Origin of the sequence: Mesorhizobium muleiense (genome assembly GCF_900099905.1) — a bacterium.
GTDB lineage: Bacteria > Pseudomonadota > Alphaproteobacteria > Rhizobiales > Rhizobiaceae > Mesorhizobium > Mesorhizobium muleiense.
Map to the genome: position 1 here is coordinate 1 of NZ_FNEE01000010.1, position 55,840 is coordinate 55,840.

General features: G+C 63.7%; 52 protein-coding genes, 1 tRNA gene, 2 rRNA genes and 1 pseudogene (1 of these 56 cut by a window edge). 23 read left to right on the forward strand and 33 right to left on the reverse strand.

What is annotated here, in order from left to right; translation table 11 throughout:
• The 4 genes and pseudogenes from BLT09_RS18175 to BLT09_RS18190 form a co-directional block, all read left to right on the forward strand.
• Positions 1–268: ribosomal RNA gene (locus BLT09_RS18175) — 23S ribosomal RNA — on the forward strand; the annotation flags it as partial.
• 76 nt (positions 269–344) lie between these two features.
• Positions 345–459: ribosomal RNA gene (gene rrf, locus BLT09_RS18180) — 5S ribosomal RNA — on the forward strand.
• Positions 460–701: 242 nt separating this feature from the next.
• Positions 702–778 (forward strand) — tRNA-Met (locus BLT09_RS18185).
• Positions 779–907: 129 nt separating this feature from the next.
• Positions 908–1,142 (forward strand): annotated as a pseudogene (locus tag BLT09_RS18190) (DUF6429 family protein).
• A gap of 181 nt (positions 1,143–1,323) precedes the next feature.
• On the opposite strand, the gene ftsZ reads toward BLT09_RS18190, so the two are convergent.
• Both ftsZ and BLT09_RS18200 read right to left on the reverse strand, forming a co-directional pair.
• Complete coding sequence (gene ftsZ, locus BLT09_RS18195; RefSeq protein WP_023797312.1) at positions 1,324–2,331, reverse strand: cell division protein FtsZ; 1,008 nt, start codon at positions 2,329–2,331, stop codon at positions 1,324–1,326.
• 265 nt (positions 2,332–2,596) lie between these two features.
• A complete protein-coding gene (locus BLT09_RS18200) occupies positions 2,597–3,382 on the reverse strand; it encodes an SDR family NAD(P)-dependent oxidoreductase (protein ID WP_091595352.1) in 786 nt (261 codons plus the stop codon).
• Between the two features lie 75 nt (positions 3,383–3,457).
• Between BLT09_RS18200 and uxuA the strand changes: the two genes are divergently transcribed.
• On the forward strand, positions 3,458–4,642 hold the full coding sequence (gene uxuA, locus BLT09_RS18205) for a mannonate dehydratase (RefSeq protein WP_091595354.1): 1,185 nt from the start codon (positions 3,458–3,460) through the stop codon (positions 4,640–4,642).
• Between the two features lie 15 nt (positions 4,643–4,657).
• On the opposite strand, the gene BLT09_RS18210 is transcribed toward uxuA, so the two are convergent.
• The 6 genes from BLT09_RS18210 to BLT09_RS18235 all read right to left on the reverse strand — a co-directional run bounded on the left by BLT09_RS18210 (position 4,658) and on the right by BLT09_RS18235 (position 11,438).
• Positions 4,658–5,551, reverse strand: a complete 894-nt coding sequence (locus BLT09_RS18210) for a sugar phosphate isomerase/epimerase family protein (RefSeq protein WP_091595640.1) — start codon at positions 5,549–5,551, stop codon at positions 4,658–4,660.
• A 127-nt stretch (positions 5,552–5,678) separates the two neighbouring features.
• Complete coding sequence (locus BLT09_RS18215) at positions 5,679–6,617, reverse strand: ABC transporter substrate-binding protein (protein ID WP_091595356.1); 939 nt, start codon at positions 6,615–6,617, stop codon at positions 5,679–5,681.
• 78 nt (positions 6,618–6,695) lie between these two features.
• Complete coding sequence (locus BLT09_RS18220; protein ID WP_091595642.1) at positions 6,696–7,694, reverse strand: ABC transporter permease subunit; 999 nt, start codon at positions 7,692–7,694, stop codon at positions 6,696–6,698.
• A 44-nt stretch (positions 7,695–7,738) separates the two neighbouring features.
• Positions 7,739–9,283: a sugar ABC transporter ATP-binding protein gene (locus tag BLT09_RS18225; RefSeq protein WP_091595358.1), complete on the reverse strand. Its 1,545-nt coding sequence runs from the start codon at positions 9,281–9,283 to the stop codon at positions 7,739–7,741.
• Positions 9,280–10,659 carry an FGGY-family carbohydrate kinase gene (locus BLT09_RS18230; protein ID WP_091595360.1) on the reverse strand — a complete coding sequence of 460 codons (1,380 nt, stop codon included), beginning with the start codon at positions 10,657–10,659 and terminating at the stop codon, positions 9,280–9,282. The genes BLT09_RS18225 and BLT09_RS18230 overlap by 4 nt, the downstream gene beginning before the upstream one ends.
• Positions 10,656–11,438, reverse strand: a complete 783-nt coding sequence (locus tag BLT09_RS18235) for a DeoR/GlpR family DNA-binding transcription regulator (protein WP_023797319.1) — start codon at positions 11,436–11,438, stop codon at positions 10,656–10,658. Before BLT09_RS18235 ends, BLT09_RS18230 begins: the two co-directional genes overlap by 4 nt.
• Before the next feature lie 199 nt (positions 11,439–11,637).
• Between BLT09_RS18235 and BLT09_RS18240 the strand changes: the two genes are divergently transcribed.
• The 4 genes from BLT09_RS18240 to ggt all read left to right on the forward strand — a co-directional run bounded on the left by BLT09_RS18240 (position 11,638) and on the right by ggt (position 16,535).
• Positions 11,638–12,681: a class II aldolase/adducin family protein gene (locus tag BLT09_RS18240; protein ID WP_091595362.1), complete on the forward strand. Its 1,044-nt coding sequence runs from the start codon at positions 11,638–11,640 to the stop codon at positions 12,679–12,681.
• 1 nt (position 12,682) lies between these two features.
• Positions 12,683–13,969: an FGGY-family carbohydrate kinase gene (locus BLT09_RS18245; protein WP_167366471.1), complete on the forward strand. Its 1,287-nt coding sequence runs from the start codon at positions 12,683–12,685 to the stop codon at positions 13,967–13,969.
• On the forward strand, positions 13,966–14,820 hold the full coding sequence (locus tag BLT09_RS18250; protein ID WP_091595364.1) for a TIGR01459 family HAD-type hydrolase: 855 nt from the start codon (positions 13,966–13,968) through the stop codon (positions 14,818–14,820). Before BLT09_RS18245 ends, BLT09_RS18250 begins: the two co-directional genes overlap by 4 nt.
• A 128-nt stretch (positions 14,821–14,948) precedes the next feature.
• A complete protein-coding gene (gene ggt, locus BLT09_RS18255; RefSeq protein WP_091595366.1) occupies positions 14,949–16,535 on the forward strand; it encodes a gamma-glutamyltransferase in 1,587 nt (528 codons plus the stop codon).
• Here the strand turns inward: ggt and BLT09_RS18260 are convergent.
• From BLT09_RS18260 to BLT09_RS18285, 5 genes are all read right to left on the reverse strand, one after another.
• Positions 16,529–17,332, reverse strand: a complete 804-nt coding sequence (locus tag BLT09_RS18260; protein ID WP_091595368.1) for an ABC transporter ATP-binding protein — start codon at positions 17,330–17,332, stop codon at positions 16,529–16,531. The genes ggt and BLT09_RS18260 overlap by 7 nt on opposite strands.
• Positions 17,329–18,324 carry an ABC transporter ATP-binding protein gene (locus BLT09_RS18265; RefSeq protein WP_167366472.1) on the reverse strand — a complete coding sequence of 332 codons (996 nt, stop codon included), beginning with the start codon at positions 18,322–18,324 and terminating at the stop codon, positions 17,329–17,331. The genes BLT09_RS18260 and BLT09_RS18265 overlap by 4 nt, the downstream gene beginning before the upstream one ends.
• Positions 18,321–19,151, reverse strand: coding sequence for an ABC transporter permease (locus BLT09_RS18270; RefSeq protein ID WP_091595370.1), 831 nt, complete (start codon positions 19,149–19,151; stop codon positions 18,321–18,323). Before BLT09_RS18270 ends, BLT09_RS18265 begins: the two co-directional genes overlap by 4 nt.
• The gene (locus BLT09_RS18275; RefSeq protein WP_091595372.1) at positions 19,148–20,134 is read right to left on the reverse strand and encodes an ABC transporter permease; all 987 of its coding nucleotides are present in this window, start codon (positions 20,132–20,134) and stop codon (positions 19,148–19,150) included. The genes BLT09_RS18270 and BLT09_RS18275 overlap by 4 nt, the downstream gene beginning before the upstream one ends.
• Before the next feature lie 276 nt (positions 20,135–20,410).
• Positions 20,411–22,021: an ABC transporter substrate-binding protein gene (locus BLT09_RS18285; protein ID WP_091595374.1), complete on the reverse strand. Its 1,611-nt coding sequence runs from the start codon at positions 22,019–22,021 to the stop codon at positions 20,411–20,413.
• 281 nt (positions 22,022–22,302) lie between these two features.
• On the opposite strand from BLT09_RS18285, the gene BLT09_RS18290 reads away from it, so the two are divergent.
• Positions 22,303–23,505: a M24 family metallopeptidase gene (locus BLT09_RS18290; protein WP_091595376.1), complete on the forward strand. Its 1,203-nt coding sequence runs from the start codon at positions 22,303–22,305 to the stop codon at positions 23,503–23,505.
• A 207-nt stretch (positions 23,506–23,712) separates the two neighbouring features.
• On the opposite strand, the gene BLT09_RS18295 is transcribed toward BLT09_RS18290, so the two are convergent.
• From BLT09_RS18295 to BLT09_RS18305, 3 genes are read right to left on the reverse strand one after another with little or no spacing between them, the layout of a single operon-like run.
• A complete protein-coding gene (locus BLT09_RS18295) occupies positions 23,713–24,132 on the reverse strand; it encodes a cupin domain-containing protein (protein WP_091595378.1) in 420 nt (139 codons plus the stop codon).
• 4 nt (positions 24,133–24,136) lie between these two features.
• Positions 24,137–25,063 (reverse strand): phosphoenolpyruvate hydrolase family protein, encoded by a 927-nt coding sequence (locus BLT09_RS18300; RefSeq protein WP_413468410.1) that lies wholly within the window; start codon positions 25,061–25,063, stop codon positions 24,137–24,139.
• A gap of 11 nt (positions 25,064–25,074) precedes the next feature.
• Positions 25,075–26,271 (reverse strand): Tm-1-like ATP-binding domain-containing protein, encoded by a 1,197-nt coding sequence (locus tag BLT09_RS18305; protein ID WP_091595648.1) that lies wholly within the window; start codon positions 26,269–26,271, stop codon positions 25,075–25,077.
• Positions 26,272–26,385: 114 nt separating this feature from the next.
• Here BLT09_RS18305 and BLT09_RS18310 point away from each other — a divergent pair, with 114 nt between their 5' ends.
• From BLT09_RS18310 to BLT09_RS18340, 7 genes are all read left to right on the forward strand, one after another.
• Positions 26,386–27,069, forward strand: coding sequence for a TetR/AcrR family transcriptional regulator (locus BLT09_RS18310; RefSeq protein ID WP_091595380.1), 684 nt, complete (start codon positions 26,386–26,388; stop codon positions 27,067–27,069).
• 359 nt (positions 27,070–27,428) lie between these two features.
• Entirely contained in the window at positions 27,429–28,745 is a 1,317-nt protein-coding gene (locus BLT09_RS18315; protein ID WP_091595650.1) for an extracellular solute-binding protein, read from the forward strand.
• Between the two features lie 72 nt (positions 28,746–28,817).
• A complete protein-coding gene (locus BLT09_RS18320; RefSeq protein WP_091595382.1) occupies positions 28,818–29,723 on the forward strand; it encodes a carbohydrate ABC transporter permease in 906 nt (301 codons plus the stop codon).
• A gap of 1 nt (position 29,724) precedes the next feature.
• Positions 29,725–30,684, forward strand: coding sequence for a carbohydrate ABC transporter permease (locus BLT09_RS18325; RefSeq protein WP_027153142.1), 960 nt, complete (start codon positions 29,725–29,727; stop codon positions 30,682–30,684).
• Entirely contained in the window at positions 30,681–30,890 is a 210-nt protein-coding gene (locus BLT09_RS18330) for a hypothetical protein (protein ID WP_091595384.1), read from the forward strand. The genes BLT09_RS18325 and BLT09_RS18330 overlap by 4 nt, the downstream gene beginning before the upstream one ends.
• Complete coding sequence (locus BLT09_RS18335; RefSeq protein WP_091595386.1) at positions 30,887–31,996, forward strand: ABC transporter ATP-binding protein; 1,110 nt, start codon at positions 30,887–30,889, stop codon at positions 31,994–31,996. Before BLT09_RS18330 ends, BLT09_RS18335 begins: the two co-directional genes overlap by 4 nt.
• On the forward strand, positions 31,996–33,081 hold the full coding sequence (locus BLT09_RS18340) for an ABC transporter ATP-binding protein (RefSeq protein ID WP_091595388.1): 1,086 nt from the start codon (positions 31,996–31,998) through the stop codon (positions 33,079–33,081). The genes BLT09_RS18335 and BLT09_RS18340 overlap by 1 nt, the downstream gene beginning before the upstream one ends.
• A 70-nt stretch (positions 33,082–33,151) precedes the next feature.
• On the opposite strand, the gene BLT09_RS18345 is transcribed toward BLT09_RS18340, so the two are convergent.
• On the reverse strand, positions 33,152–34,123 hold the full coding sequence (locus BLT09_RS18345) for an AraC family transcriptional regulator (protein WP_091595390.1): 972 nt from the start codon (positions 34,121–34,123) through the stop codon (positions 33,152–33,154).
• A 92-nt stretch (positions 34,124–34,215) separates the two neighbouring features.
• On the opposite strand from BLT09_RS18345, the gene BLT09_RS18350 reads away from it, so the two are divergent.
• The gene (locus tag BLT09_RS18350; RefSeq protein WP_091595652.1) at positions 34,216–35,427 is read left to right on the forward strand and encodes an MFS transporter; all 1,212 of its coding nucleotides are present in this window, start codon (positions 34,216–34,218) and stop codon (positions 35,425–35,427) included.
• Positions 35,428–35,483: 56 nt separating this feature from the next.
• Here BLT09_RS18350 and BLT09_RS18355 read toward each other — a convergent pair whose 3' ends face one another.
• Complete coding sequence (locus BLT09_RS18355; protein WP_091595654.1) at positions 35,484–36,056, reverse strand: TetR/AcrR family transcriptional regulator; 573 nt, start codon at positions 36,054–36,056, stop codon at positions 35,484–35,486.
• Between the two features lie 105 nt (positions 36,057–36,161).
• Between BLT09_RS18355 and BLT09_RS18360 the strand changes: the two genes are divergently transcribed.
• Together BLT09_RS18360 and BLT09_RS18365 are read left to right on the forward strand one after the other, a co-directional pair.
• Entirely contained in the window at positions 36,162–37,070 is a 909-nt protein-coding gene (locus BLT09_RS18360) for an SDR family oxidoreductase (protein ID WP_091595392.1), read from the forward strand.
• A gap of 58 nt (positions 37,071–37,128) precedes the next feature.
• Entirely contained in the window at positions 37,129–38,424 is a 1,296-nt protein-coding gene (locus tag BLT09_RS18365; protein WP_091595394.1) for an amidase, read from the forward strand.
• An 11-nt stretch (positions 38,425–38,435) separates the two neighbouring features.
• Here the strand turns inward: BLT09_RS18365 and BLT09_RS18370 are convergent, their stop codons facing one another.
• The 5 genes from BLT09_RS18370 to BLT09_RS18390 form a co-directional block, all read right to left on the reverse strand.
• A complete protein-coding gene (locus BLT09_RS18370) occupies positions 38,436–38,822 on the reverse strand; it encodes a hypothetical protein (RefSeq protein WP_091595396.1) in 387 nt (128 codons plus the stop codon).
• Positions 38,823–38,865: 43 nt separating this feature from the next.
• Entirely contained in the window at positions 38,866–39,846 is a 981-nt protein-coding gene (locus BLT09_RS18375; RefSeq protein ID WP_091595398.1) for an NAD(P)-dependent oxidoreductase, read from the reverse strand.
• 1 nt (position 39,847) lies between these two features.
• On the reverse strand, positions 39,848–40,561 hold the full coding sequence (locus BLT09_RS18380) for a FadR/GntR family transcriptional regulator (RefSeq protein WP_091595401.1): 714 nt from the start codon (positions 40,559–40,561) through the stop codon (positions 39,848–39,850).
• A gap of 2 nt (positions 40,562–40,563) precedes the next feature.
• Positions 40,564–41,733 (reverse strand): mandelate racemase/muconate lactonizing enzyme family protein, encoded by a 1,170-nt coding sequence (locus BLT09_RS18385; protein ID WP_091595655.1) that lies wholly within the window; start codon positions 41,731–41,733, stop codon positions 40,564–40,566.
• Positions 41,734–41,800: 67 nt separating this feature from the next.
• Entirely contained in the window at positions 41,801–42,688 is an 888-nt protein-coding gene (locus BLT09_RS18390) for a sugar phosphate isomerase/epimerase family protein (protein WP_091595403.1), read from the reverse strand.
• 396 nt (positions 42,689–43,084) lie between these two features.
• Between BLT09_RS18390 and BLT09_RS18395 the strand changes: the two genes are divergently transcribed.
• The 3 genes from BLT09_RS18395 (at position 43,085) to BLT09_RS18405 (ending at position 46,576) form a co-directional block, all read left to right on the forward strand.
• Positions 43,085–44,140, forward strand: coding sequence for a sugar phosphate isomerase/epimerase family protein (locus BLT09_RS18395; RefSeq protein ID WP_091595657.1), 1,056 nt, complete (start codon positions 43,085–43,087; stop codon positions 44,138–44,140).
• A 156-nt stretch (positions 44,141–44,296) separates the two neighbouring features.
• Complete coding sequence (locus BLT09_RS18400) at positions 44,297–45,484, forward strand: Gfo/Idh/MocA family protein (RefSeq protein WP_091595405.1); 1,188 nt, start codon at positions 44,297–44,299, stop codon at positions 45,482–45,484.
• Between the two features lie 210 nt (positions 45,485–45,694).
• Positions 45,695–46,576, forward strand: a complete 882-nt coding sequence (locus BLT09_RS18405; protein WP_091595659.1) for a sugar phosphate isomerase/epimerase family protein — start codon at positions 45,695–45,697, stop codon at positions 46,574–46,576.
• On the opposite strand, the gene phnE (BLT09_RS18410) is transcribed toward BLT09_RS18405, so the two are convergent.
• From phnE (BLT09_RS18410) to phnH, 10 genes are all read right to left on the reverse strand, one after another.
• The gene (gene phnE, locus BLT09_RS18410; RefSeq protein ID WP_091595407.1) at positions 46,564–48,114 is read right to left on the reverse strand and encodes a phosphonate ABC transporter, permease protein PhnE; all 1,551 of its coding nucleotides are present in this window, start codon (positions 48,112–48,114) and stop codon (positions 46,564–46,566) included. The two genes, BLT09_RS18405 and phnE (BLT09_RS18410), sit on opposite strands and share 13 nt — an antisense overlap.
• Positions 48,115–48,118: 4 nt before the next feature.
• On the reverse strand, positions 48,119–49,093 hold the full coding sequence (gene phnE / locus BLT09_RS18415) for a phosphonate ABC transporter, permease protein PhnE (protein ID WP_091595409.1): 975 nt from the start codon (positions 49,091–49,093) through the stop codon (positions 48,119–48,121).
• A gap of 75 nt (positions 49,094–49,168) precedes the next feature.
• Positions 49,169–50,077, reverse strand: coding sequence for a phosphonate ABC transporter substrate-binding protein (phnD, locus tag BLT09_RS18420; RefSeq protein WP_091595411.1), 909 nt, complete (start codon positions 50,075–50,077; stop codon positions 49,169–49,171).
• Positions 50,078–50,239: 162 nt separating this feature from the next.
• On the reverse strand, positions 50,240–51,097 hold the full coding sequence (gene phnC, locus BLT09_RS18425) for a phosphonate ABC transporter ATP-binding protein (protein WP_091595413.1): 858 nt from the start codon (positions 51,095–51,097) through the stop codon (positions 50,240–50,242).
• Positions 51,098–51,334: 237 nt separating this feature from the next.
• Complete coding sequence (locus BLT09_RS18430; RefSeq protein WP_091595415.1) at positions 51,335–51,952, reverse strand: DapH/DapD/GlmU-related protein; 618 nt, start codon at positions 51,950–51,952, stop codon at positions 51,335–51,337.
• Complete coding sequence (phnL, locus tag BLT09_RS18435; protein ID WP_091595417.1) at positions 51,949–52,656, reverse strand: phosphonate C-P lyase system protein PhnL; 708 nt, start codon at positions 52,654–52,656, stop codon at positions 51,949–51,951. Before phnL ends, BLT09_RS18430 begins: the two co-directional genes overlap by 4 nt.
• A gap of 2 nt (positions 52,657–52,658) precedes the next feature.
• A complete protein-coding gene (gene phnK, locus BLT09_RS18440) occupies positions 52,659–53,435 on the reverse strand; it encodes a phosphonate C-P lyase system protein PhnK (RefSeq protein ID WP_091595419.1) in 777 nt (258 codons plus the stop codon).
• Complete coding sequence (locus tag BLT09_RS18445; protein WP_091595421.1) at positions 53,432–54,343, reverse strand: alpha-D-ribose 1-methylphosphonate 5-phosphate C-P-lyase PhnJ; 912 nt, start codon at positions 54,341–54,343, stop codon at positions 53,432–53,434. The genes phnK and BLT09_RS18445 overlap by 4 nt, the downstream gene beginning before the upstream one ends.
• Positions 54,340–55,452: a carbon-phosphorus lyase complex subunit gene (locus tag BLT09_RS18450; protein WP_091595424.1), complete on the reverse strand. Its 1,113-nt coding sequence runs from the start codon at positions 55,450–55,452 to the stop codon at positions 54,340–54,342. The genes BLT09_RS18445 and BLT09_RS18450 overlap by 4 nt, the downstream gene beginning before the upstream one ends.
• A 1-nt stretch (position 55,453) precedes the next feature.
• Positions 55,454–55,840 carry the 3' portion of a phosphonate C-P lyase system protein PhnH gene (gene phnH, locus BLT09_RS18455; RefSeq protein WP_091595426.1) on the reverse strand. The gene runs 225 nt beyond the window's last position, so 387 of the gene's 612 nt are visible here — the last part of the coding sequence; its start codon lies beyond the right edge, outside the window — the gene reads right to left on this strand; the stop codon is at positions 55,454–55,456.

The following is a 55,840-nucleotide window of genomic DNA, read 5'->3' on the forward strand; positions in this document are numbered from 1 at the left end:
CCGTGGGTGTAGGAATATTGAAAGGATCTGTCCCTAGTACGAGAGGACCGGGATGGACGGATCTCTGGTGGACCTGTTGTGGCGCCAGCCGCATAGCAGGGTAGCTATATCCGGACGGGATAACCGCTGAAGGCATCTAAGCGGGAAACCCACCTTAAAACGAGTATTCCCTGAGAACCGTGGAAGACGACCACGTTGATAGGCCGGGTGTGGAAGAGCGGCAACGCTTGAAGCTTACCGGTACTAATAGTTCGATCGGCTTGATCGTTCTCATTCCCTATGCCCATCGTGAAAACGATGGTTGGCACAGAAAACAGCTTCTCGAGCAACGTGCGCTTTGCCGACCTGGTGGTTATGGCGGAGCGGCTGCACCCGATCCCATTCCGAACTCGGCCGTGAAACGCTCCAGCGCTGATGGTACTTCGTCTCAAGACGCGGGAGAGTAGGTCGCTGCCAGGTCTGCAAAACGCACGTTGCAAAAATCCAGTCTTCTCCTTACAAAACAGGCCCGCCAATCGGGAACTCGGGCCGCGCAAGCGGCCCTTTCAGTTGGCGAAAGCTTGATTCCAGTGAGCCAAGGCTTACTTCTGACGTTGACGCGGGGTGGAGCAGCGCCCCGTCCGCCCGCAAAGGCCGAAGGCCTCGAGGACGGACAAAACAAAAAGTCCGGGCTGCCCGGCCGGCATTCGCCGTCTGGTTGACGCGGGGTGGAGCAGCCCGGTAGCTCGTCAGGCTCATAACCTGAAGGTCACAGGTTCAAATCCTGTCCCCGCAACCAAACAAAAACGGCCCGCATCACGCGGGCCGTTTTGCGTTTGCAGCCTGGCGCGGCCAGTTTGATCCTCATCGAGTTACCCGACGGTGTGGGTCTCGGCAGGCGCCGTCTTCCCGTGTTAAACTGCTTGGCATGGAGATGGACACCGACAAGATCGACAATGCCGTTTCTCGGGCTGCTTTGGCTAACGCTGCATGAAGAGAGGCGCGCCTGGAAGGGATTGGATTGGGATGCTCTGGATCGCTTGCACCAGAAGGGACTGATCGCCAATCCGGCAAACAAGGCGAAGTCGGTGGTTCTGACAGATGAGGGCCTGCGACGGGCTGAGGAATTGTTCCGCACCCTGTTCACGCGGCCGGCGCCATGAGCGCTGGCTGGCGTTCCAATTCGACAGCAAGAAGTCGCGCAGGCAAAACCGACAACTTGCTCGGCAGGCTTATCCCGCAACAATCAGGGTTGGGCGTTCCGCCCGATTACCGTCGGCGGCGGTGTCCGGTGCGTCGGACCTTCAGTCGAAACCTGCCGTGGTGCTGCCATAAGGGCGTCGCTCAATTCACACGGTTTTCCAACCCCACCGTCAGCGGAATCTCAAGCCCCCGCCGCAATCCCGTCGCAACCACCGACACCCTGAATTTTCCTGCGAGCGCCTTGTCGAAAATGGCGCCGACGATGATGTCGGCATCGGCGTCGACCTCCTCGCGGATGCGGGTGGCGGCTTCGTCGACCTCGAACAGCGTCATGTCAGTGCCGCCCGATATCGAGACAAGGACGCCCTTGGCGCCCATCATCGACGCTTCGTCGAGAAGCGGGTTTGCGATCGCCGCTTCGGCTGCCTTCCTGGCGCGGTCCTCGCCGGTGGCTTCGCCGGTCCCCATCATCGCGCGACCCATATCGCGCATCACCGACTTCACATCGGCAAAGTCGAGATTGATCAGGCCTTCCTTGACGATGAGATCGGTGATGCAGCCGACGCCGGCATAGAGTACGCGGTCCGCCATGGCGAAAGCGTCCGCGAACGTCGTCTTGGCATCGGCGATCCTGAAGAGGTTCTGGTTCGGTATGACGATGACGGTATCGGCGCTTTCGCGCAGCCGCTCGATGCCCTCATTGGCGGCATGCATTCGGCGGTTTCCTTCGAAGACGAACGGCTTGGTGACGACGGCCACGGTCAGTATTCCTGCGTTGCGCGCGGCCTGCGCTATGACCGGTGCTGCACCGGTTCCAGTTCCGCCTCCCATGCCTGCGGTCACGAAACACATATGCGTTCCCGCAAGATGGTCCATGATTTCGTCGATAGATTCCACGGCCGCGGCATGGCCGACCTCGGGCAGGGATCCTGCACCAAGGCCTTCCGTGACGTGCGCTCCCAATTGGATCAGCCGCGTTGCCTTCGACATGGTGAGCGCCTGGGCATCGGTGTTGGCAACGATGAACTCGGTGCCCTGCAAGCCTTCGGCGATCATGTTGTTGATGGCGTTGCCGCCACCGCCGCCAACCCCGATGACGGATATTTTGGGCCTCATCTCCGAGATTGTCGGCCTCGTTGCAGTGTTCATTTGCCGTCTCTCCCCTTGAATGCGCAAGCGCAGCGGTCGGTGGAAGGCATGTTCCCGGCGCGCTGCAAAGATTTTTGACAGTGCGCGAATCAGGACAGCCCAGCGTAACCAAGGGAATCAGACGGTTGAACCGGCTGCAAGTGCAGTATTCGCGCTCGCGCATGTTATGCGCTATTGGTTCGCCCCGTCGGTGCTTCGTGTGGCGGCTGACCGAAAATCGTCCGATGACAACGTCTCCCCTAAAGCCGAGACCGATCTTCCCGTTCTACTTCACGCCGATGCCGGCAGTCAGGCCGCCATCGATCCTGTAGTCCGCGCCGGTGCAGAACCCGGCTTTCGACGAACACAGAAAGGCGATGAGTTCCGCCACTTCCTCCGGCTCGCCGATGCGCCCGATGGGGTGCGCTTCGCCGAAGCGCTTGTAGGCGGCCTCGACATCGGCGTCGGTGCCGTTTTCGCCGCGCGCCGCCTTTTCCAGGATCGGGGTGCGGATCGAGCCCGGGCTGACGGAATTGACGCGAATGCCGGAGCGCGCGTGGTCGAGCGCCAGAGCGCGCGTCAATGTGTGGATGGCGCCCTTGGTCGTGGCATAGGCGGCGACGTTCTGCTGGCAGGCGAAACCTTGCACCGAAGCCACGTTGACGATGGCGCCGCCGCCTCGCCTGATCATTTCCGGAATACCGAAATGCGCGGTCAGGTAGATCGAGCCGACATTGACGGACATCGCCCGGTTCCAGATGTCGAAATCGGTGCTAACAGCGGTGCCATACGGATGGACCGCCGCGGAATTGACGATGATATCGAGGCCGCCGAACCGCTCGACACCGGCTGCGACCGCGTCGCGGACCTGATCCGGCACGGAGACGTCGACGGCCACGACCAGCGCCTCGGCGCCGGAGCTGCCCAGTTCCGCTCTCATCGCCGTGTTGGCCGCGCGGTCGATGCCGCAGGCGATGATCGCCGCCCCGCCCGCCGCAAGACGTCTGGCGGTTGCCAGGCCGATCCCGGTCGTCCCCGTCACCAGAGCGATCTTGCCGTCGAAATCCTTCATTGCGCAAACTCCTTTAATTTGACTTCCATTGTGGCCCAACAATACGGTTCCGTTTTATCGCAAAGGAAAGCCTCGATGGAACAATGCTGGCGCTGGTATGGCCCTGACGACCCGGTGACGCTCGATCATGTCAAGCAGGCCGGAGCCACGGGCGTCGTATCCGCCCCGCATAATATCTATGACGGCCGCGCCTGGCCTTTGACGGACGTTTTGGAGCGCAAGCGGGTCATCGAGGCCGAAGGGCTGACCTGGTCGGTTGTGGAGAGCATTCCTGTCCACAATTCGATCAAGATCGGCTCGGCGGAACGGCTTCGCTATGTCGGCTGGTACAAGGACACGATCCGTGCGCTCGCCAAGGCTGGCATTGCGACGATCTGCTATAACTTCATGCCGGTGGTCGACTGGACCCGCACCGACCTTGCCTATCGGCTTCCAACGACGGGCTACGCACTGCGGTTCGATGCGATCGATTTTGCCGCCTACGACCTGTTCGTCCTGAAGCGCAGGAATGCCGAATTCGGCTACAGCGCGGCACGTATCGCGGAAGCGGAATCGCGACTGAAGGAATTGAGCGAAGAGCATATCGACAGGATCGAGCGCAATCTCATTGCCGGCCTGCCGGCAACCGAGCGCAGCTACAACCGGGATAGTTTTCGTGAGGCATTGGCGGAATATGACTCGATCGGGCCGAAGGAGCTGCGCGACAATCTTGCCTGGTTTTTGCGCGAGATCATTCCGGTGGCCGAGCAGGAGGGGGTGCGCATGTGCATCCATCCCGACGACCCGCCATTCTCGCTCTATGGCCTGCCACGGATCGTTTCGACCGCCGAGGACGCGCGTTTCATCCTCAACGCCGTCGACAGCCCGGCCAACGGCCTGACATTCTGCACCGGCTCCTACGGCACGCGCGCAGACAACGACATCGTCGGCATGGTCAACGAGTTCGCCGACCGGATCCATTTCGTCCATCTCCGCAATGTAACCATCGAGGATGACGGCTCCTTCCATGAAGCCGAGCATCTGGAGGGCGGCACCGACATGGCGCATGTCATCCTCGCTTTGATGCAGGAAGAGACGCGCCGCCGTAGGGAAGGTCGCGCCGACTGGCAGATTCCCATGCGACCCGATCATGGCCATCTGCTCGCCGACGATATCGGCAAGACCAGGATCAACCCCGGCTATTCTTTGATCGGCCGCCTGAAAGGCCTGGCCGAGCTGCGTGGCATCATGCGCGCCGTGGAACGTTTTGAGCTGGCCTGAGGATCGCAACCGGAGCTAAGGCTGATGGCTTGACGCAACAAGCTCGGCCTTGCGCCGCGCCGTCTCCAGCCCGATGGCGATGAAGCGGCGCGCATGCCGGGCCAGCTCCATATTGTCGGTCCACAGATTGCGCCAGATGGCGGTTTTCTTCGACAGGTTCTCGTCGACGATCTCCGACGAGAAGGATTCGAAGCTGAGGTCGTCGCCATAGCCGATTGCGGTCAGCGCATCGAAGATCGCGGCAAAGTCGATGTTGCCGGTGCCGAGGAAGCCGCGATGGCTCTCACCGATATGGACATAGCCGATCTTTTTGGCGGCGTGGCGGATGGCCAACCCGACATCGGCCTCCTCGATGTTCATGTGGAACGTGTCGAGATGCAGAAAAATGTTGTCGGAACCGGTGTCCTCGATGAAGGCCAACCCTTGCGCCGCGGTGTTGAGCAGATTGCTCTCGAAGCGGTTGACGATCTCGAGGTTGAGCGTGACGCCGGCGGCCTTGGCGGTCTCCGCGACCTTGGCAAGCGTGGCGGCACTGCGGTTCCATTGATCGCGCGTCGGCGCCTCAGTCTGCAATCCATGGCTGGTGCTGAGGATGCCGGCGACCTTCCGGCCGCCGAGATCGCGGGTGAGCGCGATCGTGTCATTGAGGACTTCGACGCCGTGCGCGGCAATCGCCTTGTCGGCGCTTGAAATGTCGCCGTCGGGCGGCAGCCCGATGCTGATCGCCACGCCGAGATCGAGGTCGGCGATGCGCTTGGCCAGCCCGCCAACATCGACATTGGCAGGGTCAAGATAAGAGAATTCGATCAGGTCGAAGCCCGCCTCCCTGGTGTTGGCCAGCGTCCGTTCGAGGTCGTCTTGCGCCGAGCTCGCCGACCAGACGAAAGAGTGGATTCCAATGCGCGACATGATCGTCTCCTGCTGCTCGAGAGCATCGGACCCAAGAAGTGGGAACCGGTTTGCGAAAAATCTGATGCTCAAAACAAAAAATTGGTGCGGCCGGTCACCCGGCCGCACCAGCCTTGGGAGGCTTTAGCTAGCGGGCCGCGGTCCAGCCCTTATAGTCCTTCAGGTTCTCTGCCGTGATCAGCTGCGGGTCGAGCAGCACCGTCGCCTCGGCCGGCTTTTTGCCGGCAAGCACTTCAGCTGCCATCTGCAGCGATTGGCCGGCCATGACGTAAGGATCCTGCGAGGCCGAGGCCTTGATCATCGAGGTGCCGGAAGAGAGTTCCTTCTCGATGTCGGGCGCGCCGTCGACCGCGGTGAAAATGAACTCCGAGCGGTTGAGCTGCTTGGCCGCAAGCTGGGCGCCGATCGCCGTCGGATCGTTGATGGCGAACACCGCGTCGATCTTGTCGAAACGGGTCAGCAGCGACTGGAACACCTTCAGGCCGCCGTCGCGCGAGCCTTCGGCATTCTGGTCGTCGGAGAGGATCTTGATGTCCGGGTGTTTTGCCAGCACGTCCTTGCAGCCCTTCACCCGCTCGAGGATCGATGACGATGCCGGCCCGTTCAGGATGACATAGTCGCCCTTGCCGCCGGTGTGGTCGACCAGATACTGGCAGGCCGCTTCGCCGGCCTTGACGTTGTTGGTCATCACGGTGACGTCGGCGCCCGGCGCCGAAACGTCGAATGCGGCAACCACGATGCCTGCCGCCTGCGCCTTCTTCACCGCCGGCGCGATCGCCTTGGCGTCGACGGCGTTGAGCATGATCACGTCGACGCCGGCGGCGATGAACGAGTCGACCTGCGAGACCTGCTTGTTGAGGTCGTAGTCGGCCGACACCGACGTCACCTCGACATTCGGGTTGATCTTCCTGGCGGCGTCCTCGATGCCCTTGATGGTGGCGACGAAGAACGGGTTGCCGAGCAGGCCGACCGAGATGCCGACCTTGTTCAGGTCCTTGGCCGAGGCCGGTGCGACGGCGACGGCCGCGAGGGCTACGCCGCAGAGCAGTTTAGCGATGGTCTTCATTGTTTTCCTCCTGATGCCCCGCGCCTCTCACGGTGCGTTAAATGAAACCGGGTCGTTGACGCCGGCGACGAAGGTCAATCACGTTCTTGCTCCCGCTTGGAGCCTGTAGCGGTCGAGGGCGACCGCCACGATGATGACCAATCCCTTGATGATGTACTGCCAGATGTCCGAAACACCGGCCAGGATGAGCCCGTTGGAGAGCACCGCAATGATCAGGCCGCCGATCAGCGTGCCCCAGATCGAGCCGACGCCGCCGACGAAGCTGGTGCCGCCGAGAATGACTGCGGCAATGGCGTCGAGTTCGTAGGACTGCCCAAGCTGCAGCCCGTTGGCCGCATAGAGCCGGGCCGCCGACATGGCGCCGCCAAGGCCGGCGAGAAGGCCTGAAACGCCATAGACGAAGAGCAGCACCAGGGGCACCTTGATGCCGGTGAGGCGGGCGGCCTCGGCATTGCCGCCGACGGCATAGATCCAGGTGCCGAGCACGGTGCGCTTGAGCACCAGCCAGGACAGCACCACGACCGACAGAGCGATGATGACCAGCCAGGGGATGCCGAACAGCGACCCGTTGGCGATGAAGTCGAACGGCAGGTCCGAGTTGAACACCGTGGTGTCCTGGCCAAGCAGGCGGGCGACGCCGCGCACGGCGGTCAGCGAACCCAGCGTGACGATGAAGGGCGGCAGCTTGATATAGGCGACGAGCAGCCCGTTGATGACGCCGAAGCCGAGGCCGACCAGAATGGCCGCCGGCACGCCGAGCATGCCCCACTCCGGCACCAGCGACACCATCACCGCCACCATCGCCGAGGCGGCAAGAATGGAGCCGACGGACAGGTCTATGCCGCCGGTCAGGATGACGAAGGTCATGCCGGCCGCGAGCACGATGTTGATCGACGACTGCTGGGTGACGATCAACAGGTTGGTCTCGGTGAGGAAGCGCGGGTTCATGATCTGGAAGCCGGCCGCCAAAAGGATCAGGACCGGCAGCATGCCAAGCGCGGCGAAGGCGGTGCGCAGCCGCCGGCTGCTGCCGACCGCCTGGTCACCCGCGCTCATCTCGGCTGCCTTGTCGGTCATCCCCAGGCCGCTCTTGTCGGTCATCCCGGTGCCGCTCTTGTCGGTCATCCCTTGGCCGCTCCCGTTGCGAGTTCCATGATTGCCTCCTGACTGAGCGGCTGGCCTTCGGATGCCGTCACCTCGCCAGCGATAGTGCCGTCGCGCATCACCAGCACGCGGTCGGCGACGCCGATCACCTCCGGCAGTTCGCTGGAGATCATCAGGATGGCGATGCCCTTTTTGGCAAGATCGTCGATCAGCCGGTAGATTTCCGACTTCGCCCCGACATCGACGCCGCGGGTCGGTTCGTCGAGGATGAGGACCCGCGGCTCGGTTTCGAGCAGGCGGGCGAGCAGCACCTTCTGCTGGTTGCCGCCCGACAGCGAGCCGGCATTGGCCTGCACCGACCTGCTGCGGATGGAGAGGTCGGAAACGGCCTTGGCGGCGCGCCTTTCGGCCGTGGCGAAGTCGCGCAGGCCGCCGGCCTGCGCGTCCCTGGCGAGCACGCCCATGCTGATATTGTCGGAAATCGACATGTCGAGGAACAGGCCGAGTTCCTTGCGGTCTTCGGTAAGATAGGCGATGCCGGCATCCAGCGCCTCGCGCGGCGAGCCGATGGCTATCGGATTGCCGTCGAGTTCCAGCGTGCCTGATGTGCGCCTGTCGGCGCCGAAGATCAGCCGCGCGAGTTCGGTGCGGCCGGAGCCGACAAGGCCCGCCAGCGCTAGCACTTCGCCCTTGTGCAGGTCGAAAAAGCAGCCTTTCAGGAGATTGCCGTCCGACATGTCGCGCACCGACAGTGCGATCGCGCGCTTGCTGTCCGGCGGGCGGTGATCCTTCTTGTAGAAGGCGGACAGGTCACGGCCAACCATCATCGAGACGAGGCGCGAGGCGTTCAGATCGGCGCGATCGAGCGTGCCGACATAGCCGCTGTCGCGCAGCACGCTGACGCGGTCGGCAAGCTGGTAGACCTCTTCCATGCGGTGGCTGATGTAGATGATGGCGATGCCCTGCGACTTCAGCGTCGCAATCACCTCGAACAGCCTGTCGGTCTCGCGCGAGGTCAGCGACGTCGTCGGCTCGTCCATGACGATGATGCGCGCGCTGGTCGACAGTGCGCGGGCGATCTCGACCATCTGGCGCTCGCCGAGCGACAGGCTGGAGACAAGGGCGCGCGCCGAGAAGGAGACGCCGAGCCGTGCGATGATTTCCTTGGCGCGCCGATTGCACTGGTCGCGGTCGACGATGCCGAACCGTCTCGGCTCGTTGCCGAGGAAGATGTTCTGCCCGACCGTCAGGTTGGGCGCCAGCGACAGCTCCTGGTAGATGACGGCAATGCCGTTGGCGCGTGCCTTGATCGGGTCGCCGGTGGCGACCGGCGTGCCGTCGATCAGAATCTCGCCGCCGGCATCAGGTCGATAGGCGCCGGACAGAACCTTCATCAGCGTCGACTTGCCGGCGCCGTTTTCGCCCATCAGCGCGTGCAGTTCACCGGCATGGACGGTCAGCGATACGTCCTGCAAGGCGCGAATTGGGCCGAACGTCCTGGAGATGTGCCGCATCTCCAGCACCGGCTGGCGCACGGTTTCGATCCGGGCAGCGGCGGTCATCGCGCGCCTCCCGCTGCGGCATCAGCGACGCCTCGGTCGGCGGCGAGACCGCGCCAGCTATCGCGATAGAAGGCAAGCCCGGTGAAGCTCGAGGCGCGTACCGGCTCCGGCGCCTCGGCGGCAAATTCGCGTCCAACACTCTCGAAGGCCAGAGCCGCCGCCCCGGTGGCGCTGCCCTCCAGCGTGGCGCCCTGCATGAAGGCCTGGCCGGGACGCAGCTGCGCCAGCAGGCTGGCAAGCAGGCCGCCACTGTTCAGCCCGCCATCGACGATCACCGTGTTGTTCGAATGGATCAGGTCGAGACACAGATCGACCATCAGCGCGACGTAGAGCAGCGCCACGGCCGCGCGCTCCTCCGCGTTGGGTGCGCGCCCGACCAGTTCGCCGCGATGGCCAGGCATCCGCCCGCCTGGCGCGAAGCTCGGCAGCGCCATGATGCCGGCGTCGATCACCTGCTGTACTGTGGAGCGGTCGATCGCGCCCTGCCAACCGGCGCTGATCGTTGCGAATTCACGGCCGCCCATGAAGCGGATGGTCGGCACCGGGCCGCCATCGACATCGACATTGACCAGCATGTCGCGGTCGCGATCGAGCGCGTCGAGCGGGCAGTCCGGATTGAGCACCACAACCCAAGTGCCGGTCGAGACGACGGTGACCGGACCAAGCGCCTGCCGGCGATAGGCATGGAGCGCGGCATTGCTGTCATGGACACCGTTGTGAATGGCGATCGGCCGTGTCGCCTCGCCGAAACGCTGCTCGCCGATCACCGCGCCGGCACGCTCGAAGGCGGGCATCTGGCCGCGCCATCCCTCGGCGTCGACCAGCGAGGAGAAATCGCGCTTGCGCGGCGCCCACAGATGCGAGTGGCAGCCGAGATAGGAAACCTCCGAGACCGCCCGGCCGCCAAAGCGCCAGCTCCAGTATTGGGGATAACCGAGGATCGATTTGGCGGCGGCGAATACGCTTGGTTGCACCGTCTTCAGCCACAGCATGTGGCGACCATAGTTGAAGCCGAGCGGCAGGCGCGGCGAGAAGGTCTCGGCGAAATCCGGAATGCGGCGATCGATCTGCGCGGCAATCTCGGCCGGCGGCTCCTGCTCGTAGTCGAGTATCGGATGCGTCAGCGCCGCATCGTCGACCAGGGCAAAGGTGCAGCCATGGCCCGAAACCATTAAGCCCTCTATGCCATGGACGTCGACCGCTTCGCCGACGGCGCGCGCCGCCCAATCGTGAAGCGCTGCTTCGTCGAGCACACTGAAGCCGCCTTCGCGCGTCCAGTTCGGCTGGGTCCGGCGCTCACCTAGAATCTGCCCGTCCTGACCGAATACGAACAGCTTCGAGTTGGTCTTGCCGAAGTCGAGGACAGCCACCTTCACTGGACGGCTCCCGAGGCAGAGGCGATCCGCACCATGACGCCGGCGTTTTCGAGCATGCGTGCGTCGGCATCGGAAAGGCCGTCATCGGTCACCAGCGTGCCGATGCGCGACAAGGGCAGCGCGACGTTGCGCGCATGGATCGACAGTTTGCGGCTGTCGGCCAGCACCACGATCTGGTCGGCGCACAGGCTGAGCTCGGCGATGGAGCGGACCAGCAGCGGATGCGATTCCAGCACGCCCTCCGGGCCGATGCCCTGCGAGCCAAGAAAGAACTTCGATGCGTAGAACGGCACCGTCTGGGTGAGCGAATGGATGATGCCAGGCTCGCGATGCAGTTCGCCGCCGGCAACGGTCAGGCTGCAATGGCCGTGGTCGCTCAAATAGGCGATGAGCGGCATCGAGTTGGTATAGAGCCGGATGTTGCGGTCAGCGAGCTTGACGCCGAGATGGAAGCAGGTCGAACCGCCATGCACGATGACGGCGTCGCCATCGCGCACCATGGTCGCCGCGAGAGCGGCGATCTGCCGCTTGGCCTCGACCGCGAGATCGCGGTTCTCGTCGTAGGGCCGGGCATAGGCGACGCCCGCCTGCGCAGCGCCATCGAGCGCCGAGATGCCGCCATAGACCTTGCGTGCTTCGCCGGCCTCGTCGATCTTGTCGATATCGCGCCGCACCGTCGCAGCCGATACGCCGAGCCGCTCCTGCAGCTCGCGCACCGAGGCGAAGGGGCGATCCCGCAACAGCTCGACGATCTGACGCTGGCGGCCGGAGTCGCTCAACGGATACCCTCCCGAAATGCCATCTTGCCACGGCAATTGGTGCAACTTACTCAACGCAGATCAGATTGCAAGCTTGATTTGGTGGGATAAGATCACTATTGACGTAACTTACTCGCCGCTGCGATACCAGCGTCACTCGCTGTCCCGGCTACCGGGATCCAAAGCCGTGGCTAGGCGGCCGGTTTGTGAAGGAGTTTCGATGGCAATCAATGCGGATGCGCAGGAGTTGGGCGCTTTGCGGTCGCTTTCGGCCAGCATCGGGCGCGACCCGCACTTGACCCAGGCCGCGGGCGGCAACACGTCGCTGAAAGCCGGCGACACGCTCTGGATCAAGGCTTCCGGCACCTGGTTGAAGGACGCGCTCGCCGAGGACATCATGGTCCCGGTGGCGATCCCGCCGCTGATCAGGGCTGTCGAACAGCGCGACCCGGCCGCCGATCAGCCACAGGGTTTCGCCATCGAGGCGCTCAACGCCCGCAAGCTGCGTCCCTCGATCGAGACCACGGTTCACGCGCTGATGCCGCAGCGCGTCGTTCTGCATGTCCACTGCGTCGATACCATTTCGCTTGCGGTGCAGGCCGACTGCGAGGCTCAAGTCGCCAAGCGCCTGGATGGCCTCGAATGGGCGTATGTTCCCTATCGCCGGCCCGGCCTGCCGCTTGCCCAGGGCATTGCCGAGCGCCTTCGGCCCGGGGTCGATGTGCTGATCCTTGCCAACCATGGCCTGGTCGTCGCAGCCGAGACCGTCGCCGGCGCCGAGGCGCTGCTGCGTCGCGTCACACGACTTCTGGCGCGGCCGCCCCGCGAGGTGGCGGAGCCCAACGTTGTCGCATTGACGACGCTCATCGCACGCAGCGGCTACAGGCTGCCGGCGGATGGCGAAGCGCATGCCGTCGCGATCGATCCTGAAAGCTGCCGCATGGCGTCGGGAGGCAGCCTCTATCCCGATCACGTCATCTTTCTCGGCCAGGGTTCGGTCGTGGCGAGACCCGGTGAGGACGTGATGCGTGTCACCGAACGGTGCGGCACGGAGCCGGTGGCGATCCTGTTTCCCGGGCTTGGCGTGCTGATGCGCGGCGACGCCAGTGCCGGCGCAAATGCCATGCAACGCTGCCTCGCCGACGTGACGGCGCGGGTCGACGTCGCAGCGAAGCTGAACTATCTGACATCAGCCGAGAACGACGAACTGATCAACTGGGACGCCGAGCAGTATCGCCAGAAACTCAATGCAGCCGGCAGCTGAGATGGCGTTGTCAACCGGCCCGCTTTCGATCGGAATCGACATCGGCACATCGGGCGCCCGCGCCGTCGCCATGCGGCCGGACTTTTCGATTGCCGCGCGTTCCGCCGTTCCACTCGACAGATTTGGCCAGAATGCCCGCGACCCGTCGGTATGGTGGTCAGCGGTCGGCGCGGCGCTGACGGAACTGCTTTCCGGGATCGATCGCGCGGCGGTGCGCTCGATCGCCGTCGACGGCACTTCCGGCACGCTGCTGCCGGTCGACGGCGCCGGGCGGCCGCTGGCCGAGCCGTTGATGTACAACGACAAGGTCGACGACGACGCCATTCTGGCGGTGATCGCGCGCAAGGCGCCGGCCGCGAGCGCAGCCCGTGGGCCGACGTCCGGCCTCGCCAAGGCGCTGTCGTTCCAGCGCCAGCCCGGCGTCGCCGCGGTGCTGCATCAGGCCGACTGGATCGCCGGACAATTCTCCGGCCGCTTCGACATTAGCGACGAGAACAATGCCCTGAAAACTGGCTACGACGTCGAGGCCCGCCGCTGGCCGGACTGGATCGCGGCGACCGGGATGCGCATGGGATTCCTGCCTGGTGTCGTCAAGCCGGGCGATGTCACGGGAAAGCTCACCGCGAACGCCGCGGACCGGTTCGGCCTGGCGCGCGACGTCGCCGTGGTCGCCGGCACGACGGATGGCTGCGCGTCGTTCCTGGCGACGGGGGCTGCGGCTGTTGGCGACGGCGTCACCGCGCTGGGGTCCTCGCTGACCATCAAGATCCTCTCCGACCGGCCGATCTCGGCGCCGCAGTTCGGCATCTATAGCCACCGGCTGGGAGATGCCTATCTGGCGGGTGGTGCGTCGAATTCGGGCGGCAAGGTGCTGGCGCAGCATTTTTCTCTCGCGCGCATCATCGGATTGAGTGCGGCAATGGACCCCATGACCGAGACCGGCCTCGACTATTATCCGCTTCCCGCGGTTGGCGAACGCTTTCCCGTGGCCGATCCTGCTCTGTCGCCACGCCTGACGCCGCGGCCGGCGGACGACGCCGACTATCTGAAAGCCATGTTCGAGGGCATCGCGGCGATCGAGGCGCTCGGCTATCGCCGGCTTGCCGAACTCGGCGCCCCCCGATTGACGTCGATCAGAAGTGTCGGCGGCGGTGCGGCAAACGCCGCCTGGACCGCGATCCGGCAGCGCAAGCTGGGTGTCGATTTTCTGCCGGCGCTTTCGGACGAGGCGGCCGCCGGCACGGCGCGGCTGGCGCTGATGGGCGCAATCGCAGCGGGGCTGTTGTGAGCACGAAACCAGTCGAACATCTCAACGGCATCGGAGCGCTGGTCGAGCGCTATCAGGTGTTCCTGCTCGATCAGTTCGGCGTACTGCACGATGGCACGAACCCCTATCCGGGCGCCGTGGAGGCGTTGTCGGCGCTGAAGCGAGCAGGCAGGACGATCGTGCTGGTCTCGAATTCCGGCAGGCGGGCGCGGCCCAATGAGGCCCGCCTGCTGAAGCTCGGCTTCGAACCAGGAAGCTGGGATCAATTTGTCTCTTCCGGCGAGATCGCGTGGCGGTCTTTCCACGAAATGGCGATATCCGGAAAGCTGCGCCCAAACACAAAGTGCCTGCTGATCAGCCGCGAGGGCGACCGCTCGGCGATTGAAGGCCTGCCTTTCGTGTTGACCGGGGGCGGCGACGATGCCGAGCTGGTGCTGATCGCCGCCAGTGAGGGCGACCATTACGATATCGAGCACTATCGCCGGCTTTTTGCGCCGGCAGCGATGCGGCAGGTGCCGTGCTTCTGCACCAATCCCGACAAGATCATGCTGACGGCAGTCGGGCCTCGCTTTGGCGCCGGCCAGCTTGCGGATCTCTACGAGAGCCTCGGCGGCAGCGTCACCCGCATCGGCAAGCCCTACACGCCGATCTTCGACGCCGCGCTGGCGCTGGCGGGCAACCCGGACCGCAGCAGCGTGGTCTGTGTCGGCGACAGCGTCGAACACGATGTCGCCGGTGGAATTGGTGCCGGCGTGGCGACCGCGCTGGTCTTGTCCGGAATATTGGCAGACACACCTGACCTGGCCGAGCTTTTCGACAGTCTGGACGCCTACCCCGATTACACCACGGACAGTTTCAGATTCGCTGATTGAGATCGGCAGCTTCCGAGGGTTGGGCGCTGCCATGGTGATCGTTTCGTCGTTGGTGCTGCTTTCGGTGGCGCAGCCCTTTGGCTGCTGTTGCCAGTTCACATCTTGTTGGTCGGAGGCTATTGAACTGCATGCGTGATTTTCAACTCCCCGGACGGTCGCCGGTTCGTGCGACGGAAGCGATGGCCGCGACATCGCACCCTCTGGCGACATTGGCGGCGATCGAGATGCTGCGGTCCGGCGGCAATGCAATGGACGCAGCCGTGTGCGCGGCGGCGGTGCAGGCGGTGGTCGAGCCGCAATCGACGGGTATCGGCGGCGACTGTTTCGTCCTCTATTGTCCCAACGGTCAAGGCGAGGTTCTGGCCTTCAACGGCTCCGGCCGCGCACCGGCAGCAGCAGAGGCGCAGTGGTATCTGGACAGGGGGCACGACGAACTGCCTGAGTCCGGTCCGCACGCGGTCACCGTGCCGGGCGCCGTCGACGCGTGGTGCCGGCTGCTCGATGATCATGGCAGGAAAGGCATCGACGCCGCGCTCGCTCCGGCCATACATTACGCCGAACAGGGTTATGTCGTCCAAGATCGCGTGGCCTTCGACTGGGCTGAAAGTGCTGCCCTGCTGGCCGCCGACGAACATGCCGCGCGGATATTTCTGCCGGATGGAAAGGCGCCCCTGGCCGGCGAGCAGCACCGGCAGCCGCAACTGGCCGAGACCCTGCGCATCGTCTCGCGCCGCGGCCGTGCCGGCTTCTATGAAGGCGAGGTCGCCGACGACATGGTGTCGCGTCTGCGCGCGCTTGGCGGGCTGCATGCGCTCGAGGATTTTTCGGCGACGAAGGGCGACTATGTCAGGCCGGTCGGCACATCCTACCGGGGCTACGACATTCATCAGATGCCGCCGAACAACCAGGGGCTGACGGCACTGATCATGCTGAATGTGCTGTCGGGCTTCTCGCTCGGTTCGCTGGAACCGAACGGCGCCGAGCGCTTTCATCTCGAGATCGAGGCGGGGCGGCTTGCCTATCAGGACCGTGACAATTTCATCGGCGACCAGAACCAGGTCCATGTCCCCGTGCAGCAGTTGTTGTCCAGATCCCATGCCGACCAGCTTCGCGCCGAGATCGATCCGGCGCGCGCAATGACGCATCTGCCACGGCTGCAGCTTCAGCCCAGCGATACCGTCTACATCTCCGTGGTCGACCGCGACCGTAATGCGGTCAGCTTCATCAACTCGACCTTTGGTTCGTTCGGCAGCGGCGTGGTCGGCCCCAGGACCGGCGTCGTCCTGCAGAATCGCGGCAGCAGCTTCCGCTTGGCCGCGGACCATCCAAACCGCATCGCACCGGGGAAACGCCCGATGCACACCATCATGCCGGGCATGGTGACAGCCAAGGGCAGGGCGGTCATGCCGTTCGGCGTGATGGGCGGCGGCTACCAGCCGTTCGGCCATGTCCACCTGCTTACCAACATGATCGATTTCGGCATGGACCCGCAGGAGGCGCTGGATGCGCCGAGAGTGTTTTACCGCCAGAACGCAGTGGAGGCCGAGCGTGGCGTTCCGGCCGAGGCGATCGCCGGCCTGCGCGAGCGCGGCCACGACGTGTCCATCCCAACCGAGCCGCATGGCGGCGGCCAGCTGGTGCTGATCGACTGGGATAAGGGCACGCTGACCGGCGCGTCCGATCCACGCAAGGATGGTTGCGCGCTGGGTTACTGACGGTCCGCTGCGCCCTGCGTGCCGGTCCTGTTCAGTCTTGGCGCTGCCGCCACCAGCGCCTTGCCGATCGCCGACTGTGGGGTACCGATGACCGCGCGGGCGTTGCCGCTTTCGGCGACGCGGCCGGCATCGAGAATGACGACACGATGGGCGATGGCGCTGATGACGCCGAGATCATGCGAAATGAAAAGATAGGCGATCCGTTGCTCGCGTTGCAGATCGAGCAGCAATTGCAGGATCTGCCGGCGCACCGATACGTCGAGCGCGGACACTGCCTCGTCGAGGATGATCAGCGACGGGTTTGTGGCGATGGCGCGAGCGATCGCGATGCGCTGGCGCTGGCCGCCCGAGATTTCGTGGATGGCGCGGGCGGCGAGATCAGCGCTCAGGCCGACGCGCTCGAGCAGAGCGGCGATGCGACGCGGGCGTGCTGATCGGGCTGCGATGCCATGGATGCGCAAAGGGTCGTCAAGCACGCGCGCCACGCTGGCGCGCGGATTGAAGGCGGCGAGCGGGTCCTGGAAGACCATTTGCACGCGCGCGCGCCGTGCGCGCAACGCAGTACCGTTCAGGGCCTGGAAATCGCCACCTTCAAACTCGATACGGCCGGCGTCCGGTTCGATCAGCCGCAGCAGCAGCCGCGCGACCGTCGACTTGCCGCTGCCGGAAGGGCCGGCCAGCGCCAGCGTCTCGCCGGGCTCGATGTCGAAGGACACATCATCGACGGCGGCGATTGTCTTGCCGCCGCGGCGATATCGTTTGGTCAGGCCGGAAACGGCCAGCAATGGGCTGCTCACCGCGACGCTCCTGACTGCTGCAGCAGCGGTTCGGCGTCGAGGCCGAGATGGGCGTCGAGCAGCGCTCTTGTGTAGGCGTGGCGCGGGCTGGCGACGATCTGCGCCGTCGCGCCGAGCTCGACAAGCTCGCCGTGCCGGAACACGGCGATGCGCTCGGCCAGTTCGGCGGCCAGCGCGATGTCGTGGCTGACGAACAGCAGCGTCATGCCGTCCTCGGCCACCAATTGCCGGATCAGCGCGACGATCTCGGCCTGCACGATGGTGTCGAGCGCGCTGGTCGCCTCATCGGCGATCAGCAGTTTCGGACCGGCCGCAATCGCTGCGGCAATCGCCACGCGTTGCTTCTGGCCGCCGGAAAGCTGGTGCGGGTAGGCGCGCAAGGCGGCGTCCGGGTCGGGCAGGCGGACGCGTTCGAGCAGGGCTTTTGCCCTGGCATAGGATTGCGACCACGTCAGACCAAGATGCGTGTGCGCGACTTCCGCGATCTGCTCGCCAACCGCCATTACCGGATCGAGGCTGGCCGACGGGTCCTGGAAGACGAAGCCGATATCGCGGCCACCGAGGGGGGTGAATTTAGGCTGGCGTTCCGTCGCACCCCCCTCTGTCCTGCCGGACATCTCCCCCGCAAGGGGGGAGATCGGCAGTTCCGTCGACGGTTCGTTTTCACCAACGTCGGTAATTGGCGAAAGCAGAGATGACAGCACAATCTCCCCCCTTGCGGGGGAGATGTCCGGCAGGACAGAGGGGGGTGCCTTGGCACCAAAGGGCGACAATGGCAAAAACCAATCAATACGGCCGTCAATCCTGCCGGAAGCCGGCAGCAACCCGGCGACGGCCAGCGCCAGAGTGCTCTTGCCCGAGCCGCTCTCGCCAATGATGGCGAAGCGCTCGCCGGCGCTGACATCGAGGCTGACATGGTTCAGCGCCGCCACCTCGCTGCCGTCGCGGCGATAGGTCACCGTCAAATCGCGGATCGAAAGCAGCGCTGTCACGACAGGCTCCTTCTCACCGCAGCCGTTTCGACGACGCCTTCACCGGCGAGATAGATGCCGAGCACGGTCAGCACGAGTGCCACGCCCGGAATGATCGACAGAAAGGGCGCGGTGCGCAGCACGGCGCGACCTTCGGCGATCATACCGCCCCAGGTCACGCGGTTGGGGTCGCCGAGGCCGAGAAACGAAAGGGCTGCTTCGGTGAGGATCGCTGCGGCGACGATCACCGACGACAGCGCCAGCACCGGCGGCAATGCGTTGGGCAGCACTTCGCGAAAGGCGATCTCCAGCGGATGCATGCCGATGACGCGGGCGCCGGCGACAAAATCGCGCTCGCGGATCGACAGCACTTCGGCGCGGGCAACACGCGCCGGCCCCGTCCAGGCGCCGAGCGCGATCGCCGCGACGACGACGCCGAGCGACGGCCCGACGACACTGACGAAAGCCAGCGCCAGCAGGAAGCTCGGCACGGTCTGGAAGGCGTCGGTGATGCGCATCAGCACTTCGTCGACGAGACCGCCGGCAAAGCCGGCCAGCGTGCCGACTACAGCGCCGACGGCAAGGGCTGCTGCAGCCGCCGCCAGCCCGACCGCCAGCGAGGTGCGGGCGCCGTGGAGAAGCGCGGCCAGCACGTCGCGGCCGAGCCGGTCGGTGCCGAGCGGCAGCGACCAGTCCTGAAAGGGTGGCAGCAATGCCGGCCCGGCAATGGCTTGCGGGTCGCCGGGAAAGAACAAAGGCGCGGTCAGCGCCATGGCGAACAGCGCCGCCAGAATGATCGCGCCGGCGATGGCTTCCGGCGTGCAAAGAAAGCGGCGAAGCGGGCTCACGCGCCGGCCTCGCTGGCGCCGACGCGCGGATCGAGGAAGGCGTAGGCGATGTCGACAAGAAGATTGATAACGATGACCAGAACGGCGCTGACCAGGATGATGCCGAGCAGCAGCGGCGTGTCGCGCGCTGCCACCGCTTCCTGCGCCAGCCGGCCAAGGCCGGGCACGGAAAAGACGCTTTCGATGACGACGCTGCCGCCGAGCATCTGCGCCGATTGCAGGCCGAGCATGGTGACCAGCGGCAACAGCGCGTTGCGGGCAACGTGGGCGAGCACGATGCGGCGGCGGGAGAGCCCTTTGGCGCGGGCGGCGAGGACAAAATCCTGCCGCCAGACCTCGGCCATGCCGGCGCGCATCATGCGCAGATAGAGTGCCAGATAGATGAAGCCGAGTGCGGACACTGGTAGGACGAGATGGCGGGCGATATCGGCCGCGCGGTCAAGGCCGGTCTTGCCCGACGCGATGCTCTCGATGCCGCCGATCGGGAACCAGCGCAGGTCGACGGCAAAGACGATGATCAGCACCAGCCCGAGCCAGAAGCCGGGAACGGCATAGAGCGCCAGCGAGCCGATCGATAGCAAGCGGTCGCGAAAGCCGCCGGGCCTGGCCCCGGCATAGATGCCGAGCGCCGAGCCGAGCCCGAAGGAGAGCGCGGTGGCGCTGCCCATCAACAGCAGCGTGTTGGGCAGGCGCTCGAGGATGACGTCGCGGATTGGCCGCGAAAAGGTCACCGACTGGCCGAGGTCGAGATGCAGCAGCGCCCAGAGATAGGTCGCCAGCCGCGTCAGCGCCGACTGGTCGAGGCCCCAGCGATGGCGCAGCAATTCGATCATGCCGGCGTCGCCGCCGGTCGAGGCGATATAGGCGTCGACCGCGTCCCCGGGGGCGGCTTCCAGCAAAAGGAAAGTGCCGATAACGACAATCAGCAGCACGAAGACGCTGCCGACGAGCCGACGGCGAAGGAGGAGAAGGGCGCGGGTCATGACGGCGCCGGCTGCTTGGGCCGATCAACAGAAATGCCGAGCCTAGGCACCCCCCTCTGTCCTGCCGGACATCTCCCCCGCAAGGGGGGAGATCGGATGTCATCGGCGATTTCGCCAATCGTCAACGCAGCAGGCAATTGAGCCGACGTTGCGGCCAGCCAATCTCCCCCCTTGCGGGGGAGATGTCCGGCAGGACAGAGGGGGGTGTGAAGGAACTCGGCATTTGACCAAGTTTCCACACAGACTTCGCTGCGAATTTTCATCCGCGCGAGTGTGTCACGATTCCAAATAGGTGTCCGCCCAGTTCGACACCGCCCAGCGCGGGTTGTTGGCGACATTCCCCACCGTGTCTCTGACAACGCTGATAAAACTCCATTCGGCGACATTGATCAGCGGCAGGTCGGCCGCGACCTTTTTCTGGAACTCCTTGTAAAGCTCGGTGCGCGCGGCGGGGTCGAGCGTCTCCGACGCCTTGGCGATGAGGGCGTCGAGTTCGTCGTTCTTGTAGCCACCCTGGTTGGAGAACGGCACGCCGTCCGGGATGCCGCTCTGCACCAGGATGGTGGTCGAGATCGCTGGATCGCCGCGGAACACCGGCGGCCCGACCGCAAGGTCGAAGGCGTGGTCGGTGTAGACCGCCTTGATATGCGCGGCCGAGTCGTTGTTGACCAGCTGGGCGTCGATGCCGATGGCGGCGAGCGCCTGGCGCAGATAATCGCCGAACTGTTTTGTCTCGTTGAAATAGGGCGCCGGCAGCAGCTTCAGTGAAAAGCGCTTGCCGTTGTCACCCTTGCTGTAGCCGGCTTCGTCGAGCAGGGCGTTGGCCTTGGCCACGTCGAAGACATAAGTCGGCACGTCGGCCGTATAGAACTGCGGATCGTTTTTCGGCACCGGGCCGGTGGCGGTGGCGGCATAGCCGAGGAACACCGTCTTGACGACGAAATCCTTGTCGATGGCGTGGGCGATCGCCTGGCGCACCTTCAGGTCGGCCAGCTCCTTGCGGCGATGATTGATCTCGACAACGAGTTGATAAGTCAGCGCCTCATAACCCTTGGTGATCACCTTGAGGCCAGGCACTTTGGAGATGCGGTCGAGATCGGCCAGCGGCACCGCGGAAAAGGCGGCGAGTTGGATCTCTTCGGCCTCAAGCGCGCTTGCCGCCGAGGTGCGGTCGGGCAGCACCTGGTAGATGATTTCGTCGAGGTAAGGTTGGTCCTGGCCCCAATAGTCGCCATTCCTCTCCAACCGGTAATATTCGCCTGACTTGTGTTCGGCGAATTTGAACGGGCCGGTGCCGATCGGGGCGTTGTTGGCCGGGTTCTCTTCGATCTTGCCTGTCTCGTAGATGTGCTTCGGCACCACGCTGGTCAGCGCCGGCAAGGCGTTGCGGATCAGCTGGAACGGCGTCGGCCTGGCGAATTTGAACACCGCGGTCAGCTCGTCCGGGGTGTCGACCGCCTCCAGATCCTTGAACACGGTGCGACCGAGATTCTGCAACGGCTTCCAGATCTGCAGCGCCGAGAACGCGACGTCGGCGGAGGTAAAAGGTTTGCCGTCATGCCATTTGACGCCCTCGCGCAATTTGAACGTCACCGACAAGCCGTCCGCGGCGCCCTCCCAGCTTGTCGCCAGGCGCGGGTCGAGCCCGTCCTTGCCGTCAAAGGACGCCTCGGCCAGCGGTTCCACAATCTTGCTCGAAATGAAGAAGACGCCGTTGGACGCGACGATCGCCGGGTTGAGGTTGCGCGGCTCGGAATCGGCGGCGACGACCAGCCGCCCGCCTTTCTTCGGCGTCTGTGCCCAGCCGATCGTCGGCAGCGCCGTCGAAGCCAGCAGCAGTGCCGAACCGGCAAGCACGCTGCGTCTGGAAATCGTGACCTCTGACATGATCGAACTCCGTCCCTCTCAGCCACTCGGCCGGGTGGCCACTACCCTCGGACGCCAGACGGCATCCTTGCAAAGGGTGATTATGAGCCTTGCCGAGGGTTTCGCCAGAGACGGATTTGGCGCATCCTCACGTGGCTTTGAAAATATCGTCCGCTGGACCAGTTACAGAAAGCGGTTCAAGCCGACCTTATCTGGTAGGACCAGACTTATCTCGGTAAGACCAGACTGAGAACTGCCGCGATCTGATCGTGCGGTCAGGGAATTCAGGGAGAGAGAGAAAGATGAACGTCGCCCCGGGTAAAAATGCCGTCAGCACCATCCCGTTCGATCATGCCAGGGTCGACCGGCTGATGGAGGAAGCCGGCATCGATGTGCTGCTCGCCACCTCCAAGCACAACACGCAATATCTGCTTGGCGGCTACAAGTTCATCTTCTTCGCCGCCATGGATGCGATCGGCCACAGCCGCTATCTGCCTGTCGTCGTCTACGAGAAGGGCGGGCCGGACCACGCCGCCTATATCGGCAACCGCATGGAGGGCGCCGAGCACCAGAACAACCCGTTCTGGACGCCGACCTTGCACGCCGCCTGCTGGGGCACGCTCGACGCCGCCAATCTCGCGGTCGAGCACCTGGCGAAAATCGGCAAGGGCGACGCCCGCATCGGCATCGAGCCGGCCTTCCTGCCGTCTGACGCCTACACGCTGATCCGCAAGGCGCTGCCGGATGCAAGGCTTGTCGATGCGACCGATATGCTGGAGCGGATGCGGGCGATCAAGACGGATGCGGAGCTCGAGAAGCTGCGCATCGCCTCCGAACTGATCACCGATTCCATGCTGGCGACCATTGCCTGGGCCCGTGAAGGCACGACCAAGACCGAGATCATCGAGCAGCTGCGGCGCGAGGAGACCAATCGCGGCGCGCATTTCGAGTATTGCCTGTTGACGCTCGGCGCCAGCCACAACCGCGCCGGCTCGCCGCAGGCCTGGAAGACGGGCGAGGTGATGTCGATCGATTCCGGCGGCAATTATCACGGCTATATCGGCGACCTCTGTCGCATGGGCATTCTCGGCGAGCCGGATGCCGAACTCGAGGATCTGTTGGCCGAAGTCGAGACGGTGCAGCAGGCCGCCTTTTCGAAGGTACGCGCCGGCACGCTGGGTGGTGACATGATTTCCTACGCGGAAGGCGTGCTGAAAGCGTCAAAGGTCGCGCCCTATACCGATTTCTTCGCCCACGGCATGGGACTGATCACCCATGAGGCGCCGTTCCTGATGACCAATCATCCGGTGACTTATGAAGGCACCTATGCCGAAAAGCCGCTGGAGAAAAACATGGTGCTTTCGGTCGAGACGACGATGCTGCACCCGACGCGCGGCTTCATCAAGCTCGAGGACACGCTGGCGGTCACCGATAGCGGCTATGTGATGTTTGGTGATAGGGGACGGGGTTGGAACAGGGGGCGGAGTTTGACAGCCTTGCAATGAAGGCGCTGCCCCCTCACCCGGATTGCCAACCGAATTGCAAGGGCAATTCGGGACGATCCGACCTCTCCCCCGAAGGGAGAGGAGATCGCCAGCGACGGCGCCTACTCTTCTCCCCTCGGGGAGAAGGTGGCCGCGAAGCGGCCGGATGAGGGGGCAACTACAAATGCGATTAGCCCTGCCGCAAACAAGGAGGCGGGTGTGCAGAGCCTATTTCTCGCCCGGCGGCAGCAGCCTGAAATCCGGCAGGTCGCGCAGCGCCAACTCCGGCCCGGCCGGCGAATAGACGACGAAAAGCTGCATGGGCGCATCGCCGGTGTTCAGTGTCGAGTGGAAGCGGCTTTCCGGCACATAGATGGTGCAGCCGGGGCCAACCTTCTCAACGACCGGATTGCCGTCCTCGTCCTCGACCATCTGCTCGCCATTGCCTGATATGACGAAGATGATCTCTTCCGCACCCGGATGATTGTGGCGTGTGTGGCCTTTGCCGGACGGAAGGTCGACGACGCCGCCGGAAAAGCGCGTGGCGCCGTTCACTTCGGGAGCCACCGTCAACGACAGCCTGCCCCAGTCGAAGCCGAAGGCGCTGACATCCTTCGGGTAGACAAACACCTTGCTCTTGTCGGTCATAGTCTCATCCCTTCTTTTTCTTCGCGGTCGTCTTGGCGCCGCTTTTTTTCGTTTGCGCATCGGATTTTCCCAAAACCGGTTCCGACTTTTGGCTCCGCTGCTCCAGCGAGACAGCCTTGAAATCGGCAGTCTGCCTGGCGATCGCCGCTTCCGCCGGCAGCCGCTCCATCGAGCTTGCCCCGTAAAAGCCGTGCAGGCCCTTGCAGCGTTCGAGGATGTAGCGGGCATCGTCCGGCATCGAGATCGGCCCGCCATGGCAAAGCAGGATGACATCCTTGCGCACGGCACGCGCCGCTTCAGCGATGGCGTCGATCTCGGTCACGCAGTCGTCGAGCGATTTGGCCGACGTCGCACCGATCGAGCCGCCGGTGGTTACCCCCATATGAGCGACGACGATGTCGGCGCCGGCCTTGGTCATGGCGTGCGCCTCATCAGGGTTGAACACATAGGGCGTGGTCAGGAGATCGAGCTCGTGTGCTGCGGCGATCATGTCGACCTCAAGCCCAAAGCCCATGCCGGTTTCCTCGAAACTCTGCCGCATCTGGCCGTCGAACAGGCCGATGGTCGGAAAGTTCTGCACGCCGGAAAAACCCATCGTCTTCAGCTCGGCCAGCAGCAGCGGCATGATGACGAAGGGATCGGTGCCGTTGACGCCGGCCAGCACCGGCGTCTTCTTCACCACCGGCAGCACCTCGTAGGCCATTTCCTTGACGATCTCGTTGGCGTTGCCATAGGCGAGCAGGCCGGCAGCCGAGCCGCGGCCGGCCATGCGGTAGCGGCCAGAATTGTAGATGATGATCAGGTCGATGCCGCCGGCCTCCTCGGCCTTGGCCGACAGCCCGGTGCCGGCGCCGCCGCCGACGATCGGCACGCCGCCGGCAATCATCTTGCGGAACTTTTCCAGGATCTTCTTGCGCGGTATGGCGGGCATGGCTTCGTCTCTCACTGTCTGGCGATGTCGAGAAAAGCCGCAACCGCAGCCTTGGCGAATTCGGGATCGTTGATGTGCAGCGGCAAGCGGATGACGCGACGTGTGTTATCCGGCATGATCGTGCGCTCGATGGCCTCGAAGAGTGCTGCATCGGCTTCAGGGTCGAAGAAGGCGCCGCCTTCGATGTCGAGCGCCGAAACGCCTTTTTCGGGAATGAGGAACCGGACCGGACCCTCGCAGAGGCTCAGTTTGGCGCCGATCCATTCGCCGATTCTGCGGCTTTCGTCAGGCGTCGTGCGCATCAGCGTCACGTTCGGATTGTGCTCGTAAAACAGCCGTCCGCTATAGCGTTCCGGAATGGTCGGCGGCGCCCAGAAATTCACCATGTCGAGCGCGCCGACCGAGCCGACATAGGGCAGTTTCGTGCGGGCGATCGCGCCGAAACGGTCTTCGGTTGCCGGCAGAACGCCGCCAAACAGGAGGTCGCAGACTTCTGTCGTCGTGATGTCGATGACGCCGGACAGCAAGCCGCTGTCGGCCAGCTTCTCCATGGTGCGGCCGCCGGTGCCGGTGGCGTGGAAGACCATGCAGTCATAGCTCGAACGAAGCTCGTCGGCGATCGACGTCACGCATGGCGTGGTCACGCCGAACATCGTGAGCCCGATCGATGGCTTGCCGTCGGGCGGCGGCGCCGGTTTTGCAGACATGGCTGCTATCGCCTGGGCGGCGTTGTGCAGCACGACGCGAGACAGCCGGTTCAAGCCGGCCATATCGGTCACCGACGGCATCATGACGATGTCGGAGACATCGACATAAGGCGCGGTGTCGCCCGAGGCGAGCGTCGAGACCATGATCTTGGGCAGGCCGAGCGGCAGCGCGCGCATGCCGGATGTGATGATCGAAGTGCCGCCACCGCCGCCGATGCCGATCATGCCAGATATATCGGTGCGCGACTGGACAATCCGGGTGAAGGCGATGGCCATTGCCGCCACCGCGGTGCCGCGGTCGTCGACGCCCAGCACGGCAGTGCTGCCACCGGGATGGTGGCCGGCGACCTCTTCGGCCGAGACATCGACCGGCACGGTCGCGTTGCGCGTTCCGACGTCGACGCGGGTGACAGCAGCACCGGTGGCGGCGACCGCATCGGCCAGAAAGGCGAGTTCCTCGCCCTTGGTGTCGGCGGTGCCTACCACATAGACGCGCTTCATTGCGTTTCCCCGGTTCGAGGCGCGCTCGGCGTCGCCGCCTGCCGCTCTTTTGCCCGGCCGTTCGGCAGCGCGAAAGGCCATTGCAATTTTTTGAGACGTGCGTATCATATTGACATGAATGTCTCACGTCAACCAGCCGCAGTGCCCGACGACGCCGGTTCTGCAGCAGCGCGCGGGCCGCGCGCCCGCACAAGGCGGCTGATGCTGGAGACGGCGACAAGGCTGATGCAGGCGGGCGCCACGCCCTCGGTCAGCGAGGTCGCCGAAGCGGCGGAAGTCTCCCGCGCCACCGCCTATCGGTATTTTCCAAGCCAGGCGGCGCTGGTGCAGGCGGTGGTCGATGAAGGGCTGGGGCCGATTCTCACCTGGAAGTCGGCCTCGGCCGATCCCGAGCGCCGCGTCGTCGAACTGTTCGACACGGCCATGCCACGCATCGAAGCCTTCGAGGCGACGTTCAAGGCGGCGCTGAAGCTGTCGCTCGACCAGTGGGCGCGGCGGCAGGCCGGCACGCTGGACGGCGAGCCGGCCTTCACGCGCGGCCATCGCATCGATCTGCTCAAGGACGCGATCGCACCGCTCAAGCACCGGCTGCCGCCACGCGAATTCAACCGCCTGGCACAGGCCCTGTCGCTGATCTTCGGCGTCGAAGTGCTGATCGTGCTGAAGGATATATGGGGGCTGGACAGCCGCAAGATGATGTCGGTAGCGCAATGGGCAGCCGGCGCGCTGGTGCGGGCTGCAGTGACGGAATCGATGGCTGGAGGAAACAGACCTGCGCCGGCGACAGCTGCGGAATAGTATCGATCTGGTTCGACCAGATGGGGATGCCTACTGCTGACAATAGCCGATGTGCCGTAGCGCGAACAAGGGCCTTGCGTATCAACGAGTAGGAAAATTTAAGAAAAACAGACAGATGTTGCTGAAATCTGCTTGTCTGAGGCCCCGCCATCGTCCAAGAAAGAGCTTGACGTGCGTCCGAAATTGGTAATACCAGATCAGGACAATATAGCGGGTCGAAAGTGAGGGCTGCGATCCATTTCCGGTTGGGCGAGGAGGCTCGAAAACCGGAACGGCGCCATCACGGAAGGAACTACCAGGGCCGGCCTCGCCGCCGGCTCGGATGATACGGTAGAATGCGCACAAGGGAGGAAATCATCATGCGCAAGACAATGACCAGCATGCTTGCTGGTATCGGCTTAGTGCTCGCCTGCGGAACGTCCGTCTACGCGCAGGATAAGGAACTCACCATATTCTGGGCTGAATGGGATCCGGCGAACTATTTGCAGGAACTCGTCAACCTTTACGAGGCCGAGAGCGGCGTGAAGGTCACGGTTGAGACGACGCCGTGGGGGGATTTCCAGACCAAGGCGTTCACCGAATTCAACGCCAAGGGCAGCGCCTACGACATGGTTGTCGGCGATTCCCAGTGGATCGGCGCCGCCTCCGAGGCCGGTCACTATGTCGACCTCACTGACTTCTTCAACAAGCACAATCTGAAGGAAGTGATGGCGCCGGCGACGGTGAAATACTACGCCGAATATCCATCCAACTCCGGCAAATACTGGTCGATACCGGCCGAGGGCGACGCGGTCGGCTGGTCCTATCGCAAGGACTGGTTCGAAGATCCGAAGGAGATGGAGGCCTTCAAAGCCAAGTACGGCTACGATCTCGGCGTGCCGAAGGACTGGAAGCAGCTGCGCGACATCGCCGAATTCTTCCACCGTCCCGACGAGAAGCGCTACGGCGTCGCCATCTATACCGATAACTCCTACGACGCTCTGGTGATGGGCGTCGAGAACGCCATCTTCTCCTTCGGCGGCGAGCTTGGCGACTATGCCACTTATAAGGTCGACGGGATCATCAACTCCGAGCAGAACGTCAAGGCGCTCGAGGCCTACAAGGAGCTCTATTCCTTCACCCCTCCTGGTTGGGCCAAGAGCTTCTTCATCGAGGACAACCAGGCGATCACCGAGAACCTGGCGGCGATGAGCATGAACTACTTCGCTTTCTTCCCGGCGCTGATCAACGAAGCCTCCAACCCGAATGCCAAGGCCACCGGCTTCTTCGCCAACCCTCCAGGACCGAACGGCGATCAGTTCGCCGCGCTCGGCGGCCAGGGCATCTCCGTCGTCTCCTATTCCCAGAATCAGGAAGAGGCGATGAAGTTCCTGGAATGGTTCATCAAGGACGAGACGCAGAAGAAATGGGCGGAACTCGGCGGTTACACGGCAAGCGCCAAGGTGCTCGAGTCGCCTGAATTCCAGAACGCCACGCCATACAACAAGGCCTTCTACGAAACCATGTTCAAGGTGAAGGACTTCTGGGCGACGCCGGAATATGCCGAACTGCTCATCCAGATGAACCAACGCGTCTATCCCTACATCACCGGCAATCAGGGCACGGCCAAGGAAGTGCTCGATGCGCTCGCCGCGGATTGGAACGCGACGTTCAAGAAATACAACCGCGTGAAGTAAACGGCACTAACGCTCGGAGGGGGCGGGAGCCGCCCCTTCCGTTTTCTTTTCCGGACAAGGAAGGAACGGGCCTTGGCCACTGCAGTCATGACCACGCTGGATCCCAAGTCGCGCTCCGCCGCCCGCGGCATGAGCGACCTCACGATCCGCAATCTCTTCATCATTCCGACGATCGTTTTCCTGATCGTCTTCAACATCTTTCCCCTGCTCTATTCGCTCGGCTATTCGTTCACCGACTTTCGCGCGTCGAGCCCCGCGGCGGCCAATTTCGTCGGACTGCAGAATTACCGCGAGCTGCTCAACGACCCGTTCATCTGGTCGAATTTCGCCATCACCGCCAAATATGTCATCGTCTCCGTGGTCGGCCAGGTTATCGTCGGCTTCGGCGTGGCGTTGCTGCTCAACCGCGATATCCCGTTAAAGGGCCTGCTTACGACACTGCTGCTGTTGCCGATGATGCTGTCGATGGCTGTTGTCGGCCTGTTCTGGAAACTGCTCTACGATCCGTCCTTTGGCATCATCAACTATACGCTTGGCCTCGGCTCCTTCGAGTGGCTGTCCAACCCCGACATGGCGCTCTACGCGGTTGCCATCACCGACATCTGGATGTGGTCGCCCTTCGTGATGCTGCTGTCGCTTGCCGGCCTGTCTGCAGTGCCGAAGCACCTCTACGAGGCGGCCGCGATCGACCGCGCCGGGTCGTTCTATACCTTCTTTCGCATTACGCTGCCCCTGGTCGCGCCGATCCTGATGATCGCGATCATCTTTCGCACCATGGAGGCGTTCAAGACCTTCGATCTCGCCTACATCCTGACCAGCCAGCCGACCACCGAGGTGATCTCGATCCGGCTCTACAAGATGGCGTTCCAGGAATGGCAGACCGGGCGCTCCTGCGCGCTCGCCTACATCGTGCTGATCATGATCCTGGCGATCACCAACATCTACGTCAAATACCTGAACAAGGTGAAGGAGCGCTAACATGGCCGCTGTCACCACCTCTGCCGAGCGTTCGCTCAACAAGCTCGCCATCGTCGGCGTGCTGATCGTCACGATCATCTTCCTGGCGCCGATCTACTGGATAGCCTCGACGGCGTTCAAGCCGCGCAACCTCGCCACCACCATCCCGCCGACGGTGGTCTTCCAGCCGGAGATATCGCCCTTCGTCAAGCTGTTCACCAAGCGCTCGCAGTTGCGCACTGCGCCGACGCCGGAACAATACGCCGCCGCCCCGTGGTGGGAGCGGCTGGTGTTTGACGGCGGCGAGAAGGTGGTGCGCTCGGGCAGGGGCGAGGTGCAGTGGTCCGGCTATCCGAGCCGCTTCATGAATTCGCTGATCGTCGCCATCACCTCGACGATCCTCGCCGTCGGCATGGGCACCTTCACGGCTTACGGGTTCTCGCGCTTCAAGATAAAGGGGGAACAGGACCTGCTCTTCTTCATCCTGTCGACGCGCATGCTGCCGCCGGTGGTAGTGGCGATCCCGATGTTCCTGATGTACCGGGTCGTCGGCCTCAACGACACGCATTGGGGCCTGATCATCCTCTACACCGCCTTCAACCTCAGCTTCTCCGTATGGCTGATGAAGGGGTTCATGGACGAAATTCCGAAGGAGTATGAGGAGGCGGCGCTCGTCGACGGCTATACGCGCATGGAGGCCTTCTTCAAGATCGTGCTGCCGGAAGCGGCCACCGGCATCGCCGCCACCGCCGTGTTCTGCTTCATCACCGCGTGGAACGAATATGCCTTCGCGCTGATCATGACCAACCGCCGCGCCCAAACGGCGCCGCCGTTCATTCCAAGCCAGGTCGGTTCCGGCCTGCCCGACTGGACGGTCATCGCCGCCGGCACCTTCCTGTTCCTGCTGCCGGTCGCCATCTTCACCTTCCTGTTGCGCAACCACCTCCTGCGCGGCATGTCCTTCGGAGCGATCCGCAAATGATCCGCCATGCTACAATCCAGCGCACAGCCGAGATCGTGATGGTGCTCGGCATCATCGCGCTCTGCCAGCCGTGGAACCTCTTCCTGCACCGCTACGGGCTGACGATCATCATTGTCGGGCTGCTGACGTTCATGATCACCGGCTGGGTCGGTCCAAGGCAGAAGCCGCAGGCGACCGGCGCGCCGGAAAAAGAAGGTCACGCATGACCCAGATCGAGCTTCGTGGCGTCCAGAAATTCTTTGGCGCCGTCCAGGTCATCAAGGACCTCAACCTCAAGATCGACGACAACGAGTTCATCGTGCTGCTCGGCCAGTCGGGCTGCGGCAAGACGACGACGCTTCGCGCCATCGCCGGGCTGGAGACGATCGACGGCGGCGATGTCCTCATCGACGGCAAGCCGGTCCAGCATCTCAAGGCTGCCGACCGCGACATCGCCATGGTCTTCCAGTCGTTCTCGCTCTATCCGCATATGAGCGTCTACGAGAACATCGCTTTTCCGTTGCGGGCCATGCGCAAGAGCAAGTCGGAGATCGACGGCGAGGTGCGCTCGGTCGCCAAAGTGCTGCAGATCAACGATCTGCTCGGCAGGAAGCCGTCGGCGCTGTCGGGCGGCGACATGCAGCGCGTGGCAATCGGCCGGGCGCTGGTGCGGCGGCCGAAGGCGATGCTGATGGACGAGCCGATCGGCGCGCTCGACGCCAAGCTGCGCGAGGAGATGCGCGCGGAGATCAAGCGGCTGCACATCAAGCAGGGCTCGACCACCATCTACGTCACGCACGACCAGATCGAGGCGATGAGCCTTGCCGACCGCATCGTCATCATGCATGAGGGCGTTCTGCAGCAGGTCGGCAGCCCATCGGAAGTGTACAAGCACCCGGCCAATCTGTTCGTCGCCCAATTCGTTGGCTCGCCGGTGATGAACGTCGCCAACGCAGCGGTGACGATGAACGGCTCAGGCGCCAGGGTCACTGTCGACGGGGCCGCCGAAGGGTTCCTTTTCCCGGCCGAACTGGTCGGCCAGCTCGACGCCGCGAGCGCCGGGCAGGACCGCCTTGCGCTCGGCATCCGCCCCGAAGGCGTGATGGTCTCGCGCGAGCCGGCGGACGGCTATCTGCCGGTCGAGGCGCACATCATCGAACCGCTTGGCTCCTACGACATCGTCGACCTCAGGGTCGGGACCCAGATGTTGCGCGCCCGGACCCGTTCCGGTTTCGTCGGCAAGCCGGGAGTCCAGGTCTTCGCCAGGCTCGACCCGGCGCAGGCGCATTTCTTCGACACGGCAAGCGGCAATTCGCTGGGGGTGAGACTCTGATGGCCCATATCCAGCTCAAGAACATCTCGAAGACATTCGGCAATCACACCGCATTGACCGGGCTCAATCTCGATATTGCCGATGGCGAGTTCTTCGTGCTGCTCGGCGAGACCGGCGCCGGCAAGACGACGACGCTGCGCATGATTGCCGGCCTGGAAAAGCCAGACGAGGGGCAGATATTCATCGACGGCGCTGATGTCGCTGACTGGGGCGCGGCCGAGCGCGACGTGGCGCTGGTGCTGCAGCAATACTCGCTTTACCCGCGCTACACGGTGCGCGAGAACCTCGAATTCCCGCTGAAGCCGAAAATCCGCCGCATCGAGCCCGACGAGATCAAGACGCGCGTCGACCGCGTTGCCAAGACCTTGCGTATCGAGCATCTGCTCGACCGCAAGACGGATCGCCTCTCCGGCGGCGAGATGCAGCGCGTCTCGATTGGTCGCGCCATCGTCAGGAAGCCGCGCGTATTCCTGATGGATGAGCCGCTGTCGGCGCTCGATGCCAAGTTGCGCGAGGCGCTGCGCACCGAACTCAAGAACATCCAAATGAACCTTGGTCAGACCTTCCTTTTCGTCACGCACGATCAAATCGAGGCGATGTCGATGGGCGACAAGGTTGGCGTGCTCAACCATGGCCGCATCGTCCAGACCGGCACGCCCTATGAGATCTACAACAATCCGCGCGACACCTATGTGGCGAGCTTCGTCGGCTCGCCGCCGATGAACCTCATCGACGGCAAGCTCGTCAACGGCCGAGCGGTGATGGCACCGCTGAATTTCGAACTGCCTTTTGCGGGGGCGGCCAGGACGAGCGGCGAGACCGACGGTCGCCCGCTCGTCTTCGGTATTCGTCCCGAGGATCTCTATCTCGAGAGCGGGGCGCCGGTGGAAGCGCGCGTCCATGATGTCGAGAACCATGGCGTCGAAAAGATCCTGACCCTGCGGGTCGGCGACGCCATGCTGCGGGCCACGGTGCCGGCCAGAACCGATGTCGAGATCGAGCAGCCGGTACGCTTTGCCTGGGATCCGGACAAGGTGGTGCTGTTCGACAAGGGTACCGGGATAAGCCTCCGTCACGCAGGCTAAAGCGCGTCGCGCAAAATTGCGCGTCGGTTGGGCGGGAGGATGCTAGGCGGCTTGAAGCCTGTGGCCAGGTTTAGCCGGCTTGGCGGGTCTCAGCCTGTTCCTCGGCACGGAAATGGCTGGGAGCCGATCCGATGACGCGCTTGAACGCCCGACTGAACGACGCGTCGGATTCATAGCCCAGGCGTGCGGCGACGACGGAAATCTTCAGCCGGTCGCGGACCAGCCATTGCCGTGCCTGGTGCATTCTCACCTGGGTGACATATTTGGCCGGCGTTTCGCCGACGATCGTCGCGAAGCGTTCGGCGAAGCCTGATCGCGAGGCGCCCATCATCCTGGCCAGGGTCTCCACCGTCCAGTCGCGGTCCGGTTCAAGGTGGATCGCGGCCAGCACGCGCCCGATCTCACGATCCCTCACCGCGGCGATCCATCCGGACGAGTCGCCGCAGCCGCGCTCGACCCATGAGCGGATGACGGTGGCGGCCAGCACATCGGCCAGCCGTGCCAGAATGCCGCCGGAGCCGACGCGCTCCATCGTCACCTCGCGTGCCATAGCCTCCAATAAATGCGGGATGGCCGGTTCATAGGCTTCCAACTCGTGCGCGCGCATGACGTCCGGCATCATGCCGAGCAATGGGTGCAAACCGTCGAGATTGAAATACATGCTGCCGAAAAACAGCAGCGTCCCCGGCCGACAGCCTTCGCTGGACAGGCAGTAAACGCCCTTGCAGACCTCTTCGACCTCGTAACCCTGGATCGGCGAAGCCTCGGTGCCCGGCTCGCTCGCCAGGACGTGTGCGGCGCCGCGCGGCAGCAGCACCGCGTCGCCCGCCTTGAGCTCGACCCATTCGCCGGACGGCTGCAGCAACCAGCATCCTGTACGGCCGATGAAGTGAAACCGCGCCGCCGTCTGGGCCGGAAACTGGAGGCCCCAGGGCTCCTGCATTTCACAACGGCCATATTCGACGCCGTCGAGCCGTAACCCGCGCAATATGTCTGTCAGCGGATCGCCGGTGACCGGAACTTTGGACGAATGGTCAAGCATGATGGTGTTTCTAGCATGGAAACTCCAGGCGGTCACTCCCTATGTTGCACTGCAGCCAAATGTTGCGCTGCAACCAGATCGGAGATCCCATCATGACCGAACCCGCGACAGGCGTCATGTCAGCCGTTCTCGATCCGGCGGAAACCGATGAACGAGCCGAGCCGGCGTGGGGGGCGGTCGTATCTCTCGCGCTCGGTGTGTTTGGGCTGGTGACCGCGGAATTCCTGCCTGCCAGTCTGTTGACGCCGCTGGCGCAGGATCTCGGTGTGACCGAAGGCACCGCCGGCCAAGCGGTGACGGCAACCGCCGTTGTCGGCGCGGTCGCCGCCCCGACCATGGCCATCATCACCAAACGGCTGGACCGCAGGCTCGTCATGTGGGGACTGACCGTGCTGCTGATCCTGTCGAACCTGTTGGCGGCGTTTGCGTCCTCGCTTCCCGTTCTTCTGATCGCCCGCATCATGCTCGGGATCAGCCTCGGCGGCTTCTGGTCGATGTCGGCGGCCATGGCGATGCGGCTTGTCCCGATGCGGCTGGTGCCGCGCGCCATGTCGATCATCCTCACCGGCGTTTCGGTGGCGACCGTCTGTGCGGCCCCGGTCGGTGCCTATGTCGGTGACATCTGGGGATGGCGAACGGCCTTCATGATCGCAGCTGTTGTCAGCGCCCTGGCGCTGCTGGTGCAGATCGCCACCCTTCCGAAGCTGCCGCCGGCGGGCGTGGCAAGCTTTCGGACCTTGCTGGAGGTAATAAAGCGGCCGATGATCAGGGTTGCGCTTCTGGTGGTCCTGCTGGTCGCCTCGGGACATTTTGCCGGCTTCACCTATGTCCGCCCGTTTCTCGAGAAGGTGCCCGCGCTGGACATCGAGACGATCTCGCTTGTGCTTCTCGCCTACGGCATCGGTGGCTTCTTCGGCAATTTTGCCGGCGGGTTCATGGCTGAACGAAGCCTCAAGACTGCAGTGGGCCTGGCGCCGCTGCTGATTGCAGTCGCAGCACTTCTGCTGCTGACCGTCGGCGCCTCGCCCGCGGTGGCGGCGATCGCGGTGGCCGCCTGGGGTTTTGCCTTTGGCGCGGTGCCGGTCGGGCTGCAGACCTGGCTGGTGCGAGCCGCTCCCGACCAGGCAGAAAGCGCTGGCGGGCTGATGGTCGCCACATTCCAGGTGGCCATCGCACTGGGCGCCGTTTTCGGCGGCCTGCTGGTCGACAATGCCGGCGTTGCCAGCGCTTTCGCCTATTGCGGGATCGCGACGTTGCTGGCGGCCTTGGCGGCGTTCCTGCTCGGCCCGAGGAGCGCAACCTAAGCCATCCGTAGGTGCGTCCCACCTAGGACGCCTCCAAGAACTGGCCCGAATATCGGTTATGGTTTTCGGGCCGTGACGATTGCGGTGACAAAACGGCCCAGACTGTCTTCGACGTAGGATGCAACTTCGGCCTTCGGGTCGAAGCTCCACCAAAGCAGCGAGCCTTGCCAGTGCGATGCCATCAGCAGGCCGATGTCCAACGGCGTCTCGACGACAGAGGCAAAGCAAGAGTCGAGGATGTTGCACAGGGATGCCTTCCACGACGCCCCCCGCGCGCGAAGCACCGGATCGCGCAGATCTTCGCGCAGGACGAGCAGGCCCTCGGCATAGGATTCGATGCCGCCATAGTCGCGTGACAGCGCCACCAGCAATTCGATCGCGCCAGCAGGGGTCCTCGGCGTCGCGTCTGCGAGCTTTGTCGTCTTCGCGTCCAGCCTGTCCCATGCCTGCAGCAAGGTTCTTTGCCTGAGCGTGGCCTTGTTCTTGAAACGCTGCACCAGGGTCGAACCGGAGAGCCCGCAAGTTTGGGACAGCCGTTCAAATGTGAGTGCCTCCGGGCCATGCCTGTGGATCAGCCGGTGTGCCGCTTCCAGCACGTCCTCGTCGGATTGCGTTTTTTGCCGAGGCATCTTGACATCCATTTATAACCGAATGATCATTTATATATCTTAACTTTGAAGAAGGCCAGCATTGGTTGGTCAGAGCATTGGTTGGTCAGAGTCTGGGGAGGTTCAATGACGCTTGAGGGAAAAGTCGCTTTGGTCGCTGGCGCCACGCGCGGTGCGGGGAGAGGTATTGCTGTCGAACTGGGTGCCGCGGGCGCGACGGTCTACGTCACCGGGCGGACGACACGCGCGCATCAGTCCGAATACGCCCGCCCGGAAACCATCGAGGAAACGGCGGAGCTTGTTTCAGCGCAAGGCGGCCATGGCATCGCTGTGCAAGTCGACCATCTGGTTGCCGAAGACGTGCGCAAGCTGGTCGACCGGATACGTGCCGAGCAGGGCCGCCTCGATGTGCTGGTCAACGACATTTGGGGCGGCGAGAAACTGTTCGAATGGAACAAGCCGGTCTGGGAACATGATCTCACGAATGGTTTGCGCATGTTGCGGCTGGGCATCGACACGCATCTGATCACAGCGCACTACGCGCTGCCGCTTCTGATTGAGCGCCCGGGCGGCCTGCTGGTCGAAGTCACCGACGGCACCGCGGAGTATAATGCCGAGCATTATCGGCTCTCGCCGTTCTATGACCTCGCCAAAGTGTCGGTGACCCGTATGGCCTGGGCCCATGCCAAGGACCTCGCCCCGCACGGCGCCACCTCGATTTCGCTGACACCCGGCTGGCTGCGTTCGGAAATGATGTTGGAAGCTTTCGGAGTGACCGAGGACAACTGGCGTGATGCGACAGCAAAAGTGCCGCATTTCGTCATTTCCGAGACCCCGCGCTTTATCGGGCGCGCAGTGGCGGCGCTTGCGGCGGACCCGGACCGTTCGCGCTGGAACGGACTGTCGCTGTCGAGTGGCGGGCTGGCGCAGGTCTACGGCTTTACCGATCTCGACGGCTCGCGGCCTGACGCGTGGCGCTACGTTCCCGAGGTTCAGGACGCCGGCAAACCAGCAGATGCGACTGGCTATCGCTAGAGCTATCGACGTCAGTGTGCTGGGCTGTTCGGGCGACAATAAAAAAGTAGACTGTGCCATGCAATCAGCCCGCGACCGCCTCGAAGCCGTCCTTTCGCGTCTCACCGTCCGCGCCGACAATGAAAGCGTATTCGTAAAACTCTATCCGGAAGCCGCACGAGCAGCAGCCGACGCCGCCGATGCCAGGCGCAGAGCCGGCGTGACGCTCGGGCCGCTCGACGGAACAATTCTGTCGATCAAGGACCTGTTCGATGTCGCCGGCGAGCCGACCACGGCCGGTTCGTTGTTGCTCAGCACCGCAGCGCCGGCGCTGCGGGATGCCGTCATCGTGCGGCGGCTGCGGCAAGCGGGCGCGGTGATCTTCGGCAAGACCAACATGACCGAATTCGCCTTCACCGCAATCGGCATAAACCCGCATTACGGCACGCCCGGCAATGCGACCGACGCCGGCCGGATCGCGGGTGGCTCATCCTCCGGCGCCGGTGTTTCCATTGCCGAAGGCACGAGCGAGATCTCGATCGGTTCCGACACCGGCGGCTCGGTGCGTATTCCGGCGGCGCTGAACGGTGTCGTCGGCTTCAAGCCGACGGCGCGGCGCGTACCGCGCGATGGCGTCTTCCCGCTGTCCGACACGCTCGACTCCATCGGCCCGCTTGCGCGCACCGTCGCCGAATGTGCGGCAGCCGACGCGGTGATGGCGGGCGAGCAGCTCGTGGCTCTGGTTCCGCTTCCGCTTGCCGGACTGCGCATCGGCGTTCCCCACGGCGTGCTGTTCGAGGATACCGAAGAAGAGGTCGCGGCGGCGTTCGAGCGATGTGCTCGCAAGCTGGAACTCGCCGGTGCACGCCTCGCCGATCTGCCCATCGATGACGTCCTCGCCGATTTGCGCGCGGTAACCAGGCGGGCCTCGATTGCGGCAATGGAGGGCGCCGCGGTCCATGCAGATTGGCTGGCGACAGGTGCGGCGACGCCGGTCGATCCGCGGGTGAGCGAGCCGTTGTCGCGCGCCGCCGCCGTTCAGGCCACGGCCTATATAAGGGCGATCCGCCGCCGCACGGCGCTTGTCGCCGCCATGGACGAGCGGCTGGCGTCCGTCGATGTGTTGGCCCTGCCGACCACGCCGGTCACCGCGCCGACCATCGTGTCGATGACCAGCGACGAAGCTCAGTGTGAGCGCACGGAAGGCCTTCTGCTGCGCAACACGCAGGTCGCCAACCAGTTCGACCTCTGCGCGATCTCGCTGCCGATGCCGGGAATGGCGCGCCCGGCCGGGCTGATGCTGGTGGCGCGCCACGGCGACGACCACCGTCTGCTGCGCATCGCGGCGGAAGTCGAGGCACTGCTTGGCCGTTGAAGATGTGAACGTTAATGCGACGAACAGTGGCCGCGTTCGCTGTCCCTGGACGCGCGTTCGATACCGGTCGCGACCAGCCATGGCAGAGCGTATTGCTTGCCGTTGAGGGTCTGGGTTCGGTTCTCGATGGAGCCAACAACGACAACCTTGCCGGCGTAGAGCTTGTCCGAAAGATCGAGCGCCTTGTCCTGCTGCGGCAATTCCTCAATGTCGATCGACACGCCCTTGATGATCTTGCCCGTGGCAAGATCGAGCGCGCTGTTCGACGGACAGGGCGCCATCACGCACCGCAGGCCGTTGTCGCAATAGACATAACTGCTGTCGGCCGCAGCGACCGAGGGCAGGACGCAGATCGAAACGATCGCAACAAGCAGCGGCGTGCGGCGAAAAACGAGCATGGGGAGCAGCGTCGTGCAGAAATTGGGCGAAACGGCGATGGCGCTACGCGTCGGCCGGGAACCGCCGCCGGTAGTGCTCGACCACTTCGGGATTGCGCAGGTTGATCGGCAATTTGTTGGCCAGCACCAGCAAGGTTTCATCAGCCGAACCGACGCCCATGCGCATCATCGACTGCTCGGTGATGCCGGCCATGTGCGGCGTGACAATGACATTGTCGAAGCCGAAATAGGGGTGATTGGGCGGCAGCGGCTGCATCGCAAAGACATCGAGCGCGGCGCCGCCGATACAGTCCTTCTGCAGGGCTTCGATCAGCGCCTCGTCGTCGATCACCGGCCCGCGCGAAATATTGATCAGCAGCGCGTGCGGCTTCATTCGACCGATGCGCTCGCGGTTGATCAGGCCGCGCGTCTCCGCTGTCAGCGGGCAGCACAGAACGATGATGTCGCTTTGCTCGACCAGCGCATCGATCGACAGGAAGCCGACCCTGTCCGGCGCCGGCCCCATGCTGCGCGTCGTCGCCACCACGTTCAGGTCGAAACCTTGCGCCGCGATGTAGCCGACTGCCTGGCCGATGGCGCCGAAGCCGACAATGCCGATGGTCTTGCCGGCGAGCTCGCTGGCGAGAATGGTGTGATCGCGGCCGGCGAGCCAGCCCTTCGCCCGCAAGTCGCGGTCGACCATGCGGAAGCGCCGCAGCAGTGCCAGCGCCGCGAACATCACGTATTCGGCGACCGAGCGCGCATTGACCGCCGGCACGTTTGCCACCAGCACGCCGGCTGCGGTGGCGGCTTCCATGGGAACCATGTCGAGCCCGGCGCCGTGGCGGATTGCCGCCCGGAGCTTCGTCGCCCCTGCGAAAAGCGCTGATGGCAGCGGGGCGCGAACGATGATGATATCGGCGTTTCTCGCTTCAGTCGCCAGCGTGTCGGCATCGAGGGCGGAGGCGACAACGAGTTCGCCGGCGCCAGAAAGCATGGCGGAGGCGCGCGGGTGCAGCGTGTGTGTCGTCAGGATTTTAGGCATGTCAGACCGCCTCGAGCGCTGGACCGTGAGGCTCTGCCCCACCCTCGATCAGGCCTTTCCAATAGCTTTCCGCGCCTTGCAGATGGGCGCTCATCAGCGCCTGGGCGAGGTTGCCGTCGCGGCGCAGCAGCGCCTCGTAGATCTGGATGTGCTCGGCATGCGAACGCACGTTGCGTTCGGGATCGTTGAAGTAGATCGGCAGGCGTTGCTCGCCCATCAAGTAATAGAGGCTGCATATGTTGTGAAAAACGCTGTTCTTGGTCGCCCGCACGATCTCAAGGTGAAATTCGCGGTCCTCCTTGGCGAGACCCTCGCCTGCCGCAATGCGCTCTTCCGAAGCTTTCAGGATTTCGCGCAGCCGTTCGAAATTTTCCTCGGTGGCGCGCGAGCAGGCAAGCTCGGCAGCCTTGATCTCGTGGATCTTGCGCAACTCGACGGTCTCGTAGATCTGGATCGGATCGAGCGGCAGGCCGGCCTTGGCAAAAAGCGCCATCGCCTCGACGCTGGCCTGCTTGGTGTCGATGTAGATGCCGGACTTGGCTCGGCGCTCGACGATGCGCATGGCTTCGAGGATGGCCAGCGCCTCGCGGATCTGGCCGCGGCTGACGGCGAAATGCTCCGCCAGTTCTCGCTCCGACGGCGTTCGGCCGGTCGCCTTGTCGGAGTGGGAGAACAGATAGGCGGCGAGTTCCGCGAGAAGGTTCTTTTCTTTCATGATCAGCCGCGTAGCGCGTGCGCCTCCAGGAATCGTTCCGAAAGGGTGAATCCCAGTCCAGGCTTCTCGGGGATCGCTATCATGCCGTCCTTTGCTTCGACAGTCTCCTCGATCAGATCGTGGATCATCGGATTGGCGCCGAGCGAATATTCGACGGTAAAGCTGGCCGGCGAAGCAGCGCAGACATGCAGCCCGGCAAAGAAGCAAGGCGCGCCGGCCCACAGATGCGGCGCGAAGCGCAGATTGAAGGCGCTGGCGATGGTGCCGATCTTCATCGCCTCGCTGATGCCGCCGCAGAAGGCCGGGTCCGGCTGGAAAATGTCGGCAGCCTTGAGCGTGGCGAGGTCGCGGAACGCATAGCGCGTCGCTTCGCTTTCGCCGGTGGCGATCGGGATGGAGCCGGACGCCCGCACTTCGGCCATGCCGGGCTTGTCGTCGGCGATGACCGGCTCCTCGAACCAGGCCAGATCGAGATCCCCGGCGAGATGGATGAAGCGTTTGGCTTCCGCCACCGTATAGGTGCCGTGCGCATCGACCATCAGGTGGACTTCGGGGCCGAGCGCCTGTCTTGCGGCGCGGACGCGGGCGGCGGAATGGTGCGGAGCGCCGTCCATCGCGCCGATCCGCATCTTCAGCGCCTTGAATCCGCCCTTGGCGATATAGGATTTCAATTGGTCACCAATCGCCTCGGTGGAGGCCCAGCCGCCGGAGGCGTAGGCAGGCATGCGGTCAAGCTTGCGGCCGCCGAGCAGCCGCCAGACCGGAACCCCAAGCGACTTGCCCAGAATATCCCACAATGCGATGTCGACGGCGCTGATTGCGGCGACGCTGATGCCGCGCCGTGCCAATTGCGGCATGGCGTGGCCGTTTTGCGCGGCGCTGTCGTGGCGCACCCCGTTATAGAGCATCTCCCAGATCACCCCGATGTCGGCCGGATCGCAGCCGATCAGCTGCGGGCCGACCTCGTGGTTCAACATGTGGACGAGGGCACCGTAGCTGCCGGTGCTGCCGGCGGCATTCTTGCCTTCGCCCCAGCCGACCAGCCCGTCGTTGGTCTCGATGCGCAGGATTGCGGCGTCGAACGTCGTCACCTGACCGAAGTCGCTGCGGTGCTGCCGCGCGGCTTCGATCGGTATGCGGACCCACCAGGCTTGGACCGTCTTGATGCGCATGTTCATCCTCTGCCTTGCCGCCGTTAGGGGCCGCCGTCGGGCGGAAAGGCTCGTTTCCAGAGATCGGCTACTTGATCAGCGGCAGCAGCGTTTCGGCGGTGATGCGCATCTGGTCGGTGTAGAACTTTTCCGTGAGCACGCTGGAACCGTGGTCCTGGATGAATTTGAGCTGCTCCGGCGAGATGTCGACCGGGTTGCGGTCGACCATGTCGGGATAGGGAGCAGCCGGCGTGCGGTCGACTGGGGCGACGAACTCGTTGGTCAGCGCGCCGTCGTAACCGACTTCCTTCAGGGTGCCGACGATTTTCGGCCAGTCGATCTGCCCGAGACCGGCGGCGAAGCGGTTGTTGTCAGCGACGTGGAAATCGAACAGCCGGTTTCCGACCTGCCGGATGGCATCGTAGACGTTGAACTCCTCCATATGGAGGTGATAGGCGTCGAGGCAGACGCCGCATTCGGGGCTGACCGCATCGGCCAGCGCCAGCGCCTGGCCGCCGCGGTTGAACAGATAGGTCTCGAAGCGGTTGAGCGGCTCGATCGCGACCTCGACGCCGACCTTCTTGGCATGGGTGAAGCATTCCCTGGTGGCGTCGACCACCCATTCCCATTCTTCTTCCTCGGTGCCGTCCGGCACCACCTTGCCGACCGTGGCGGGAACGAGCGTGATGATCTCGCCGTCGAGTTCGCTGACCATCGTCAGCACGTCCTTGACGTACTGCACCGAGCGCTCGCGCTGGCCCTGGTCCCTGGCGGCGAGATTGCGCTCGCCCAGCATCAGCGTCACCGCCCCCCAGCAGCGAATGCCGTGCTCCTTCAGGAGCGCACGTGTCTCATTGATCTTGTATTGCGCGGGCTCGCCGGAAATCTCGATCGACTCATAGCCGAATTTCTTGATGCGCTTGAGCGTCGTCTCCAGCGGTTCCGCCCGCATCCAGTTGTGCGTCGAAAGATGCATGGTCTGTCCTTCCCAGAATTCGCCTGTAACAATTCGCCTGCAACGCACCCCGCCAGATTGCGTTGCATGATCCTCCCCAAGGCGCTCCAGCATTTTTCGTAACTGGTTCGACCAATTTGGCGTGACAAGAGGTCTACATCAATTTCATCTGAACGGCAAGAAATCCCGCATGGCAGCCCCATCAGGTAACTACTTCTTTGATTAGACTGGTATATTTTCCCTCTGCCAGGTCATTTGCGCAGCGCTGGCTGCGAGCGGCGGCGCTTGACCAAATGACCATATTTGGTAATACCAGAATGGCGGTGCGCACTAGCGCCTGTCGAGAAAAGACCAAAGAGGCTGGCCCTGCTTTCAATCGGCGCTATGCTTGGTCGTGGATAATGAGGGAGGATGCCGATGCCGTCGACAATGAAAGGTCCTGGGCTGTTTCTGGCGCAGTTCGCAGGCGATGCCGCACCGTTCAATTCGCTGCCGTCGATCACCAAATGGGCGGCCGGGCTGGGCTACAAGGGCGTGCAGATCCCGACCTGGGACAGCCGGCTGTTCGACCTCGAGAAAGCGGCGTCTTCCCAGGCCTATTGCGACGAGGTGAAGGGCATCTGCAGCGATGCCGGCGTCGAGATCACTGAGCTGTCGACGCATTTGCAGGGGCAGTTGGTGGCGGTGCATCCGGCCTATGACGCGCAGTTCGACGGCTTCGCACCGCCTGCGGTGCACAACAATCCGAAGGCCAGGCAGCAATGGGCGGTCGAACAGATGAAGTTCGGCGCCAAGGCTTCGAAGAACCTCGGGCTCAAGGCGTCGGTGTCGTTTTGTGGAGCGTTGGCTTTTCCCTACCTTTATCCGTGGCCGCAACGGCCTGCGGGATTGATCGAGGAAGCATTTTCCGAACTGGGAAAACGCTGGAAGCCGATCCTTGACGTCTATGAGGACAATGGCGTCGACGTCGGTTACGAAATCCATCCGGGCGAGGACGTCTTCGACGGCGCGACATTCGAGATGTTCCTTGACGCGGTGGACGGCCACAAGCGCTGCAACATCAATTACGACCCGTCGCATTTCCTGCTGCAGCAGCTCGACTATCTCGAATTCATCGACATTTATCACGAGCGGATCAAGGCCTTCCACGCCAAGGATGCCGAGTTCAATCCGACCGGCCGGCAAGGCGTCTATTCCGGTTATCAGAGCTGGACGAACCGGGCCGGGCGTTTCCGCTCGCTCGGCGATGGCCAGGTGGACTTCGGCGGCATCTTTTCCAAGCTCGCCCAGTATGACTACGATTCGTGGGCGGTTCTGGAATGGGAGTGCTGCCTGAAGCACCCCGAGGATGGCGCGGCCGAAGGCGCACCCTTCATCCAGCATCACATCATCAGGGTGACGGAAAAGGCATTCGACGACTTCGCCGGCGGTGCGACCGATAAAAAGGTGCTGCGCGCCATGATGGGAATCTAGCACCGCTTTCCCTCCCCCTCGAGGGGAGGGTCGATCCGCGCAGCGGATCGGGGTGGGGTCGCTGAGCGTGGAGCTCTGCATGAACCGACCCCTCCCGGCCCTTCGGGCCACCCTCCCCTCAAGGGGGAGGGATATTTCAGACGAGGGAGAAAAATCATGGTCGGCGCATCGAAGTCGGAAACGGGAGGCGGCCCGATCCGCTACGGCATGGTCGGCGGCGGGCAAGGCGCCTTCATCGGCGCCGTGCATCGGATCGCGGCGCGCATGGACAATGAGTTCGTGTTGGTCGCCGGTGCCCTGTCATCCGACCCGGCGCGTGCCAAGGCCTCGGCCGAGGAGCTCGGGCTCGATCCGGCGCGCAGCTACGGCTCGTTCGCCGAGATGGCCAAGGCCGAGGCCAAGCGGCCGGACGGCATTGAGGCGGTGGCCATCGTCACGCCCAACAATGTGCATGTGCCGGCGGCGAAGGCGTTTCTCGAAGCCGGCATCCACGTCATTTGCGACAAGCCGCTGGCGACGACGTTGGCGGAAGCGAAGAAGCTGGCGGCACTGGTTGAAAAGACCGGCAAGGTCTTTGTCCTCACCCACAACTACACCGCCTATCCGATGGTGCGGCAGGCGCGCGAGATGGTAGCCAAGGGGCAGCTCGGCGACATTCGCATCGTGCAGTCGGAATATCCGCAGGACTGGCTGACCGAGGACCTTGCCGCCACCGGCCAGAAGCAGGCAGCGTGGCGCTCGGATCCCAAACAGGCCGGCGCCGGGGGCGCGCTGGGCGACATCGGCACGCATGCCTACAATCTGGCACGCTTCGTCTGCGGGCTTGAGCTTGATGCGCTTTCCGCCGATCTCGACGCCTTCGTGCCGGGGCGGCAACTCGACGACAATGTCAATGTGATGCTGCGCTTCAAGCCGGTCGGCAAGTCGCACCCTGCCAAGGGCATGCTGTGGGCGAGCCAGGTGGCGCCCGGCCACGAGAACGGGCTGAAGCTGCGCATCTACGGCTCGAAAGGCGGGCTTGAATGGGTGCAGGCCGATCCGAACTACCTCTGGTACACCCCGTTCGGCCAGCCAAAGCAGTTGATTACCCGAAATGGCGCTGGCGCGCTGCCCGTCGCCGGGCGCGTCAGCCGCGTTCCGTCAGGCCATCCGGAAGGCTATCTCGAAGGCTTCGCCAACATCTATCAGGAGGCGGCCCGCGCCATCCGCGCGGCGCGCCGCAAAGGCGGTAAGCCGGCTAAGGATGTTATCTTCCCGACCATCCAGGACGGTGTCGAAGGCATGGCCTTCATCGAGGCCTGCGTGAAGTCGTCGAAGAAGAACGCAGCCTGGACGAAGCTTTGATCGCTGCGCCCCCTCACCCGGATTGCCAACCGAATTGCAAGGGCAATTCGGGGCAATCCGACCTCTCCCCGAGGGGAGAGGAGACGCCGGCGCTGCCGTCTGCCTCTTCTCCCCAGCGGGGAGAAGGTGGCCGCGAAGCGGCCGGATGAGGGGGCTTATGGCGAAGTCGGCGGAGGAGCCAGCCGGCCGTCAAAAAGGGAGGGGGCGTCGATGAAAATCGGCATGTGCATGTTTTTGTGGACGACGGCCGTGTCGAAGAAACACGAGCCGCTGCTCAGGGATATCAAGGCGACCGGCTTCGATGGCGTCGAGATACCGATCTTTGCCGGCACGCCGGACGATTACAAAAGGCTCGGCACGCTGCTCGACCGCATCGGGCTGGAGCGCACCGCCGTCTCGGCGATGGGCGATCCGGCGATGAATTTGATCTCGGCCGATGCCTCAACGCGCAAGGCCGGCATCGACTATATGAAATGGGCGATCGACTGCACACAAGCGCTTGGCGCCAAAACGCTGAGCGGCCCGCTGCATTCGACGCTGGGCGCCTTCTCCGGCAGCGGGGCGACGGCGGCGGAGAAAAAGCGTTCCGTCGCCTCGCAACGCGCCATCGGCGATCATGCCGGCAAGAACAACGTCACCATCGGGCTGGAGGCGCTCAACCGCTTCGAATGCTATCTGCTCAACACGATGGACGATCTGTCGGAGCATGTCGACACGATCGACCGGCCGCACATCAAGGCGATGTACGACACTTTCCACGCCAATATCGAAGAGACCGACGCGATCGGCGCCTATTCGCGCAACCGCAAAAATGTCGTCCATATCCATATTTCGGAGAATGATCGCGGCGTGCCGGGGCGCGGCCACATTCCGTGGCAAGAGACGTTTTCGGCCATCCGCAAGAGCGGCTATGACGACTGGCTGACGATCGAAGCCTTCGGCCGCTCGCTGAAAGATTTGGCGGCGGCCACCAAGGTGTGGCGCGATTTTTCGGAAAGCCCGGAAGCCGTCTACCGCGACGGCTACAAGCACATCAAGAGCGGCTGGAAAAAGGCTGGTGCCTGGACGCAGCCTTCCTCTCAGGCGATCTGAGCTGCCGGCGGGCGGGCGGAAACGCGCCGCTCATCATTGCTGTTTGCGACGGTCCCCATCAGCTTGCGGCGGAGATAGCTGGAGATGCTGTCGAAGATAAAAACGACAAGCAGGATCAGCAGAACCATGTAGAAAACATTGGCCCAGTTGGTGTTGGTGCGCATGGCCTCCCACAATTTCAGGCCGATGCCGCCGGCGCCGACAGCGCCGATGATCGTCGCTGACCGGGTGTTGGATTCCCAGAAATAAAGGGATTGGCTGAGGAATACCGGCAGAACCTGGGGCAGCACGCCGTAGCGCTGCACCATTGCCGGGGTGGCGCCAACCGAGCGGATGCCCTCGCGCTGCTTGTCGTCGATGTTTTCCAGCGCCTCGGAATAAAGTTTGCCCAGGGTTCCGGTGTCGGTGAAGAAGATAGCCGACATGCCGGCCAGCGGCCCAGGACCAAAGCCGCGCGTAAAGAACAGCGCCCAGATCAGCATGTCGACCGAGCGCAGGAAATCGAAGAAGCGCTTTGTCACCTGGTTGGCTATGCCGCTCGGCGTGACGTTGCGTGCAGCCAGGAAGGCGAGCGGAAAGGCGACGATCGAGGCCAGCACGGTGCCGACAAAAGCCATGACAATGGTCTGCAAGAGTTTCAGCCAGACGTCGCCGTGCTGCCACTCGGCGTTGTTCAAAATGTTGTCCCAGGCGAGCGCCGCGTTTGACCGCGACGGGTCGATGCGAGCCCCGGCGACGATCAGTGAAGCGACCTCGCTGAACGGCTTTCCCCAGAATGGCGAGTTCGTGTCGAACACGAAATTGGCCCAGCCGAAGAAACGTCGCCAGGCGACCACCTCGTCGTTCTGCACCTCAGCGCGGCCGAGAAATCCGAACGAGACATAGGCTGTCGAGCCTGGCCTGCGTTGCTCGATCCAGTCGGGCAGCGGTGTGCGCGGTGTCACAGAACTGCCCTTGGCGATGTCGAAGACGACGGTTTCGGCGCCGCGCGTCACGGTGACCAGCTTTGGCGTGACGGCGATCTGGCCATCGCCAAGGGTGACGGTCGCCGCCACGACGGCGTTCTCGCGCACCGTTTCAGGCACCGCAGGAGCGGATTGGCCCGAGGGGGCGGCCGGCTTCTCGGCAGTTGGCGCACCAGGCGCCATGAACGAATCCTGCGACGACTTGTTGGTCGCGACCGCCGGTGCCGGCACTGCCTCGACCTGCCGCTCGATGATGGCCATCTGCTTGGCCACCCAGTCGGGATCTGGATTGGATCCCAGCTTGGAGAAGCGGGAGTAGTCGATTGTCAGATGATTGTCCTTGAATTCGATGTCGGGCCGGATTTCGTAAGACACCCAGTCGGCGAGATACGCGCCGGCAAGGTTCCAGTTCGCCTTTTCCAGAACTCCGGCGACCGAGAAGAACCACGAACAATAGAAGGTGTAGAGAATGCAAAGAAGGATGCCGATCGGGGTGGCGTAGCGCTTCCACGGCGAGCGCCGGAAAGCGTCCGGGTGGCGAGCGGCGACGTCGTTGATGGCATCGGCATTCATTGCTTTACTCTCCGCGCCCGTAGGCGAACGCCTGCCGGCCGACAAGACGATGTCTTAGCCATGCCGAAAGCTGGTCGACGGCGACAATCGTGCAGAACAGCAGGAAGACGATGGCGATGGTCTTGGCCTCATGGCCCCGGCCGATCGAAAGACGCAGGGATTCGCCGATGCCGCCGGCGCCGACGGCGCCAAGTATGGTCGAAGCGCGCACATTGATCTCGAAGCGGAGCAGGAAATAGCTGATGAAGTTGGGCAGGACCTGGGGCACGATGCCGAACCACACCCGCTCGACCCAATTGGCGCCCACCGCCCGCAAGCCTTCTTCAGGCTTCATGTCAGCATTTTCGACGACTTCGAAGAACATCTTTCCGAGCGCGCCGACGGTATGGATGCTGACCGCAATGATCGCAGGAATCGGCCCTAGCGAGAAAATCGCCAGGAAAAAGCCGGCAATGACAATTTCCGGAAAGGCGCGGACGATTTCAAGGAAGCGGCGCGTGAAGAAACGGAGCCAGCGGCTGGCCGTGATATTGCCTGCGGCGAAGAAGCAGAGCAGGAAGCCGAATGTGGCGCCCACCAGCGTCGAAAACAGGGCGATGTTCAGCGTCTCGACCATCCGGTGGAAATACTCCGGAATGTAGATGCTCTGGGTGAGGTAGACCCGGCCCTCCGGGTAGTCGAACTTGAGGCTGCCGTCGTCATAGGGTGACGGCAGGTCGAACAGCGCACGCGCCGGGTCGAACCAGTCGCGCGGCTTCAACTCGGCGAAAAAGTCGGCGACGTGGGGAAGGCGGTCGAAGAACTTTCCGGCGTTGGTTTCGTTGGCGAACCAGAGCGAGCCGGAGAGTGCAAGAAACAGGAAAACCAGGCCGCCGATCGTGTAAAGGCGCCGGCGGGCGGCAAGATCGCGCCAGTGCCGCTCGACGGTGGCTCCCTCCGGTGAAAGCGCGGGCGCGCGGTAAATTTCGGTCGCACTCATCGATTTTTTTCCCGGCCCCTGATGCGGCAACGCCGCCGGCGGCACGTGGCCCCGGCGGCGTTTTGGCAGTTTGCCTTACGAGCCGATCTTCGCCTTACGGGCGTCGATGATCGGCTGGTAGAATTCCGGGGTAACCGGCGAATAGCCCTTGTAATCGCCGCCTTGAATTGCCGAGAAACAGGCCGGATCGGTTTCCGGAAGCTTGGTCAGGAAATCGGTGATCTTCTGCCTGGTGCCGGCGTCGATCGACGTACGCAATACCAGCGGGCCGTTCGGGATCAGGGGCGACTGCCACAGTTCGACGAGGTCATCCATCTTGAGGACGCCCTTGTCGACCATCTTGCGCAGATTGCCCGAGCTGTAGCCGTCGTTGAAGTCGCCGACGCCTGAGGCCCAGGTGGTGCCGGCATCGAACGTGCCCTTCAGGACTTCAAGGACAAGCTGTTCATGGCCGCCGCCGAAACCGGTCGACGCGAAGTAGCTCTTCACATCCATGCCGATGTCCTTGGGCAGTGACGTGACCGGGATCAGGTAACCAGAAGTCGAATCGGGATCGGCGAAACCGAGTTTCTTACCCTTCATGTCGGCGAGCGTCTTGATGCCGGAATCAGCACGCGCGACCATGACCGCACGGTAGCCGGTCGAGCCGTCGGTCTGGATCGTCGTCAGGATCGGTTGAACCGCGTCCTTGTTTTCGAGATAGACCTTGGCGTAGGCCGAAGCGCCGAGCTCGGCAAAGTCGAGCGTGCCGCCGAGCAGGCCCTGGATGACGCCGTCGTAGTCAGCGGCCGGGAACAGCGAAACTTTTTCCACGCCGAGGACTTGCTTGATGTGGTCGGCGAAGCACTGGTAGTTGCGCAGGCGGTCGGCTTCGTTCTCGCCGCCCAGAATGCCGACGCGGAATTCCTTCAGGTCCTGTGCCTGGACCGCGCCCATCGCCATGGCGAGGATGGAAACGGCACCGAAAAGTATTTTTTTAAACATTTCGCGTCTCTCCTGTTGGTTCCGGCGTCGCGCCGGCAGCGTTCGAATATTGACGGCGCCTTTTTATGCCCGGCCTTGATGCGGACTGCCGGTCCAGGCGCTCTTTCGTCGTCTGCTTTCGTATACTCGTATACCGGTATCCACTTGCCGGGATCGTTGGAGCTAGTAGCCGGGAAATGCCGGCTCTAGCGGTCCGGCGGATGCGGCGATCTTTTGCTTGATGGCGACGCTGGTCGAGGTGATCGCCTCGGAAATTTCGCCGCCATTGCTGTCGGCGCCGTAGACCATGCGCACGGCCTCGCGGTTGAGCTCTTCGGGCGGTCCGTCGAACACCACCTTGCCGGCGGCCATGCCGATGATGCGGTTGCAATAGGTGCGCGCGGTATCCAGCGTGTGCAGATTGGTGACGACGGTGAGGCCCTCGCGCAGATTGATGTCCTGCAGCGAATCCATCACCACCTTGGCATTGAGCGGGTCGAGCGAGGCGATCGGCTCGTCGGCGAGGATGACTTTCGGCTGCTGCATCATGGCACGGGCAATCGCAACGCGCTGCTGCTGGCCGCCGGACAAGGTGCCGGCCGGCTGAAGCGCCGTGCCGGCGATGTCGAGGCGTTCGAGCGCGGCGATTGCCTCGGCCCGTTCCTCGCGGGAGAAGACACCGAGCAGATTGACAAGGGTCGAGCGGTGATTGAGCCGCCCGAGCAGCACATTGGTCAAAACGTCAAGGCGCGGCACCAGGTTGAATTGCTGAAAGATCATGGCGCAATCGCGCTGCCAGCGCCTGAGCAGCGAACCGCGCAGGCTGGAGACTTCGGCGCCGTCAAAGAAAATCGAGCCCTGGCTGGGATCGATGAGGCGGTTAATCATGCGCAAAAGCGTCGACTTGCCGGCGCCCGAGCGGCCGATGATGCCGACCATCTGGCCTTGAGGGATCGAGATGTCGACATTGCTGACGGCGGTGTTCCTGCCAAACCGACGGGTGACGCCGCGGATTTCGAGCGTGGCTGAGGTTGCTGACATAGGCAAGTTCCAGTCCAGTCGCGTTTCGAAGGTCTGTTAGCCTTGGCTAGCGCAGCCGCATGAAACCGCGGTGTCGGATTGATGTCAGTTTTGTTACCGTCCACAGCTGGAAGGGGGCAAGCCGGCGGACGCGGTTCGATCAAGTGAATGGTGAATGGTGAATGGTGAATGGTGAATGGTGAATGGTGACAAGAACGGCTTCCCTGCCGCCATTCACTATTCACCATTCACCATTCACTAGCCGCCGTATTTTTCCAGAAATGCTTCCGCCGAAAGCGCGCGAAAATCGTCGAGCGCGGCGCGCAGGCGGGCGTGGTTCCAATCCCACCAGGCAAGTGCCTGATAGCGTTCCGCCGTGCGGCGGTCGAAGCGTTCGCGGATCGGTTTGGCCGGCACGCCGCCGACGATGGTGTAGGGCGCGACGTCTTTCGACACCACGGCGCCGGCGCCGACTGCCGCACCGTCGCCGACGCTGACGCCGGGCAGGATGGTCGAGCCGTGGCCAAGCCAGGTGTCGTGGCCGATGGTGACCCGTTTGGCGCGGCGCTGGGCAAAGAATTCGCTCTCGTGCTCGGCGTCGTCCCAATAGTCAGAGGCGCGATAGGTGAAATGGTGTAGCGTCGGCCGCCAGGTCGGATGGTTGGTGGCGTTGATGCGCACGCTGGCGGCGATGTTGGCGAATTTGCCGATCGTCGCGCACCAGGCGCTGCAGTCCTGCATCATGTAGGAATAGTCGCCGAGCGTACTTTCCGAAAGCCGGCAGCGTTCGGCGATCTCGGTCCAGCGGCCGAGCGTCGAGTTGTCGACTTCCGCTGTCTCGTGGACAAGCGGCGTTTCCGACAGTTTTCGGGTCATGCGGCGATTTTCCCGGCGGCAAAAGCGGTCACGTCGATGACGCGGTCGGCCACTGCCTCGCGCACGTCGTGGTCGTGGAAGATGCCAAGCAGGGCGACGCCGGCCGCCTTCTTGGCCGCGATCAGCGCAATCACCACGTCGCGGTTGCTGGCGTCGAGCGAAGCGGTCGGTTCGTCGAGCAGCAGGATCGGGTGCTGGGTGATGAAGCCGCGCGCGATGTTGACGCGCTGCTGCTCGCCGCCGGAAAAGGTCGCCGGCGGCAGTGCCCAGAGCTTTTCCAGCAGGTTGAGTTGCGCCAGCAAGGCGCGTGCCTTGCCGCGCGCGACCTCGCGGTCCTCGCCGCGCTCGACCAGCGGTTCGGCGACGACATCCAGCGCCGAGACGCGCGGCACGGTGCGCAGGAACTGGCTGACATAGCCGATCGTGAGCCGGCGCACGGCAAGCACGGTGCGTGGGCTGGCCGTCGCCAGATCGATGAGCCCGTCCTCGTGCTGGACGATGATCTGGCCTGCATCGACGGCATAGTTGCCGTAGAGCATCTTCAGGATCGAGCTCTTGCCGGCGCCGGAGGGGCCGCCGAGCACGGCGCATTCGCCGCTCCTGATCGAGAACGACACGCCGGCGACGACCGGCAGTTTGATGCCGTCACGCAGATGCATGGTGAAGCTCTTGGCGACATCGGAGACGACGAGCGGGGTTGCCATGATCACACCTGCAGAATGGAAGAAACGAGAAGCTGGGTGTAGGGCGCGCGCGGGTCATCGAGCACGCGGTCGGTGAGGCCGCTTTCGACGACGCGGCCGTCCTTCATCACCATCATGCGTTGCGACAGCAGACGCGCCACCGCAAGGTCATGGGTGACGACGATCGCAGCGAGGCCGAGATCGGTGACCAGGCCGCGCAACAGGTCGAGCAGGCGCGCCTGCACGGAAACGTCGAGGCCGCCGGTCGGCTCGTCCATGAACACCAGCCGCGGCCCGGTGACGAGGTTGCGGGCGATCTGCAGGCGCTGGCGCATGCCGCCGGAAAAGGCGCGCGGTTCGTCGTCGATACGGTCCTCGTCGATCTCGACGCGCGACAGCCAGTCGACGGCGGTAGCGCGGATTTTGCCATAGTGGCGGTCGCCGACCGCCATCAGCCGCTCGCCGACATTGGCGCCGGCCGACACCGTCATGCGCAGCCCGTCGGCGGGGTTCTGATGGACAAAACCCCAGTCGGTGCGCATCAGGAAGCGGCGCTCGGCCTCGCTCATGCGGTATAGCTCGCGAAACTGGCCGTCGCGCATGCGGTAGCTGGCGGTGCCGGAACTCGGCAGCAATCTGGTCGACAGGCAGTTGAGCAGCGTCGTCTTGCCGGATCCGGATTCGCCGACCACTGCCAGCACCTCGCCCGGCCACAGGTCGAAGCTGACGTTCTCGCAACCAATGCGCGAACCGTAGAACTTGGACAGCGCGGAAACGCGCAGCAGCGGTTCGTCGGTCATTGCGCCGGCTCCCTTTTTTCCAGGGCAGGAGGGGTCTCGGGCGCAAGGTGGCCGCGATGGCCTTGCTCGCGCCGCTTCTCGCAATGGTCGGTATCGGAGCAGACGAACATGTGGCCGCCATGGTCGTCGAGGATGACCTCGTCGAGATAGACGTTCTCGGCCGCGCACAGTGCGCAGGGCTGGTCGAAGGTCTGCACCTCGAACGGATGGTCCTCGAAGTCGAGGCTGACTACGTCGGTGAAAGGCGGCAGCGCATAGATGCGCTTTTCGCGGCCGGCGCCGAACAGTTGCAGGGCCGGCGAACGGTGCATTTTCGGGTTATCGAACTTCGGCGTCGGCGACGGGTCCATCACATAGCGACCCTCGACCTTGACCGGATAGGCATAGGTGGTGGCGATGCGGCCGTGCCGGGCGATGTCTTCGTAAAGTTTTACATGCATGAGGCCGTATTCCTCCAGCGCATGCATTTTCCGCGTTTCCGTCTCGCGCGGCTCGAGGAAGCGCAGCGGCTCGGGGATTGGCACCTGATAGACCAGCACCTGGCCTGCTGTCAGCGGATGTTCGGGAATGCGGTGGCGGGTCTGGATGATGGTCGCCTTCGCCGTGTCGGTGGTGACGGCGACATTGGCGACTTTTTTGAAGAAGGCGCGGATCGAGACGGCATTGGTAGTGTCGTCGGCGCCCTGGTCTATGACCTTCAGCACGTCTTCCGGACCGATGATCGAAGCGGTGACCTGGACGCCGCCGGTGCCCCAGCCATAGGGCATCGGCATTTCGCGTGAGGCGAACGGCACCTGATAGCCGGGAATGGCGATGCCCTTGAGGATCGCGCGGCGGATCATCCGCTTGGTCTGCTCGTCGAGATAGGCGAAGTTGTAAGTGGCGATGTCGGTCGGTTGTGCGGTCATTCCGCGGCCTCCCTTTTTTCCTCGGCCTTGCCGGCGTTTTCGCGGGCGTCATGCTCGGCGCGCATGCGGCGCACCAGGTCGAGCTCGGCCTGGAAATCGACGTAGTGCGGCAGCTTGAGGTGCTCGACGAAACCGGTCGCCTGGACATTGTCGGAATGCGAGATGACGAATTCCTCGTCCTGGGCTGCGGCGACGACATCTTCGCCGAATTCGGTTGCACGAAGCGCGCGGTCGCAGAGCGCCATGGCCATCGCCTTACGCTCGCTCTGGCCGAAGACGAGGCCGTAGCCGCGGGTGAATTGCGGCGGCGCCTTTGTCGAGCCCTTGAACTGGTTGACCATCTGGCACTCGGTGACACGCGCAGAACCGAGCGGTACGGCGAATGGCAGCTCCGGCACGTCGAGTTCCAGCTCGACCTCGCCGATGCGAACCTCGCCGACGAAGGGATGGTTGCGGGCATAGCCGCGTTGGGTGGAATAGCCGAGCGCCAGCAAAAAACCTTCGTCACCGCGCGACAGCGCCTGCAGGCGGATGTCGCGCGCCATCGGAAATTCCAGCGGCTCGCGGGTGATGTCGCCCGGGATATGGTCCTGCGGCATGTCGCCGTCGGGTTCGATCAGGCCTTCGCGGGCGAGGATGGCGGAGACACGCGGCATGGCGTCCGCGTCGCTGGCACGCTGCAGCGGCTCGGCGACCTCGCCGCCGGCGGCAAGCTCGGGGTCGAGCAACCTGTGCGTGTAGTCGAAGGTCGGGCCGAGCAGCTGGCCGCCGGGAAGATCCTTGTAGGTCGCCGACACCCGCCGCTCGACCAGCATCGCCCCGGTGTCGATCGCCCTGGTGTAGCCGAAGCGCGGCAGCGTGGTGCGATAGGCGCGAACTAGGAAGATCGCCTCGATCATGTCGCCGCGCGCCTGAACGATGGCCAGCGCCGCCAATTCGCGGTCGTAGAGCGAACCTTCGCTCATCACCCGGTCGACGCCGAGCGCCAGCTGCTCGACGATCTGGTCGAGGCGGAGCGCCGGCACGGAACGGTCGCCGCGGCGGCGGTCGGCGAGCAGGGCGTGGGCGTTGGCAATGGCCGCTTCACCGCCTTTTACCGCGACATACATATCACGCCTCCATCGTCTTGATGCGCGTCGTGCGCGGCAGGCAGGCAACGCCTTCCGGGGTGGCGAGGATAATGTCGACACCACGGGGAAAACGCTGATTGTTCTGCTTCCATTGTTCGACGAAGTGGCGCGGCATCTGCGCTGGCGCGATTGTCGCGGTTGTTTCGATGCCGGGACCTTCGAGCAGCAGCGGGGCGCCTGAGACGAGATCGCTGACCTGCAGGATCAGCGTCGTCGAGCGGTCGGGATAGTCCTGGGTGCCTTGTGAAAAGCCGTCGAGCGCCATCATCTCGGCCGGCGTGGCGATCAGCGCGAAATGCGCATCGGCTGGCGTGTGGGCCAGTGGCGCGCCGGTGTGGAAGCCGAGCCAGGATTTCACCGCTGCTGG

Bases quoted from the DNA above. Each gene is read 5' to 3' on its own strand.
- phnE (WP_091595409.1), bottom strand. From the start codon at position 49,093: ATGAGTGCGACCGAAATTTACCGCGCGCCCGCGCTTTCACCGGAGGGA.
- BLT09_RS18330 (WP_091595384.1), top strand. From the start codon at position 30,681: ATGATCCGCCATGCTACAATCCAGCGCACAGCCGAGATCGTGATGGTG.
- BLT09_RS18430 (WP_091595415.1), bottom strand. From the start codon at position 51,952: ATGACCCGAAAACTGTCGGAAACGCCGCTTGTCCACGAGACAGCGGAA.
- BLT09_RS18395 (WP_091595657.1), top strand. From the start codon at position 43,085: ATGCCGTCGACAATGAAAGGTCCTGGGCTGTTTCTGGCGCAGTTCGCA.
- BLT09_RS18215 (WP_091595356.1), bottom strand. From the start codon at position 6,617: ATGAAGACCATCGCTAAACTGCTCTGCGGCGTAGCCCTCGCGGCCGTC.
- BLT09_RS18445 (WP_091595421.1), bottom strand. From the start codon at position 54,343: ATGACCGCACAACCGACCGACATCGCCACTTACAACTTCGCCTATCTC.
- BLT09_RS18385 (WP_091595655.1), bottom strand. From the start codon at position 41,733: ATGCGCATCAAGACGGTCCAAGCCTGGTGGGTCCGCATACCGATCGAA.
- BLT09_RS18365 (WP_091595394.1), top strand. From the start codon at position 37,129: ATGCAATCAGCCCGCGACCGCCTCGAAGCCGTCCTTTCGCGTCTCACC.
- BLT09_RS18290 (WP_091595376.1), top strand. From the start codon at position 22,303: ATGAACGTCGCCCCGGGTAAAAATGCCGTCAGCACCATCCCGTTCGAT.
- phnL (WP_091595417.1), bottom strand. From the start codon at position 52,656: ATGGCAACCCCGCTCGTCGTCTCCGATGTCGCCAAGAGCTTCACCATG.
- BLT09_RS18220 (WP_091595642.1), bottom strand. From the start codon at position 7,694: ATGACCGACAAGGCAGCCGAGATGAGCGCGGGTGACCAGGCGGTCGGC.
- BLT09_RS18450 (WP_091595424.1), bottom strand. From the start codon at position 55,452: ATGTATGTCGCGGTAAAAGGCGGTGAAGCGGCCATTGCCAACGCCCAC.
- BLT09_RS18405 (WP_091595659.1), top strand. From the start codon at position 45,695: ATGAAAATCGGCATGTGCATGTTTTTGTGGACGACGGCCGTGTCGAAG.
- BLT09_RS18200 (WP_091595352.1), bottom strand. From the start codon at position 3,382: ATGAAGGATTTCGACGGCAAGATCGCTCTGGTGACGGGGACGACCGGG.
- phnC (WP_091595413.1), bottom strand. From the start codon at position 51,097: ATGTCAGCAACCTCAGCCACGCTCGAAATCCGCGGCGTCACCCGTCGG.
- BLT09_RS18245 (WP_167366471.1), top strand. From the start codon at position 12,683: ATGGCGTTGTCAACCGGCCCGCTTTCGATCGGAATCGACATCGGCACA.
- BLT09_RS18340 (WP_091595388.1), top strand. From the start codon at position 31,996: ATGGCCCATATCCAGCTCAAGAACATCTCGAAGACATTCGGCAATCAC.
- BLT09_RS18360 (WP_091595392.1), top strand. From the start codon at position 36,162: ATGACGCTTGAGGGAAAAGTCGCTTTGGTCGCTGGCGCCACGCGCGGT.
- BLT09_RS18275 (WP_091595372.1), bottom strand. From the start codon at position 20,134: ATGACCCGCGCCCTTCTCCTCCTTCGCCGTCGGCTCGTCGGCAGCGTC.
- BLT09_RS18295 (WP_091595378.1), bottom strand. From the start codon at position 24,132: ATGACCGACAAGAGCAAGGTGTTTGTCTACCCGAAGGATGTCAGCGCC.
- ftsZ (WP_023797312.1), bottom strand. From the start codon at position 2,331: ATGAACACTGCAACGAGGCCGACAATCTCGGAGATGAGGCCCAAAATA.
- BLT09_RS18210 (WP_091595640.1), bottom strand. From the start codon at position 5,551: ATGTCGCGCATTGGAATCCACTCTTTCGTCTGGTCGGCGAGCTCGGCG.
- BLT09_RS18325 (WP_027153142.1), top strand. From the start codon at position 29,725: ATGGCCGCTGTCACCACCTCTGCCGAGCGTTCGCTCAACAAGCTCGCC.
- BLT09_RS18285 (WP_091595374.1), bottom strand. From the start codon at position 22,021: ATGTCAGAGGTCACGATTTCCAGACGCAGCGTGCTTGCCGGTTCGGCA.
- phnE (WP_091595407.1), bottom strand. From the start codon at position 48,114: ATGAATGCCGATGCCATCAACGACGTCGCCGCTCGCCACCCGGACGCT.
- BLT09_RS18350 (WP_091595652.1), top strand. From the start codon at position 34,216: ATGACCGAACCCGCGACAGGCGTCATGTCAGCCGTTCTCGATCCGGCG.
- phnD (WP_091595411.1), bottom strand. From the start codon at position 50,077: ATGTTTAAAAAAATACTTTTCGGTGCCGTTTCCATCCTCGCCATGGCG.
- BLT09_RS18300 (WP_413468410.1), bottom strand. From the start codon at position 25,063: ATGCCCGCCATACCGCGCAAGAAGATCCTGGAAAAGTTCCGCAAGATG.
- BLT09_RS18390 (WP_091595403.1), bottom strand. From the start codon at position 42,688: ATGCATCTTTCGACGCACAACTGGATGCGGGCGGAACCGCTGGAGACG.
- BLT09_RS18225 (WP_091595358.1), bottom strand. From the start codon at position 9,283: ATGACCGCCGCTGCCCGGATCGAAACCGTGCGCCAGCCGGTGCTGGAG.
- BLT09_RS18240 (WP_091595362.1), top strand. From the start codon at position 11,638: ATGGCAATCAATGCGGATGCGCAGGAGTTGGGCGCTTTGCGGTCGCTT.
- BLT09_RS18335 (WP_091595386.1), top strand. From the start codon at position 30,887: ATGACCCAGATCGAGCTTCGTGGCGTCCAGAAATTCTTTGGCGCCGTC.
- BLT09_RS18310 (WP_091595380.1), top strand. From the start codon at position 26,386: ATGAATGTCTCACGTCAACCAGCCGCAGTGCCCGACGACGCCGGTTCT.
- BLT09_RS18345 (WP_091595390.1), bottom strand. From the start codon at position 34,123: ATGCTTGACCATTCGTCCAAAGTTCCGGTCACCGGCGATCCGCTGACA.
- BLT09_RS18375 (WP_091595398.1), bottom strand. From the start codon at position 39,846: ATGCCTAAAATCCTGACGACACACACGCTGCACCCGCGCGCCTCCGCC.
- BLT09_RS18355 (WP_091595654.1), bottom strand. From the start codon at position 36,056: ATGCCTCGGCAAAAAACGCAATCCGACGAGGACGTGCTGGAAGCGGCA.
- BLT09_RS18305 (WP_091595648.1), bottom strand. From the start codon at position 26,271: ATGAAGCGCGTCTATGTGGTAGGCACCGCCGACACCAAGGGCGAGGAA.
- BLT09_RS18315 (WP_091595650.1), top strand. From the start codon at position 27,429: ATGCGCAAGACAATGACCAGCATGCTTGCTGGTATCGGCTTAGTGCTC.
- BLT09_RS18400 (WP_091595405.1), top strand. From the start codon at position 44,297: ATGGTCGGCGCATCGAAGTCGGAAACGGGAGGCGGCCCGATCCGCTAC.
- phnK (WP_091595419.1), bottom strand. From the start codon at position 53,435: ATGACCGACGAACCGCTGCTGCGCGTTTCCGCGCTGTCCAAGTTCTAC.
- ggt (WP_091595366.1), top strand. From the start codon at position 14,949: ATGCGTGATTTTCAACTCCCCGGACGGTCGCCGGTTCGTGCGACGGAA.
- uxuA (WP_091595354.1), top strand. From the start codon at position 3,458: ATGGAACAATGCTGGCGCTGGTATGGCCCTGACGACCCGGTGACGCTC.
- BLT09_RS18370 (WP_091595396.1), bottom strand. From the start codon at position 38,822: ATGCTCGTTTTTCGCCGCACGCCGCTGCTTGTTGCGATCGTTTCGATC.
- BLT09_RS18380 (WP_091595401.1), bottom strand. From the start codon at position 40,561: ATGAAAGAAAAGAACCTTCTCGCGGAACTCGCCGCCTATCTGTTCTCC.